This window comes from Streptacidiphilus pinicola (assembly GCF_003258295.1).
Lineage (GTDB): Bacteria > Actinomycetota > Actinomycetes > Streptomycetales > Streptomycetaceae > Streptacidiphilus > Streptacidiphilus pinicola.
Genome location: NZ_QKYN01000091.1, coordinates 416 through 48,086, shown reverse-complemented (window position 1 = coordinate 48,086; position 47,671 = coordinate 416). Strand labels below are relative to the sequence as shown.

Sequence of the window (47,671 nt, the reverse complement as noted above, 5' to 3'; positions counted from 1 at the left end):
CCCCCAGACCCTCCCCTCACCGGAACCGCCAGAAAGCAGGCAGCCAGCGTGACCACCGAAGCATTCGTCTACGACGCGATCCGCACCCCGCGCGGCCGGGGCAAGGCCACCGGCTCGCTGCACGGGACCAAGCCCATCGACCTGGTCGTCGGCCTGATCCACGAGATGCGCCGCCGCTTCCCCGACCTCGACCCGGCGGCGATCGACGACATCGTGCTGGGGGTCGTGAGCCCGATCGGGGACCAGGGCTCGGACATCGCCAAGGTCGCCGCGATCGCGGCGGGGCTGCCGGACACGGTGGCCGGCGTCCAGGAGAACCGGTTCTGCGCCTCCGGCCTGGAGGCGGTCAACCTGGCCGCGGCCAAGGTCCGCTCGGGTTGGGAGGACCTGATCCTCGCGGGCGGCGTGGAGTCGATGTCGCGGGTGAAGATGGGCAGCGACGGCGGCGCCTGGGCGATGGACCCGATGACCAGCTACGAGACCGGCTTCGTGCCCCAGGGCATCGGCGCCGACCTGATCGCGACGGTCGAGGGACTCTCCCGCACGGACGTGGACGCGTTCGCGGCGGAGTCGCAGGCGCGCGCGGCCGAGGCGCTCAAGGAGGGGCGCTTCGAGCGCTCGGTCGTGCCGGTGCGCGACCGCAACGGGCTGGTCGTCCTCGACCAGGACGAGTTCGTCCGTCCGGGGACGACGGTGGAGTCGCTGGCCGGCCTGAAGCCGTCGTTCGCGACGATCGGCGAGCTGGGCGGCTTCGACGCGGTGGCGCTGCAGAAGTACCACTGGGTCGAGAAGATCGACCACGTGCACCACGCCGGCAACTCCTCCGGCATCGTGGACGGCGCCTCGCTCGTCGCGATCGGCTCGAAGGAGGTGGGCGAGCGGTACGGGATGACGCCGCGGGCGCGGATCGTCTCGGCGGCCGTCTCCGGCTCGGACCCGACGATCATGCTGACCGGCCCGGCACCGGCCACCCGCAAGGCGCTGGCCAAGGCGGGGCTGACGGCGGCCGACATCGACCTGGTCGAGATCAACGAGGCCTTCGCGGCGGTCGCGCTGCGCTTCATCCGGGAGCTGGGCTTCGACCACGCGCAGGTGAACGTCAACGGCGGCGCGATCGCGCTCGGCCACCCGCTGGGCGCGACCGGCGCGATGCTGCTGGGCACGGTCCTGGACGAGCTGGAGCGTCGCGACCTGCGCCGCGGCCTGATCACGCTGTGCGTGGGCGGCGGTATGGGCATCGCCACGATCATCGAGCGGCTGTGACCAGCCACCCCCTCCCCGACCACGACCGCACGCCCGCTGGAGAAGCAGAGATGACGACCGCTCAGAACGCAGCAGCCCAGACCGCAGCAGCGCAGACCGCAGCAGCCGAGACCACCACCATCCGCTGGGAGCAGGACGGCGAGGGCGTCGTCACGCTCGTGCTGGACGACCCGACGCAGTCCGTCAACACCATGACCGAGGCGTTCCGTGCCGACCTGGCCGCGACCGTGACGCGCCTGAAGGCGCTGCGGGAGGCGGGCGAGCTGCGCGGCGTGATCGTCGCATCGGCCAAGAAGACCTTCTTCGCGGGCGGCGACCTGCGCCTGCTGAGCCAGGTGCGGCCGGAGAACGCGCAGGAGTTCTTCGAGGGCTCGATGGCGCTCAAGCGCGACCTGCGGGCGCTGGAGACCCTCGGGGTCCCCGTCGTCGCGGCGATCAACGGGGCGGCGCTGGGCGGCGGGCTGGAGATCGCACTGGCCTGCCACCACCGTGTGGTGCTGAACGACTCCTCCGTCAAGATCGGGCTGCCGGAGGTCACGCTGGGTCTGCTGCCGGGCGGCGGCGGGGTGGTGCGCACGGTGCGGCTGCTGGGCATCACCGACGCGCTGCTGAAGGTGCTGCTGCAGGGCACCCAGCACCGTCCGGCGCAGGCGCTGGAGGCCGGGCTGGTGCACGAGCTGGCGGCGGACCGGGAGGAGCTGCTCGCCAAGGCGCGGGCGTTCATCGACGCGAACGAGACGGCGCAGCAGCCGTGGGACGTCAAGGGCTACAAGATCCCCGGCGGCACCCCGAGCCACCCGGCCTTCGCCGCGAACCTGCCCGCCTTCCCGGCGAACCTGAGCAAGCAGCTGAACGGCGCGCCCTACCCGGCGCCGCGCAACATCCTGGCGACGGCCGTCGAGTCGGCGCAGGTGGACATCGACACCGCGTTCGCGATCGAGGGGCGCTACTTCACCGAGCTGGCGACGGGTCAGACCGCGAAGAACATGATCCAGGCGTTCTTCTTCGACCTGCAGGCCGTCAACTCCGGCGCCAACCGCCCCTCCGACGTGCCCGCCCACAAGGTGACCAAGGTGGCCGTGCTGGGCGCGGGCATGATGGGCGCGGGCATCGCGTACTCGTGCGCGAAGGCCGGCATCCAGGTGCTGCTGAAGGACGTCACCGTGGAGGCGGCCGAGCGGGGCAAGGCGTACTCGGTCGGCCTGCTGGACAAGGCGCTGGCGCGCGGCCGCACGACCGAGGCCAAGCGGGAGGCGCTGCTCTCGCTCATCACCCCGACCGCGGACGTGACGGACCTGGCGGGCTGCGGCGCCGTCATCGAGGCGGTCTTCGAGAACACCGAGCTGAAGCACAAGGTCTTCGCGGAGATCCAGGACGTCGTGGCGCCGGACGCGCTGCTCTGCTCGAACACCTCCACGCTCCCGATCACGGAGCTCGCCGAGGGCGTGAAGCGGCAGGAGGACTTCATCGGGCTGCACTTCTTCTCGCCCGTGGACAAGATGCCGCTGGTCGAGATCATCAAGGGCGCGCGGACCGGGGACGAGGCGCTGGCGCGCGCGTTCGACCTGGTGCGGCAGATCAACAAGACGCCGATCGTGGTCAACGACTCGCGTGGGTTCTTCACCTCCCGGGTCATCGGACAGTTCATCAACGAGGGCGTGGCGATGGTCGGCGAGGGCGTCGACCCGGCGTCGGTCGAGCAGGCCGCCGCGCAGGCGGGGTACCCGGCCAAGGTGCTGTCGCTGATGGACGAGCTGACGCTGACGCTGCCGCGCAAGATCCGCAACGAGGCCCGCAAGGCGGTCGAGGCCGCGGGCGGCACCTGGGCGCCGCACCCGGCGGACGTGGTGCTGGACCGGATGCTCGACGAGTTCGACCGCCCGGGGCGCAGCGGCGGCGCGGGCTTCTACGAGTACGTGGACGGCAAGCGGGCCGGGTTGTGGCCGGGGCTGCGGGAGCACTTCGGCAGTGAGCACAGCGCCGAGCTCTCCGGCCGGAAGATCCCGTTCGAGGACATGCAGGAGCGGATGCTCTTCGCGGAGGCCGTGGACACCGTGCGCTGCCTGGAGGAGGGCGTGCTGACCTCCGTGGCCGACGCCAACATCGGCTCGATCCTCGGGATCGGCTTCCCCGGGTGGACCGGTGGCGTGCTGCAGTACGTCAACGGCTACGAGGGCGGCCTGCCGGGCTTCGTGGCCCGCGCCCGTGAGCTGGCCGCCGCCTACGGCCCGCGCTTCGAGCCGCCGGCGCTGCTGGTGGAGAAGGCCGAGCGCGGCGAGGTCTTCGCGGACTGACGCCGTGGCTTCCGTGGCGGCGCGTCAGGAGGGCGCGCCGCCGTGGAAGGTGAGGGCGACGCCGTAGCAGGCGGACGCGATCGCGCCGGCCGTCAGCAGCCACCGCGCGAACACCGGCCGGTCAGCCAGCCACTGGGCGGCCGGGTAGAGGAGCGTGAAGGCCGGCAGCAGGAAGCGGGCGATCGGCGGCTCCGGCGAGGAGTTGACGAAGTCGACGAGGAACAGCGCGAGCCCGAAGACGAGCAGCGGGACGGGCTGACGGCGCGTTCCGCGCTGCCGGAAGGTCGCGACGAGCAGGCCGAGGTAGGCGAGGCCGGTCAGCGCCATCGGGATGCGGCCGACCGCGTGGCGCTGTGAGGGGTGGCCGAAGGCGAAGAGCCGGGTGGCCTCGTCCGCGTACCAGCGCAACGTGGTCCAGCCGAAGTCGATGCCGGTGTCCCAGGCGGCCTGGATGTGGAAGTAGGCGGTCGGCGAGCCCACCGCCCAGGCGGTGTAGGCGAGGTAGCCGAGCCAGCCCAGCGGCGCCAGCAGCGCGGCGGCCACCGGGCGCCAGTCGGACAACAACGCCCGCCGGCGCCACAGCTCCACGGCGGCGGTCACGACGACGGCGGCGATCAGCGCGGTGGCGGACGGCCGGGTGAGGCCGGCGGCCACGCAGAACAGACCCGCCGTCAGCCACCAGCGGCGCAGCAGGGCGTAGAGGCTCCACGCGGACAGGGCGGTGAACAGCGTCTCGGAGTAGCCGTAGCTCTCGACGGCGGCGAGCGGCAGCACGCCCCACAGCACGACGGCGTAGACGCCCACCCTCCCCCGGCCTCCGGCCGGGGGTACCCCCAGACCCCAGAGTCGGTCGGCGATGGCGAAGATGCCCCAGGCGGCGAGCAGCGCGGAGGCCCAGGAGACGACGACCAGTCCGCCGGCGGTGCGGAGGCCGGTCAGTTCCGAGGTGAGGTGTCCGAGCCAGGGGTAGAGCGGGAAGAAGGCGCGGGGCGAGTAGGGGATGCCGTGGGCGCCGATCAGGCCGTTCGTGCGGGAGTAGCCGTGGTCGGCGATGCGGGCGTACCAGCCGGAGTCCCACAGCGTGCCGAGGCGGGTGATCGGCGCGATGTGGTGGGCGCGCCCCCAGGCGACGACGAGGAGCACGCCGAGGGCGCGCACGCCCGCGTAGGCGGCGAGCGCGGGCGCGGCCCGGCGCAGCCCGCGTCGCAGCGGGCCGAGCCGCGATCCGAGCCGGGAGAGGTCTGCGGTCACGACCGAACCGGAGGAGGCGGGCGCGACGGGGACCGTGTCGCGCTCGCGCGCGAACCGCTCCGCGGCCGGGTGGTCCCCCCGCATCGTCCGCCCGCCCCTTCCCGTGCCTGTTCCCGACGGATCGCCGTGCACCGTGCGCCGTGCGCCGTGATCAACAAGCAGCGCGGATCGATCCTACGGGCAGCCGCCAGGCGGGACGGGGGGACGCGGGGGGACGCGCCGCCGAGGTAGGTAAGAAAACCCGGAGGCCCGCCACGGCGCTGCCCCGAGTGAGTGCGGCCGCGGCGAGCCTCCCCCGGCGACGCCGCCGGCTATGTCAGTCGTGCGGGACACATGAGGGAGAAAACCGAACAATCCCGACGGCGACACGCGGGGAAAGTCACATCACGTTGCGCATATGCCGGATGTCGTGTGCGCCACATGAAGGCCTTCCGACCGGGATCTCACCTCGATTTTCCGAGCCGTACACATAATCCGTACATAGTGGAGTGCCACACTGTCCTCTCCACCTGCGGACGGTCGCAGCCGAGCACCACGCGGCAGCCCGCCGCTCCACCGCGTCTTCGTTCCACCGAATCTCCGAGGAAACCGTGACCGCTCCGACCAGCGCGCCCGTGCACGAGGAACCCCCAGGGGACGATCCCGAGCCGAAGGCGCCGGTCCGCCGAATACTTCCGGCTCGCCTGTTGTCACCCGCGCGACAAGACGTCCTGTTCGGAGCCTGGCGTGCCGCCGAGCCGGCGCTGCTGCTCTTCCTGGTGGTGCGTGCCGCCGGGATGTCGATCATCATGCTGCTCAGCCCGGGCACCCCGGGCTACGCGCTGCACCGACTGGCGGTCCACTGGGACGCGGCGTGGTACCTGGACGTGGCCATGCACGGCTACGACCACGCGATCCGGCCGTGGCTGCCGGGCGTGCCGCTGCAGAGCACCAACCTGGCCTTCTTCCCGATCTTCCCGTGGATGATCCGGACGGTGCACACGCTGCTGCCGTTCGTCCCGTGGGGCGGGGCCAGCATGCTGACGGCCTGTCTGTGCGCGGTCGGCGCGGCCTGGGGCATCTTCGCCGCGGTCAACGCGCGCTACGGCGACAAGGTCGCCACGGCGGCTGTCGTGCTCTGGGGCATCGCCCCGGTCGCCGCGGTGGAGACGGCCGGCTACAGCGAGTCCGCGTTCACGATGATGGCCGCCTGGACCCTGTACGCGGTGGTCTCCCGGCGCTGGCTGCTGGCCGGTGTGATGTCGGTCCTCGCGGGCCTGACCCGGCCGACGGGCGTGGCGGTGGCGGCCGCGGTGATGCTGACGGGCGCCATGGAGCTGTGGGTCCGGCTGCGGGAGCGCGGCGTGCGGTGGACGCTGCCGAACCGCCTCGGCTTCCTGGACCGGCTGCCCTGGTTCGACGGCGCGGACGTGCGCGAGGTGACGCCGGCGCGGGAGCCGGACCTGTGGCGCGTGGTGGTCGCCATCGTCGTGGCGCCGCTCGGCTGGTTCGGCTTCGTGGCCTGGACCGGCGTGCGGCTGCACACCTGGGACGCGTACTTCAAGATCCAGAAGCTGTGGCACTCGGAGTTCGACTTCGGCAAGTCCACGGCGCACGACTTCAAGCACCTGTTCACCACGGCGAACCCGGTCGGCCTGTACTACCCGGTGGTGGCGGGCATCCTGATCGCCGCGGCGGTGCTCTTCTTCACGACGATCGCGCAGCGGCAGCCGCTGCCGTTCGTGGTCTTCACCTTCGTGATCATGGTGATCTCGTTCGGCGACACCGCGTACTTCGGCTCGCGGGCCCGCTTCCTGCTCCCCGCCTTCCCGCTGCTGATCCCCATCGCGGCCGGACTGGTGCGGGTGCGCACCCGGGCGACGCTGATCGCGGCCCTGATCGCGGGAACGCTCTGCTCGGGCCTGTACGGCGCGTACATGCTGCTGTACTCCCCCACCGCGCCCTGACGACCGCACCCTGACGACCGCACCCTGACCCGCCTCACTCCGAGGGATTTGCGACCGGCCTCTTGTCGACGAAGCTACTGTCGGGTAATTCTTACTGACGCCAGGTCTAGTAAGACGTGCCAGAGCCGGTCGCGCCCAGGGAGTGCCGTATGCCCGCCGATGTCTCGTACCAGCACGACACCCCGCAGGGTCCGCGCACCGTCACCGTGCGGTACGAGCGGCGCGGCAGCGGCACGCCGCTGCTGCTCCTGCACGGGATCGGCCACCACTGGCAGGCCTGGGGGCCGGTGCTCGACGCGCTCGCCGAGGAGCACGACGTCGTCGCCGTCGACCTGCCCGGCTTCGGCGCCTCCGCGCCGCTGCCGCCCGGCTCGGCCTACGACCTCGACTCGGTCGTACCCGGCCTCGGCGGGCTCTGCACCGCGCTGGGCATCGAGCGCCCGCACGTCGCGGGCAACTCGCTGGGCGGTCTGCTGGCGCTGGAGATGGGCCGCCGCGGGCTAGCCCGCTCGGTGACGGCGCTCTCCCCGGCCGGCTTCTGGAACCGGCCCGAGCAGGCCTACGCCTTCAGCCTGCTGCTCTACATGCGCCTCGGCGCCAAGACCCTGCCCGCGCCCGCGGTGCGTCGCCTGGCCCAGCGGCCGGCCACCCGGGGCGTGCTGGTCGGCAGCATCTACGCCCGCCCCGCCCTGCGCGGACCGGCGGAGGCCGTCGCCGAGACGGAGGCGCTGCGGGACGCCAAGGGCTTCGCGCAGACGCTGCGCGCGGGCCTGAACGTGAACGTCACCGAGGACGTCACCGACGTGCCGGTCACCATCGGCTGGGGCACCAAGGACCGGCTGCTGCTGCCGCGTCAGGCCGACCGTGCCCGGCTGCGGATGCCCAAGGCGCGCGTCGTCCCGCTGCCGGGGTGCGGGCACGTGCCGATGAACGACGATCCGGAGCTGGTGGCGCGGACCGTCCTCGACGGCAGCAAGGACCTCTAACCCAACCTCTGACCTCGGGTTTCTCCGAGTCGGGCGGCCTGTCACGCCGCCACCCTCACCCGATCGTGTACTCCCCCGTTCGGGTGAGGGAGCAGGCCGACGGACCTGACAGCGTGTCACCATGCGGGCGTGCCACCTGTGATGTCACGCGACCCCGCCGCCCCCGAAGACGACGAGCCCGACGACAGCCCGGCACCCCTGGGGGTGAGACCGCCCGGCGCCCACGCGCGCCGTGCGGTCCACTGGCTGTTGTCCGGCCACAGCGCCCCCGAGCTGCTGCGGCTGCCGCCCGCCCAGGTCAACCGGATACTGACCGTGCTGGCCTGCGCCTCGATGCTGATCGGGGCGCGGGACATCTGGAACCGCACCATCGTCAACCAGCAGGTCCACGCGTTCGCGGTGATCCTCTACTTCGGCGCGATCCTGGTGATCGGGGTGCTGGCGCTGAGCGTGCGCACCCGGCGGGCCATGACGCTGGTGGACCTGTCCATGCTGGCGGTCGCGGCGCTGCAGTGCCTGAACCGCTTCTACGTGGTCACCGCCGCCAAGCCGCCGGTCAGCGGGGTGCCGTCCAGCCACGTCTACTACGGCACGGACGAGGGCTCGCTGATCCACATGGCGGCGCGGACGCTGCTGCACGGCGGGCACATCTACGGCACCCAGTGGCCGCAGATCTTCACCCTGTTCCACGTCGGCACCACGCCGCTGATGAACGGCGGCGCGGCCACGGGGCTGGACTACCCGCCGCTCGGGCCGGTGTTCACGGCGGTCCCGATGGGCCTGCACCTGAGCCACCCGCCGGCCGGACTGGCCGCCACGGCCATGCTGCTGCTGGCCTCGGTGGTGATGTTCCTGCTGCTGCCGGTCGCCTGGCGGCCGGTCGCGGTGATCGTCTGCTTCGGCTTCGGTTGGCTGCCCAACTACGCGCAGATGGGCTACCCGGGCTGCATGGAGCTGCCGTTCCTGCTGGTGACGGTCGCCTACTGGCACCGGACCGGGCGCGGCGGGCGGCTCGGCTGGGTGGGCGTGACGCAGGCGGTCTGCCTCGGCCTCGCCTGCTGCCTGCACCAACTGTCGTGGTTCCTCGCGCCGTTCCTGCTGATCGGGATGTTCATGATCCGGCGCGGGGAGCTGTCGGCGCGCGACGCCGCCGCCGTGGTGCTGCGCTACGCGGCGATCAGCGCGGGCGTTTTCCTGGTGATCAACCTGCCGTTCGTGCTGCAGGGTCCGCACGCCTGGCTGGAGGGTGTGCTGACGCCGCTGACCCAGCAGGCGATCCCGGCCGGCCAAGGGCTGGTCGGGATCTCCTCGTTCTTCACCTCGGGCTCCGGCAACCTGCACCTGTACAGCGTTGCGGGGCAGCTGCTGGGCCTGGCGATGATGGTGCTGCTGGTGCTCTTCCCGCGCCGGCTGGGCCCGGCCGTCACGGTCATGCCGTGGCTGGTCTTCTACCTCTCGACACGGTCCCAGCAGGACTACTTCGACCTGACCGTGCCGCTGTGGGTGATGGCCGCGGCCACCGTCTCGGCGGCCGACTTCGACCGCGCCTGGCACCCGCGGGTCGGCCCGCTGGCCCGGCGCAGCGTGCGCACCGCGCTGGTGCCGCTGCTGCTGACGCCGACGGTGCTGGTCATCACGGCCGCGATGCTGACGCCGCCGCCGCTGAAGATGAACGTCACCGCCATGAACGGCACCGCGGGCTCTGGACGGTTGGCGCTGGTGGACCTGCTGACACGGGTGCGGGTGACCGTGAGCAACACCAGCGACGCGGCCGTCAGCCCACACTTCGCCACCAGCACCGGGGCGACCATCTCGGACTACTGGAAGGTGCTGTCCGGCCCGGCGACGCTGGCCCCGCACAGCACCGCCGTCTACGTGCTGAAGGCGCCGTGGGGCGGGGTGGACACCCCGGGGGTCAAGGGCAGGATCCTGTTGCGGGCCGTCAGTTCGCAGCCGATGACGCTCTCCTCGCAGCTGATCGGCGTCGGGCCGGACCCGTCGACGCTGCCGGCGTCGATCCGGAAGATCCTCGACTCGGGCCGCGGTTTCCCGCGCGGCCCCGGCGAAGGGCCGGTGGGGAGTTACGGGCGGTAGGGCAGCGCCGGGACCTGGAAGCAGTTGGCGTTCATGTCGGGCACCTGGGTGACCCAGCCGCCCTTGCCGCCCTGGGCGGAGTCCTGCCAGCGGGCCACGTTCAGGCAGGCGTGCTGCGGGCCGGTGGGCGGGTTCGCCATCGGGACGAAGGAGGACGGCTCGATCAGGTCGTGGGCGGTGTAGGGCTGCTGGCGCTGCATGAACGTGTCGACGCAGGAGCGGGTCACGTCGCCGCCGCAGGAGGACGCGGCGTCGGTGAACCACTGCGCACCGGCCCAGCCGAGCAGCTCCCACTCGGAGAGCTGCGCCTGCCGGTCCGGGAAGTACTTCTGCATCCCCGCACGGAACGCGGCCACGGCCGGGTACTGGGTGTCCTCGTAGTTGCGGGCGTCCGAGGTGACCCACAGGGCGTTGCGGCACCCGGGTGTCTGCGCGTAGTCGGTGCGGGCCTGCTCGGACCAGTTCTGCTCGTTGGTGACCTTGGCGGTGACGGTGACCCCGGCGGAGGCCATCGCCTGGCACAGGCCGCTGTTGCCGCGGGTGTCCATGGCGTCGAGCAGCAGCTGGGCGTGGTCGGCCTTCATCCCGGCGGCGACAGAGCCGAAGTTGGGCAGCGCGAAGTCGACGGTCTCGCTCAGCACGTCGTAGCCCTCGGCCTGGAGGCCCTGGGCCAGTTGGGCGGCGTAGCGGGCCGAGTCCGCCTGGTTGTAGGCGACCACGACAGCTCGGGTCAGGCCCAGCTTGGCCTTGAAGTACCGGTAGACCTCCGTGGTCTGGTACAGCTCGCCGTTCCAGCCGACGGACTTGCCGTCGCGCGGTTCGTCGCTGCCGTAGATCTGGTAGAGGTGCGGGTACTGGTCGTACTGGGTGCCGATGGTGATGCCGCCGATGTCGGGCACGCCCTGGGAGCTGACGTAGGGCGCGCCCGCGTAGTCGAGGACGCTGCCCGCGACGAGCGCGACCACGTGGTCGGAGTCGATCAGCTGGTGCACGCAGGACTGGTTGCCGATGCCCGCTCCGCTGTCGTCGCAGGTGAAGACCTGCACCTGGCGGCCGTTGATCCCGCCGCTCGCGTTCAGCGCCTTGAAGAACGCCTGGGCGCCGTAGAGCGGGCCGGTGAAGGTGTCCCCGCCGATCGGACTGGAGACGGAGGTGACGATGCCGACCGGGATCGGCGGCCGGGCGGCGGCGGGGGCTCCGGAGGGGGCGTTCTCGAAGTCCTTCAGCGGCAGCCGGCTGCCGCAGCCGGCCGTGAGCGCGAGCAGGCTCGCGCAGCTCAGCAGCGCGAGGACGGACCGAGCCGTCCTCGTGCGCTTGTCGCGGTGCGGCAGGCGGCGCCTCACCTCTCCATCCTGTCACCAACCGGTCAGGAGCAGCCGGGGATCGGGGAGCTGCCGGCCTGGAGTTGCAGCAGGCCGCACAGGGTGGTGTCGCCGACCTTCCAGACGCCGCCCTCGAGGACCGACTTGCCCTTGCTGGCCTTGAGCGCGACGGCGCCGGAGAGGCAGACGTTGTAGGTGGTGTCGGCGGTGGTGGCGCTGGTGAAGTTCACGCCGGTGACGGCCACGGTGGTCTGCGCCGCCTGGGGGTCGCCGGCGAACTGCTGCATGGCCGGGGCGAGCTTCTGGGCGTTCTGCAGCAGGCCCATCTTGGCGCTGATCGGGGTCGACGGGTCGAAGAACTGCGCGTAGTCCGTGGCGATCTTGCCCGCGGCGCCGGTGGTGTCGGCGGGGCCGCTGCCGCCGACCGTGGGCGCCACGGCGTTCCCGCAGGCGGCCGCGGCGGCGGACGCCGGGGGGCTGCTCGCCGCGGCGGGGGTCGTCGGGGCCGCCGCGGAGCTCGACCCGGCGTCGCTGCTCGGACCACCGGAGTTGCCGGAGCTGCCGCAGGCTGCGGCGAGCAGCAGCACGGCTGAGCCGACCGCGGCCCGCAGGACCAGGGATGCGCGTTGCATGTTCGGTCACCGCCCTCTGTCTGTCATGTCTCTGCCCGGAAATCTGACTTACCATCAGCTCTGGCTCACCAAGCTAACGCCGAGGGGATCGTCAGGAACCCTCCCGGGCGGGTATTGATGAGGGAACGTGACCATTCACCCGCCGACACCGTGACCGGGAGAGGACGCCATGAAGCTGCCGCCGTTCGGGGGACGGGGCCTGCGCGGCCGGTTCGGGCTGGCCGCCGGGGCGGCCGGGGCGCTGCTCTGCGTGCTCGGCTGGTACGGCGTCTCCGGCGAGCGGTACGCCGAACGGCAGCTGCCGTACCTGGCCTCGGCGACCATCCCGGGCGCGGCGCTGATCGTGGCCGGGGCGGTGCTGCTGGCCCGCCCGGACGACGAGGAGGAGGGGCGCGAGCGCGCGGCCGGGGACGAGGAGACCCGGCGGCAGCTGCGGCTGCTCTACGAGCTGCTGGTGGAGGAGGCGGGCCGGACCGGCGCGGGCGGCACCCAGGCGGGCGGCGACGCCGGGGAGCAGAGCTCCGCCCCGGGCCGGCTGGTCCACCTGCCGAACGGGCGTACCTACCACCGGACCGGGTGCCTGCTGGTCGAGGGACGCGGAGACGCGCTGCCGATCACCCCGGCCGGGGCGCAGGAGCGCGGGCTGCGGCCCTGCCCGCTCTGCATGACGGCGGAGCCGGGAGCCACCGAACGACCCGCCCCGGGGGTCTGAATGTCCTCGCTGCCGCTCGATCTGGCACAGGCCGGGCTGACCGTCGGAGCCGCGGCGGCGCTGTCGGGGATCGGGCTGGTGGTCTGCTACCGGGCCACCGGCGTGCTGAACCTCGCCCAGGGCGCGATCGCGATGGTCACCGCCTACGCGGTACGGCAGACGATCGTGGTGTGGCACTGGCCGCGCGCGCTCGCTGTCCCGGTCTGCCTGCTGGTCTTCGCGCCGGCCATCGGCTGGGCACTGGACGCCGTGGTGTTCCGGCGGCTGCAGCGGCGCGGCGCGGGACCGGTGGAGAGCCTGGTCGCCTGTCTGGGCGTGTTCGTGCTGCTGGTGGGTGCGGCGTTCCTGCTGTGGGGGCCGACGCCGCTGGCTGACGCGCCGAGCCTGCTGCCGTCCTCCCCATGGGCGGTGCTGGCGGTCGTGGCGGTGCTCGGCGCGGCCGTCGCCGCGGTGGGCCGTTGGACGGCGTTCGGCACGCAGGTGCGGGCGGTGGTCGACAACCGGCGGCTGGCTGAGCTGTCGGGCGTGGACGCGGACCGGGTGTCCTCCGTCGGCTGGGCGTTCGGCGCGTTCACGGCGGGGCTGACCGGCGCGGTGCTGGCGCCCGGGCTGCGGCTGGACCCGTACGGGCTGCCGCTGCTGGTGATGGAGACGATGGCGGTCGCGGTGATCGCCGGCCTGCGCAGCGTCGGCGTCGCGGTCGCGTCGGCGCTGGCGCTGGGAGTGCTGCAGAGCGAGCTGACGCAGTTCCATCCGGGCGGGTGGGCGCAGTCGCTGCTGCAGGCCGTCGGGGCGAACCTGTTCGCGCTGGCGCTGCTGGCGGCGGTGCTGTTGTTGCGGCTGCGGTTCCCCGGCTCCGAACGGCGGGCCTACCAGGCGGTGCTGACCGGTCCCCCGATCATGGCGAGGACCGAGGCCTCGCCGCGGGCCTTTGCCACGCGGATCGGCTGCGCGGCGCTGCTGCTCCTGCCGTTCGCCTTCCGGCCGGACGATCTGCGCGCGGCGCTGCAGGTGCCGGCGCTGGCGCTGGTGCTGCTCTCGATCGTGGTGGTGACCGGCTACGGCGGCCAGGTCTCCCTCGGGCAGGCCGGTTACGCAGGGCTCGGGGCGCTGTTCACGGGGCTGCTGGCGGGCGGGGGGCGGGTGCTCGGGCTGCCCGCGTTCCCGGCGCCGGTCGCGTTGCTGGTCGCGGTCGTGCTGGCGGCGCCGCTGGGGCTGCTGGTCGGCTGGCCCGCGATCCGACGGCGCGGCCTGGTCCTGGCGCTGACGACCTTCGCGGTCGGGACCGCCATCAGCCGCCTGGTCTTCCAGCAGCCCGCGGCGACGACCGGCGTGGTGCTGGACCGCACCGGGCTGCTCGGCCACGACCGGTTCTTCTACGGCCTGGAGCTGGCCCTGCTGGCGGCGGCGCTGCTGCTGGTCCGGGCGCTGCGGCGGGGCCGGATCGGGCGCGCGCTGGGCGCGATGCGCGACCACGAGGCGGGCGCGGCAGCGGCCGGGGTGGACGTGCCGCGGCTGAAGCTGCTGGCGTTCGTGGTCGGCGCGGCGCTGGCCGCGCTCGGCGGCGGCCTGCTCGGCCTCGGCGGCCAGGCCTTCGACCCGAACGCCTTCGACCCGGTCATCGGGCTGATCTGGTTCGCGGCGGTGGTCGTCTTCGGCGCGGACAGCGCGGTGGGCGCGGTGCTCGCGGCGGCGCTGCTGGTCGGCCTGGACACCGGCACGGTCGCGGGCGTCTCCACGGCGGTGGTCGGGGCGCTGGCCCTGCTGCTCGGACGGCTGCCGCCGGGCGGCCTCGCGGGCTTGGCCCGCCGCCCGGCGCGGTGGACGGGCACGGCGTCGACGCCTGCGCCGGGGTCGCTGCCGGTGCCCGGGCTGGGCGAGCTGCGCCTGACGCCGTTGGGGCGGCGGCTGGCGGCGCGACTGCCCGTGCCCGCACCGTCGGCGGCGCCGGCGGGCGAGGCACCGTCCGGGCTGCCTCCGCTGGCCGGGGAACGGCTCACGGCCAGGAACGTCACCCGGCGGTTCGCGGGTGTGACGGCCGTGGACGGGGTGACGCTGGCCGTGCCGCCGGGCCGGATCACCGCGCTGACCGGGCCGAACGGCGCCGGCAAGTCCACGCTGTTCGACTGCCTGAGCGGTGCGGGTCGCCCCGACGCGGGCCAGGTGCTGCTGGGCGGCCGGGACATCACCGGGCTCCCGGACCACGCCCGCGCCCGGCTCGGGCTGGCCCGCACCTTCCAGCAGCTCGCGGTCTTCCCGGGGCTGACCGTCGCGGACAACATCCTCGTCGGTGCGGAGCAGGCCGCGGGCGGTCGGCGCACGTCGAGCGCGGTCGAGGAGACCCAGGCGGTGCTGCGGCTGCTGGGCCTGACCGCGCTGCGCGACCACGCCGCGGCGGGCCTGCCGACCGGCACGCTGCGCCTCGTCGAACTGGGCCGCGCGCTGGCCATGGCGCCGACGGCGCTGCTGCTGGACGAGCCGGCGGCGGGCCTGGACCGGCGGGAGACGGCGCTGCTGGTGGAGCTGCTGCACCGGCTCGCCGACGGCGGACTGGCCCTGCTGCTGGTCGAGCACGACCGCGAGCTGGTGGACGAGCTGGCCGGCGGCGTGCACGTGATGCGGGCCGGACGGACACAGTTCCACGGCGGCCGGGTGGGGGTGACGCGTGACGCTTGAGATCGAGCTGCGCGGCGCCCGGGTCCGCTACGGGCCGCTGGAGGCCCTGCACGGCGTGGATCTGCCGGTCCCGGCGGGGGCGATGACGGTCCTGGTCGGCCGGAACGGGAGCGGGCGCAGCACCGCGCTGCACGCGCTGGCGGGTGTGGTGCCGCTGACGGCGGGGCGGGTGCTCTGGCACGGCGGAGCGGTGACCGCTCGGGAGATCACCGCTCTCGACACGTATCGGCGCTCGCGTCTCGGAATGGCGCTCCTGCCCGCCGAGCAGGCCGTCTTCCCCTCGCTGACCGTCGCCGAGAACCTCGTCGTCGCCGGCCCGCTCGGCGGCGGCGTCGACGCGGGGGTCGAGCTCTTCCCCGAGCTCGGCCGACTGTTGCCGCGCACGGCCGGCACGCTCTCCGGCGGCGAGCAGCGCATGGTCGCGCTGTCCCGCGTGCTCACCTCCCCCGCCCGGCTGCTGCTCCTGGACGAGTTCGGCCTCGGCCTCGCCGAGGAGGTCGTCGCCCGTGTCCACGCGGCGCTCACCGCGCTCGTCGCCTCCGGCCGCACGGTCCTCCTCGCCGAGCAGGCCCTGCCGGACGAGGTGGCCTGGGACTACGCCTACGAGCTGCGGCGCGGCGCCATCGTCGCCGCGCGCGAACGCGAGGCACCGCCGGTCACCTGAGCTTCAGCACCATGCCGGCCACGAGGTTGTCGGGATTCGGCCCGATCAGCGCCCGGTTGCGCGCGTACAGGGCCGGCCACCCGCCGGGCAGCCGGAACCGGTGCGCGATCGACGCGAGCTGGTCCCCGGGCCGGACCACGTACGTCGCCGGGACGGCGCCGGTGACAGGTGGAGCCGGCGTGGGGGTGGGGGTGGGGGTCGGCCGAGGCGTGGGCTTCGGCGTCGGCGTCGGGCGCGGCGTCGGCGTCGGGCGCGGAGTCGGGCGCGGAGTCGGGCGCGGAGTCGGGCGCGGAGTCGACTCGGGGCTCGGCGACGTGCTCGGCGACGGACTGTGCGTCGGCCGAGGCGTGGGCTTGGGGCTCGGCGTCGGGCTGTGCGTCGGGCTGTGCGTCGGGCTGTGCGTCGGCTTCGGGGTCGGGCGGCCGGTGAGGCCGAGGTCGCGGGAGCAGCCGGGCCAGGCGCCCCAGCCCTGCCAGGCGAGGATGACCTCGGCGACGGCGATCTGCTCGGCCTTGCTCGCCCGGTCGGGGCGGGAGGCGTAGCGGCCGCCACCGGCCTCGCGCCAGGTCTCCAAGGAGATCTGCAGGCCGCCGTAGAAGCCGTTGCCGGTGGCGATGTGCCAGCGGCCGCTGCTTTCGCACATCGCGAGGTGGTCCCAGACGGAGGCCGGGACCTGAGCGGAAGCCGTGTCAGAGACCATCGGCAGCACGCACAGCAGCGCGGCCGTGCCGACCGCCCCGCCGACGAGGAGCCTTCGTCGCGCTATGCCCATGGAAGCTGACGCTATGTCGACTTCCGCCATTCTCCGATTGTCATATCAATCGCCACGCCGTGGCCTCACCCACCCGGCGCAGCACGCACGGCTGCGCGGCCCACCGCCGTAGTGGTGGACCGCGCTGCCGCTGTCACTCGGCCGAGGGAAGCCCTCAGCCGAGGTTCAGCACCTGGCCCGGGAGGATCAGGTTCGGGTTGCCACCGATGGTGGTCTTGTTGGCGGCGTACAGGGAGTGCCAGTTGGTGCCGTGCGCGGCGGCGATGGCGCTCAGCGTGTCACCGGACTTGACGGTGTAGCTGCCCTTGGCGGAGGAGCCGGTGCTCTGGGCCGGGGCCGGGGCCGGGGTGCTCTTCTGCACGGGGGCCTGGGCCGGAGCAGGCGTGCTGCTCTGCGGGCCGGCGGCGCTGTTGTCAGAGGAGGAGCCGGCCGAGGAGTTGGAGCTGCCCGCGGAGGTGTCGACCGAGGCCGGGGCGCCACCGGCGGTCAGACCGGCCTGCGGGCCGCAGACGGGCCAGGCGCCCGGGCCCTGGGAGGCCAGGACCTTCTCGGCGACGGCTATCTGCTGCCCCTCGGTGGCCTGGTTGGCCTGCGCGGCGTACTGGGTGCCGCCGTAGGCCGCCCAGGTGCTCGGGGTGAACTGCAGACCGCCGTAGAAACCGTTGCCGGTGTTGATCGACCAGTCGCCGCCCGACTCGCACTGCGCGACCGCGTCCCAGGTGGAGGTCGACGCGGCGGAGGCGCTGCCCGCGGTGAGCAGACCGGCGACCGGAGCGGCGACCAGGGTGGCGGCGACGGCAGCGGTACGAACGCGGAACTTCATGAAAAGCCTTTCCACAGTCCCGGGTGGGCTGCTTTCGCGCCTCGCGCGTCCGCGCCCTCCGCTCCGTCACTCGCGGACAACCTGTCCTGTGACCGCGGGCACTGCCTCGGTGCTGCGCGACGATGCGCCGCAGGGCTGTGCGTTGACGGGCGAACCCGGGTGGTGCTCGTTGCACCGACGCCAACGACCGTAGGAAAGCCCGAGGTCGGTACTCAAACCCCCGGACGAAGTCGCAGCTCACCCGAGGGTTACCGGAGGTAAAAATCTTGGAATTCGACACGGGATGTCCGAATTAGGACTTTTGTCGAAGCGTCACCCGGCCGGATTCGTGAGCTGGGTCACAGAAAACGGCCTCTGAGTACGCGTGAGGTGCCCCACACGGTAGACAGAGGGTCACCACGCGATGCTCTCGTGTGACCGGATCGCACCTCTTTCCCGTGCTCGGAGCGCCCGAACCGTGACCCCGACCACATCCGTGCGTTTGTCATCACGGCCGGGCAGTCGCGCTCCGGCCCCCGCGATTCGAGGAGTCATTCGTGCAGCGCATGATCGACGTCAGCGACGAGGTCCGTGCCGAGATCGGTGACGACGAGGCCGATCGCCTGCTGGTCGGCGGCACCGCCCCAGACCGCTACGACTGCACCTCCTGCCGCGCGCCAGGCGACGTGACGCAGGAGCCGACGGCGACGGTCCTGTTCGTGGGCGAGGAGACGGCGGTGCTGGCCTTCGCCCACGCCCGGTGCATTCCCTCGCAGGTGGTCGAGGTCTCCGAGGAGCAGTTGCAGGGCGCGGTGCGGAACATCAGCGCGTCGACGGCCCCCGGCTCCGAGCAGGGCGTCGCTCCCGCACCGCAGTTGCACGTGCCGGAGTCGGTGCCGAGCCCCGCCGGCGGCCAGGTCGCCCCCGCGGTCCTCGGCGTCACCTGCGGTCTCGTCCTGTCCCAGGGCACGCCGCGCGCGGCGCTGGTCGTCGAGCCGACCGGCCCCGTCGGCCGCCCCGGCACGTCCGTGGGCGAGGACGCCTTCGTGGAACTGCTGATGGAGCACGGCTTCCAGCCGGTGTCCGAGGTCGACCAGCCGCCCGCGCAACTGCGCGGCTGGTCCGTGCTGATGGCGATGGGCCAACTCCACGCCGTCCTCCAGCCGGCGCCCGGCGGCGGCACGAACGCCTGGTGGCAGGCGCATGCACCGTTGCAGGTGACGGAGGCCTGGCGCAGCGCTGCTTCGCAGCAGGCGGAGGTCGTCATGTACGCCGCGCCGCACGGCACGATCGGCCGCCAGCCCCGCGAGGACCTCCTCCGCCAGGCCCTCGACAACGGCGCCCGCAAGGGCCTGCTGCTCGGCGCGACGCTGCCTTTGGCGGGCACCTGACGTTCCGTCGCACTCACCTTCAGGGGCGCGGGGAACTGCGCGACAATCCCCCAGCCTTCGGCCGGGGGGACCCCATGGGTGGTTTCTCGCGCCCACGCGGCGGAGCCGCAGATTGGCAGAGCCCCGCGCCCCTGGATAGTGCAACAACCTCCAGGACCCGCATCCTCGGGGGGTCCGTCTCGTTGGCCATGGCGTGCAAGCCTTCGAGACCTACCCCACGACCCCGCGGCTCGGTTGGCCGGCGAGCTCCGCGATTCCCGCCATGCGGCCCGCGTTCGAGCGCAGCGCCGAGCGGGACACGCCCATCTACGACGCGCTGTACGCCGAATTCCGGCGGCTCTTCCGGTCGTTGCCCGGGGACCGCACCGGCGAGGAGCACTTCAAGCTGCCGTACTTCGCCGACTTCGCCCCGCCGCAGGCCGCGCCCCAGACGCCCGGGCGGCACCGCAGCCGACTCTCGCTGCCGCCCGGTTCCATGTGAGCCGTCGGGCCCGTAGGGCTACTTCTTCTTCGCGCCGCGCTTCTCGCGGACCCGGACCGAGATGGAGATCGGGGTGCCGACGAAGCCGAACTCCTCGCGCAGGCGGCGCTCGATGAAGCGGCGGTAGCCGGCCTCGATGAAGCCGGAGGCGAACAGCACGAAGCGCGGGGGCTTCGTGCCGGCCTGGGTGCCGAACAGGATGCGGGGCTGCTTGCCGCCGCGCACGGGGTGCGGGTGGGCGGCGACCAGCTCGCCGAGGAAGGCGTTGAGGCGGGCGGTGGGGACGCGGGTCTCCCAGCCCTCCAGCGCGGCCTCGATCGCCGGGACCAGCTTCTCCATGTGGCGGCCGGTGCGGGCGGAGACGTTGACCCGGGGGGCCCACTGGACCTGGACCAGGTCCTGCTCGATCTCGCGCTCGAGGTAGTACCGGCGCTCGTCCTCCATCTTGTCCCACTTGTTGTAGGCGATGACGACGGCTCGGCCGGCCTCGACGGCCATGGAGATGATGCGGGTGTCCTGCTCGGCGAGGGTCTCGCTGGCGTCCACGAGGACGACCGCGACCTCCGCCTTCTCCAGGGCCGCGGCCGTGCGCAGCGAGGCGTAGAAGTCCGCTCCGGCGGTCTGGTGCACGCGGCGGCGGATGCCGGCGGTGTCGATGAACTTCCAGGTCTTGCCGCCGAGGGTGATCATCTCGTCGACCGGGTCGCGGGTGGTGCCGGCCAGCTCGTTGACGACCACCCGGTCCTCACCGGCGACCTTGTTGAGCAGGCTGGACTTGCCGACGTTCGGGCGGCCGATCAGGGCGACGCGGCGCGGACCGCCGACGGTCAGGGTGCCGAACTGCTGCTCGGGGGCCTCGGGCAGCGCCTCCAGGACGGCGTCGAGCATGTCGCCGGAGCCGCGGCCGTGGAGGGCCGAGACGGGGTAGGGCTCGCCGAGGCCGAGGTTCCACAGGGCGGCCGCGTCGGCCTCCGCTGAGGGGCCGTCGACCTTGTTGGCGCAGAGCACCACGGGCTTGCCGGAGCGGCGGATCAGCTTGACCAGCGCGTCGTCGGTGTCGGTCGCGCCGACCACGGCGTCGACGACGAAGAGGACGGCGTCGGCGGCCTCGATGCCCTGCTCGGCCTGCTGGGCGACCAGGCCGTCCAGGCCCAGCGCGTCGATCTCCCAGCCGCCGGTGTCGACGACCTTGAACCTGCGGCCGTTCCAGGTGGCGTCGTAGCTGACCCGGTCGCGGGTGACGCCGGGGCGGTCCTCGACGACCGCCTCGCGGCGGCCGATGATGCGGTTGACCAGGGTGGACTTGCCGACGTTGGGGCGGCCGACGACGGCGAGCACGGGCATCGGCACGTGGTCCTCGTCGAGGCTGCCGACCTCGTCGAGGTCGAAGCCCTCCTCCTCGGCGAGCTGCATGAACTCGGCGTACTCGGCGTCGCCCAGCTCGCCGTGCCCGGCCACGTGCCCGGCGTTCTCGTTACTCATGTGCGCGGTGCCAACTCTCGTGTTCGGCTGTGTGGTGGCGGGTGGGGGCTGCGCGGTCGCCGCGAGGCTCAGCCCAGGCGGGCGGCGGCGCGGTCGCGCACCAGCCCGATGATGTGCGTGATGACCTGCTCGGGGCTCATCTCGCTGGTGTCGACCTCGACGGCGTCGTCGGCCTTGCGCAGCGGCGCGGTGGCGCGACCGGAGTCGGCGGCGTCGCGGCGGTTGATGTCGGCCAGGATGGCGGCTATCGCGTGCGGGTCGGAGACGCCCTGCTGTGCGGCCCGGCGGGCGGCGCGGGTCTCGGCGGAGGCGGTGAGGAAGACCTTCAGATCGGCCTCGGGGAAGACGACGGTGCCCATGTCGCGGCCCTCGGCGACCATGCCGCGCTTCGCGGCGACCGCGGAGGCGCGCTGCAGCTCGACCATGCGGGTGCGCACCTCGGGCACGGCGCTGACGGCGCTGACGGCGGCGGTGACGGCCTGCTCCCGGATCGGCCCGGAGACGTCGACGCCGTCGACGGTGATGGTGGGCCCGTCGGCGTCGGTGCCGGAGACGACGTGCGGCTTGTCGGCGGCGAGCGCGACCGCGTAAGGGTCGTCGACATCGACCTCGTTGGTCAGCATCCAGAAGGTGACGGCCCGGTACATCGCGCCCGTGTCCAGGAAGCTCAGGCCCAGACGGGCGGCGATCTCCCGCGAGACGGTCGACTTTCCGGTGCCGGCGGGGCCGTCGAGCACGACGACGACCGGGGCAGAGGAGTGGTCCACGGGGCGGCTTCCTTCGGAACGCGGGGCAGGGGTCCACGTCAAGGTTACCGTCCGCGACCACCCGTCCGGCCGCGGAAGGAGCAGCGGGGGGCGGAAGGGGCAGCGGGGGTTTGCAGACCGGCCCTAGCGCAGCTGCCAGCCGTGCTCGCGCAGGGCGGCGGCGAGCGTGGGTATGGCGGCGGGGGCGACGCTGAGCTTGACCAGGCCGGCCTGCTGGCCGGTGGAGTGCTCGATGGCGACGTCCTCGATGTTGACCCCGGCGCGACCCGCGTCGGCGAAGAGACGGGCGAGCTCGCCGGGCTGGTCGCCGATGAGGACGACGACCTCCTCGTAGCGGGTGGGCGGCGCGCCGTGCTTGCCGGGGATCCGGGCGCGGCCGGCGTTGCCGCGGCGCAGCACGTCCTCGACGGCGACGGCGCCCTCGCCGCGCTTCTCCTCGTCGGCGGCCTGCAGGGCGCGCAGCCCGGCGACGGCGCCGGTGAGGTCGGCGGCGAACTCCTCCAGGGTGTCCGCGACGGCGCCCGCGTTGGCGCTGAGGATCTCCACCCACATCGCCGGGTTCGAGCCCGCGATCCGGGTGGTGTCGCGGATACCGGGCCCGGCCAGGCGCACGGCGTTCTCGCCGGCGTGCTCCAGCCGGGCGGCGACCAGGGAGGCCACGACCTGCGGGGTGTGGGAGACCAGTGCGACGGCGCGGTCGTGCGCGGCGGCGTCCATCAGGACGGGGACGGCGCCGCACAGCGCGACGAGTTCCAGCGCGGCGTTGAGGGTGTCGGTGGAGGTGTCCGGCATCGGCGTGAGCACCCAGGTGCGGCCGTCGAAGAGGTCGGCGCGCGCGGCGAGCGGCCCGGTGCGTTCGGCGCCGGCCATCGGGTGGCTGCCGACGTAGGTGGTGGTGTCGCAGCCGAGCGCGAGCACGTCCTGGCGCGGGCCGTCCTTGACGCTGGCCACGTCGGTGTAGGCGCGGGCGAGGCCCTCGCGCTGCGCGTCGGCGAGGACGCGGCCGACGAGCGCGGGCGGCACGGCGATGACTGCGAGGTCGACCTGGCCGGTCGGCGGTTCGGTGGTACCCGCGCCCAGCGACGCGGCGGTACGGGCCGCGTCGGGGTCGGCGTCGCGCAGGTGGACCGTCATGCCGCGGGCGCTCAGCGCGAGGGCGGCGGAGGTGCCGATCAGTCCGGTGCCGATCACGACGGCGGTGCGCATGCGGGTTCGTCCTCGGGGGTCGCAGAACAGGGGGCTCAGAGCGGAAGTCGTCAGAGCGGGGGTCTCAGGCTGCCATCATCCCCGAAAGATCGCGGGGGCGTCGCGGCGGCCGATCGGATCGGGGCGCAGTCCGATCCGATCCGGCGGCCGTCCGCGCTTACCGTAACCGGACGGACACGGGACGGAAACCGCTGTCCGGTGGGCAAGATGGCTACCCCGCGAGGATCCGGAGCTCCCGGCTCGTCAGGTTCAGCCGCTCGCCGCCCTCCGCCGTGCAGACGGCGATGTCCTCGATGCGGGCGCCGAACTCGCCGGGCAGGTAGATGCCGGGCTCGATCGAGAAGGCCATGCCCGGCTCCAGCGGCAGCGTGGAGCCGGAGACGATGTAGGGCTCCTCGTGGGTCTCCAGGCCGATGCCGTGGCCGGTGCGGTGGATGAAGAACTCGCCGTAGCCGGCCTTGGCGATCAGGTCGCGGCCGACCGCGTCCAGCTGTTCGGCGGTGACGCCTGGCGCCACCGCGTCGCACTGCTCCTTCTGGGCGTGGAGCAGGACGTCGTACAGCTCCTCGTAGCGCGCGGACGGGCGGCCGACGCAGTAGTTGCGGGTGGAGTCGGAGCAGTAGCCCGACGGCATCGTGCCGCCGATGTCGACCACGACCGGATCGCCGGGCGCGATGACCCGGTCGGAGACCTCGGCGTGCGGGGAGGCGCCGTTGGGGCCGGAGGCGACGATGACGAAGTCGACGCGGGCGTGGCCGGCGGCGAGGATCGCGTCGGCGACGTCGCGGCCGACTTCGGCCTCGGTGCGGCCGGGGCGCAGCCACTCCTCCATCGCGGAGTGGACCTTGTCGATGGCCTCGGCGGCCTCCAGCAGCGCGGCGATCTCGGCGGCGCTCTTTCGCATCCGCAGCTCGCCAAGGACGCCGCCGGCCAGGGCCTGTTCGGCGCCGGGCAGGGCGCTGCGGAAGGCGAGGACCTTCTCGGCGAACATGTGGTTGTCCACGCCGACGCGGCCGATGCGCCGCGGGAGACGGGAGACGGTGAGGGCGTAGGGGTCCTCGGTCTCGGTCCAGGCGACGATCTCCAGGTCGAGCGCGCCGACCGGCGAGGACTCCGCGGCGGGCTTCTCCAGCAGCGGGACAACCAGGAAGGGCTCGCCCTCGGCGGGGACGGCGAGGCAGGTCAGGCGCTCCAGCGGGAGCGCCTCGTAGCCGGTGAGGTAGCGCAGGTCCGGCCCGGGGGTGATGAGCAGGGCGTCGAGGCCGGCGTCGCGCGCGGCGGTCTGCGCGCGGGTGATCCGGTCGGCCGGACTCGTGTCTCTGAAACCGTGATCTCCATCGTGTGCCATGGCACCAAGTCCATCACGTGGACCCCGTCCGCGCGCACTACTCGACCGGGCCCGACTGGGGTACAAACAGGACATGCTCTTCCACCTGACGCCGCTCGACGCGTGGCTGGAACACCCGGACCGCCCGTACAGCACGCCCTCGCTGGCGCTGGAGGGCTTCATCCACTGCTCCGCCGACGAGGAGCAGGCGCTGGTGGCGGCCAACGCCCGGTTCCGCAGCACGCGGGTGCCGCTGATGGTGCTGCTGATCGACGAGGCCGTGCTGGACGCGCCGGTGCGCTGGGAGGAGGCCAAGGACGGCGGCACGTATCCGCACGTCTACGGGCCGGTCAACCGGGCGGCTGTGGTCGGGATGCTGGAGGCGCGGCGCGACACGGAGGGCCGCTGGGCCTCGCTCGCCGTCTGGAGCTGAACCAGCCGGTCCGGTCTCCGACCCCGTTCCCGGCCGCGTTTCCGGTCCCGGGGTGATTCTCCGTCAATTCACGCGCAGGACACATGTCGTACCTGTGCGCCCTCTTTCGCGTCGGCGGCTCGCGTGCCACTGTGTTCCGTCACGTTCTACGCGCGTCATGGACACAGGACCACTACGAGGGAGCAGGATGCGCAGGAGCAAGGTCGCGGCCCTGGCGGTTGCCGCCGGGCTGGCCATCGGGGGCGCCGCGGCGATCCCCGCGACGGCCGCCACCCAGCCGTCGCCACAGAACCACGCGTCGGGCTGTCGGCTGGACACCGACAACCCCGGCCTCAAGCACGTGATCTATCTGCAGTTCGACAACGTGCACTTCACCCGGGACAACCCCAACGTCCCGTCCGACCTGGAGCAGATGCCGCATCTGCTGAACTTCCTGAAGTCGAACGGGGTGGTGGACACCAACCACCACACGCCGCTGATCGCGCACACCGGCAACGACATCCTCACGTCGCTGACCGGCCTGTACGGCGACCGGCACGGCCAGTCGGTGGCCAACTCCTACCGGTACTTCAACCCGGACGGCACCTCCAACAGCGCGGCGAGCTTCGCCTACTGGACCGACGGCGTGGCAGACACCTCGGTGCCGACCCCGAGCGACTCCAGCTACACGATGGTGACGCCGCAGGGCAAGAACACCCCGGCACCGTGGGTCTCCTACACCCGGGCCGGCTGCGACTACGGCGCGGTCTCGGTGGCGAACACCGTGCTGGAGAACACCACCGTCGACATCAACAAGGTCTTCGGGGCCAACTCGCCCCAGGCGGCCGAGGCCAAGGCCGACCCGAACAAGGCGACGACCGACTTCGACGGCATCGGCATCCACTGCGCCAAGGGCTCCAAGCTGTGCGCGGGCGCGGGCGCGGGCGCGAACGCGGACCTGCTGCCGGACGAGCCGGGCGGCTACCACGGCTACCAGGCGCTGTTCGGCGCCAAGTCGGTGGACCCGGCCATCTCGAAGTCCGGTGTGGTCAAGTCGACCGACGGCACGCCGATCACCGACGCCAAGGGCAACCCGGGCTTCCCGGGCTTCGACGGCATGAGCGCGGCCAACTCGCTCGGCTACGTGGCGCAGATGCAGGAGTCCGGCGTGCCGGTCACCTTCGCCTACATCTCCGACGCCCACGACCGGCACGCCGCGCCGTGGGGCGCGATGGGTCCGGGCGAGGCCGGCTACGTGGCGCAGCTGAAGAGCTACGACGCCGCCTTCGCGACCTTCTTCGGGCGCCTGGCCAAGGACGGCATCACCACGAAGAACACCGACTTCGTGGTGACCTCCGACGAGAACGACCACTTCGTCGGCGGCAAGCCGAGCCCGGCCAACTGTGACGGCGTCACGATCCCGTGCACGTACGCGCAGTTGGGCGAGATCAACGCGAACGCCAACGGCCTGCTGGCCACCCAGACCGGGGTGACCACGCCGTTCAAGCTGCACGCGGACTCGGCGCCGAACTTCTACGTCACCGGCAACCCGGCCCAGGACGACCCGAAGACCCGCTCGCTGGAGCAGGCCTGGTCCAAGGTCACGGCGGTCAACCCGATCACGGGCAAGACGGACGTGGTCAACAAGTACCTGGCGGACCAGACGGAGATGAAGCTGCTCCACATGGTCACCGGCGACGCGGCCCGCACGCCGACGTTCACCTCGTTCGCCGACCCGAACTACTACGTCTACGGCGGCGCGGCGAACTGCAACTCGACCTGTGTGGCGCTCGGCCCCGCCTACGCCTGGAACCACGGCGACTTCTCGTCCGACATCAACACCACCTGGCTCGGCCTGGCCGGTCCGGGCGTGAAGCACCTCGGCGTCACGCACGCCGTCTGGTCCGACCACACCGACATCCGGGCGACGCTGCTGGCCCTGAGCGGCCTGCGCAGCGACTACCGCGGTGACGGCGTGGTGCTGACCCCGTTCCTGACCGCCCAGGCCCTGCACGGGACGCTGCGCGCCAGCGACAGGCAGTACACGCAGCTGGCCGCCGCCTACAAGCAGCTGGACGCGGGGGTGGGCGCCTTCGCCGCCGCGACGCTGAAGCTGTCGAACCAGGGCGTCTCCTCCGCCTCGGCGGGTGACGCGACCTACCGGGCCGACGAGGCGACGCTCAGCACGCTCGGCCGCGAGCGCGACGCGCTGGCCGGCCAGATCGCCGCGGCCCTGGACGGCGCGGCCACCGGCCACCACCGGATCACGGACGGCACGGCGGACCGCCTGGTCAAGGCGGCCCGCCTGCTGATCCAGCAGGCGGAGGAGGCGGCCGCCTGACCCAGGCGACCGCCCCACCGGAACGACGCGCCCGTCCCGCCCACATGAAGCACCGTCACATGTGGACGGCGACGGGCGCGTTCGCGTCCTGCTGCACGCGGCCTCGACGGTAGAGGACGAAGGAGAGCACCAGACCCGCGGCGAAGAAGCCGGCCGACCACCAGTAGGCGGTGGCGTAGCTGTGCAGCTGCGCGTCGGCCAGGTTCACCGGGGTGGGCATCCGGCCCGTCATGTAGTGCGCGCCGGCGCTGGTGGCGAGGGTGTTGAGCAGGGCGGTGCCGATGGAACCGCCGATCTGCTGCGTGGTGTTGACCGCGGCGGAGGCGACGCCCGCGTCGTGCTCGGCGATCCGGTCGGTGGCCAGGCTCATCGCGACCGGCATGATCAGGCCCAGAGCAAAGCCCATGACCAGCAGCGGCGGCAGGACGGCGGAGCTGTAGGAGCTGTGCAGGCCCAGGTTGGTGAACCAGACCATGGCGATCGCGGCGAGCGCCATGCCGAACGGGACGAGCGGCTTGGGGCCGATGCGCGGCAGCAGCACGAGCGTGGCGAGCTGCGCGGAGACCATCAGCGCGCCGATCATCGGCAGGAAGCCGAGGCCGGTCTGCACCGGGCTGTAGTGCAGCGTCTCCTGCAGGTAGTAGGTCAGGAAGAGGAAGACGCCGAACATGCCCGCGCTGGTGATGCCCGAGGCGAGGAAGGACGCGCCGCGGTTGCGGTCCAGCAGCACGCGCAGCGGCAGCAGCGGGTGCTCGGCGCGGGTCTGCCACCAGGTGAAGACGGCGAGCAGCAGGCCGCCGGCCGCCAGGAAGCCCCAGGTCTGCGGCGAGCCCCAGCTGTGCGACTCGGCGTTGGACAGACCGTAGACCAGGCCGAAGAGGCCGCCGGAGACCAGCAGGGTGCCGGGCAGGTCGAGCTTGGGTCGCTTGGCCGGGGCGCCGTTGCGCAGGAAGGCGAAACCGCCGGCGAGCGCGAGGGCCGCGAAGAAGAGGTTGACGAAGAGCGTCCAGCGCCAGTTCAGATGCTCCGTCAGCAGACCGCCGAGCAGCAGGCCGATGCCGCCGCCCGCGCCGGCGATGGCGCCGTAGATGCCGAAGGCCTTGGCGCGCTCCTTGGCGTCGGTGAAGGTGGTGTTGAGGATCGACAGCGCGGCGGGCGCGAGCAGCGCGCCGAACAGGCCCTGCAGCGCGCGGCCGGTCACCAGCACGGAGAAGTCGCCCGCGGCCCCGGCGAGCGCGGAGGCGGCCGCGAAGCCGCCGACGCCGACCAGGAAGACGATCTTGCGGCCGAACAGGTCGGCGAGGCGTCCGCCGAGCAGCAGCAGCGAGCCGAAGGCCAGCGCGTAGGCGGTGACCACCCACTGCCGGTCGGCGTTGGAGAAGCCCAGCGCCTGCTGGGCCGAGGGCAGGGCGATGTTCACGATGGTGCCGTCCAGCACCACCATCAGCTGGGCGAGACCGATGACGGCCAGCGCCCACCAGCGGCGGCTGCCGTGCGCGGCGGCGGCACCCTCCCCCACCCGCTCGACCGCGGTGGGTGTCTGCGTCTGCGACATAGCGACTCCGAACGAAACGGTTTCGTACTCTTCCTCGACAACAATACGCCCATCGAAACGAAACCGTTTCGATGGGCGTCTGTGACGACCGTCTCAGCTGTTCAGCAGCGCCGGAAGGACCACCGCGTCGACGTAGCGCTTCATGTAGGCCGGATCGGCGAAGGCGTCGTCGAGGATCTTGCGGGCGGGCAGCGCGCCGAACAGCGCGTGGGCGAGGAACTCCCCCGCCGCCGCGCCCGCGCGTACCTCGCCCCGGTCCACCGCCCGGTCCAGCACCTGCTGCAGCACCCGGCGCATCGGGGAGATCATCATCTCCCGCAGCGCCTCGCCCAGGTCCGGGTTGGTCTGGACGGCGTGGGCGACCGCGGTCATGAAGACCGTGTCCTCCTCCAGCCGGGTCCCCACGTCGGCAAGCGCGTACAGGTCACCGCGCAGGCTGCCGGTGTCGATGCCGTCGTAGGGCAGCGGCTTGGTGTGCCGCATCGCCGAGGCGACCAGTTGCGGCTTGCCCTGCCACTGCCGGTACAGCGTCGCCTTGCTGACGTGGGCTCGGCCCGCGACCGCGTCCATGGTCAGCGAGTCGTAGCCGTGCTCCCGCACCAGCGCGATGACGTGCTCGTAGAGCTCCGCCTCCCGCTCGGGCGTGAGCCGACCGCGTCCCGACACCACCTGGGTCATCCGATCAGAGCCCCACGGACTTCATCAGCTGCCCGACCTCCGGGTTGGTCAGACGGCGCAGCCAGCCGGACTTCTGGTCGCCCAGCGCGATCGGGCCGAACTGGGTGCGCACCAGCTTCTCCACCGGGAAGCCGGCCTCGGCCAGCATGCGGCGCACGATGTGCTTGCGGCCCTCGTGCAGGGTCACCTCGACCAGGTAGTTCTTGCCGACGTTCTGGATGACCTTGAAGTCGTCCGCGCGCGCCCAGCCGTCCTCCAGCTCGATGCCGTTCTTCAGCTGCCGGCCGAGGTCACGCGGGATCGGGCCCTGGATGGCGGCGAGGTAGGTCTTCTGCACGCCGTACTTGGGGTGGGTGAGCCGGTGGGCCAGCTCGCCGTGGTTGGTGAGCAGGATGATGCCCTCGGTCTCAGTGTCCAGCCGGCCCACGTGGAACAGCCGCGTCTCGCGGTTGTTCACGTAGTCGCCCAGGCACTGGCGGCCGTCCGGGTCCTCCATGGTCGCGACCACACCGGCGGGCTTGTTCAGCGCGAAGAACAGGTAGGACTGGGTGGCGACGGTCAGGCCGTCGACCTCGATCTTGTCGTGGTTGGGGTCCACGCGCTTGCCCTGCTCGCGCACGACCTCGCCGTTGACCATGACGCGGCCCTGCTCGATCAGCTCCTCGCAGGCACGGCGGCTGCCCATGCCCGCGCGGGCCAGCACCTTCTGCAGGCGCTCGCCCTCGAGCTCGCTCTTCGCGGACGGCTTGGACGGCCGGTCGTGCCGGGCCCGGACGGCGTCCTCGACCCGGGCCTGCAGCTCGCGCGGACGCGAGGGCACGGACTTGCGCGGGCCGGAGCCCGTGCCGGAGCCGCGCTTCCAAGGCTGCGGCTGCGCGTCCGGGCCGCCGCCGAACTCCGGGCGGTCGTACCGACGCTGCTCCGGGCGCGGCGTGCCCTTCCCGCTGCCGCGGCCGCCACCCTGGGCGCCGCGGCGCGCGCCGCCGCCCTGGCCCTGGCCCTGGCCGCCCTTGCGGGCGCCGCCGCCGCTGCTGTTCCTGCTGTTACCGCTACGCATCAAAAACCCGCTGCCCGGTGTGTTCGTCGTCCGTCGTCTGTCACGTCTGTCGCGCTGCTGCCTGTCACTCCGCCGCCGCGACCGCCTCGGCAATCGCCGCGGTGATCACTGAGCCCTCCTGCGAGTCCGCCTCCACGTCGTCGGCCTCGGGGAGGAACGGGGCCAGCTCCGGCAGCTCGTCCAGGCCGCGCAGCCCCATCCGTTCCAGGAAGTACTGAGTGGTCCGGTACAGGTAAGCCCCCGTCTCCGGCTCGGTGCCGGACTCCGCGACCAGACCTCTCTGTACCAGGGTACGCATCACGCCGTCACAGTTCACACCACGCACGGCGGAGACCCGTGACCGCGAGACCGGCTGCCGGTAGGCGATGACGGCCAGCGTCTCCAGCGCGGCCTGCGTCAACCGCGCCTGCTGACCGTCCAGCACGAACCGGTCCACGACTGGCGCGCAGACGGCGCGCGTGTAGAAACGCCACCCCCCGGCGACGAACCGCAGCTCGAACCCGCGCTCCTGGGCGTCGTACTCCTCGGCCAACCCGGCGAGCGCGGCCTCGACCACCTTCCTGGGCCGCGCCAGCACGTCCGCCAGCCGCGCGGCGGTGATCGGCTCGTCCACCACCATCAGCACGGCCTCCAGCGCGGCCCGCAGCGGGGCGCGCGGGCGCGGGCAGCTCGACGCGCACCGGCGCGCGGGCAGGCAGCTCCTCGGCCACCGGCTCCGCCGGGGCCGCCAGGCCCTCGGCAGGCAGCGGCTCTCGGGCCGGCGTCTCCACCCACTCGTCCCGCGTCACCGGGGCCGCCAGGCCCTCGGTGGGCAGCAGTTCGGGGGCCGGCGGCTCGACCCACTCGTCCACGCCCGCAGGGGCGAGCCACTCCCCGGCTGCGGCGGCCTGGTCCCGGGACAAGGGGTAGCCGGGGAGCGAGGTGTCCTCCTCCGGCGGGGGCTCGTCTCGGAAGACCGTTTCGAGGTGCTCGCCGGGGCGGGCCTGGCCCGGGAGGCCGAGGCGGCGGCGGGGGGTGGGGTCGTCCGTCACGGCCGGCGCTCCTTGTCCTTGGTGTCCTTGCGCTGCGTGTCGTCCTCCGGCGGCGCCGGGGGCGCGTCGAACTCGTCGCCGAGGTCCGCCGCGACCTCGACCGTGCCGTCGGCGACCCAGCGGACCAGCAGGTCGCCGAGCGCCTCCGGCTGGTCGAAGGCGAGCAGCTTCTCCCGGTAGAGCTCCAGCAGCGCGAGGAAGCGCGCCACCACCGTCAGCACGTCCGGCGCGTCCGCCGCCAGCTCCGCGAACCGCGCCTCGCCGCGTTCCCGGAGCAGGGCCATGACCAGCTCCGCCTGCTCGCGGACGGAGACCTTCGGGGTGTGGATGTGGTCCACGTAGACGACCGGCTTCGGCTTGGGCTCCATCGCGCGGGCGGCCATCATCGCGAAGGCCTCCAGGCCCATCGAGATGACGACCTCCGGCAGCAGCTCCGCGTGGTGCGGTTCGAGGCCGACGGTGCGCGGGCGGCGCAGCTGCTCGGACTCCCAGCGGGCGCCGAAGATCTCCGCGACGCGCTTGTAGGCGCGGTACTGCAGCAGGCGGGCGAAGAGCAGGTCGCGCGCCTCCAGCAGGGCCAGGTCCTCCTCGTCCTCGATCTCGGCGGCGGGCAGCAGCCGGGCCGCCTTCAGGTCGAGCAGGGTCGCCGCGACGACGAGGAACTCGCTGGCCTGGTCGAGGTCCCAGTCCGGGCCCATGGCCCGGATGTGGGCGATGAACTCGTCCGTCACCTTCGACAGGGAGACCTCGGTGACGTCCAGCTTGTGCTTGGCGATGAGGCTCAGCAGCAGGTCGAACGGACCCTCGAAGTTGTCCAGGCGCACCAGGAAGCCGCCGGAGGGCTCCTCCTCGGGGGAGGTCTGCTCAGGCGCGGGCGCGGGCGCGGACGAGGGGTCGGGCAGGGTGGTCATCGGGCCCTATGGTGCCCTGTCCCCCGCCCGACGGGCGAGCGCCGCGCCTGGCGGGCGACCGTCAGCGGCCGCGCAACCGCCGGACCAGGATGCTGGCCTCGCCGCGCTGCTCCAGGTCGGCCAGGACCACGGCCACGGCCTCGCGCACGATCCGGCCGCGGTCGACGGCCAGGCCGTACTCGCCGCGCAGCACCAGCCGGGCGTGCTCCAGCTCGAACAGCTCCTCGGCGGAGACGTAGACGGTGATCTTCTCCTCGTGCCGCTCACGGCCCGTGGGGCGGGAGCGCGGGGTGCGCGGCTTGCGGCGGGCCGCGGCCGGCTGGGAGACGGCGTCGGAGGCCGCCTGGGCCGCCCTGGTCGCGGCGGAGACGGGTCGGGCGGCTTCGTCGCCCCGCGACGGGCCGCCGGCCGCACCGCGGGACGTCTCCCCGCGCTGCGCGTCGCCGCGTCCGGTCTCGCCCCGCACGGCATCACCGCGGGACGCCTCGCCGCGGGCCGGGGGCACCTGCGCGGCGTTGCTCGGCGCGGGGGCCGCGCCGTGCTCGCCGGCCGGGTCGGCCGGGCGGCCCTGCTCGGCGCCGGGAACGGCCGGCACGGCGGTCGCCGCCGAGGCCGACGCCGGGTCGTCCGCGCTGTCGGGCGCGCGCGGCACGGGCGTGAGTGTGGTCCCCCCGGTGGTCCGGAACAGTTCGTCCGCCCCCGGGAGACTCACTCGACGTGGCACCGGGCGAGCACCTCCCTGGCGAGCTGGCGGTAGGCGGCGGCGCCGACCGAGTTGGACGCGTAGGTGGTGATCGGCTCACCGGCGACCGTGGTCTCCGGGAAGCGCACCGTACGGCCGATGACGGTGTGGAAGACGTGCTCGCCGAACGCCTCGACGACGCGGGCCAGCACCTCGCGGCTGTGGACCGTGCGCGAGTCGTACATGGTGGCGAGGATGCCGTCCAGGCGCAGGTCGGGGTTGAGCCGCTCGCAGACCTTCTCGATGGTCTCCGTCAGCAGCGCGACGCCGCGCAACGCGAAGAACTCGCATTCCAGCGGCACGATGACGCTGTGAGCGGCCGTCAGCGCGTTGACAGTGAGCAGGCCGAGGGACGGCTGGCAGTCGATGATGACGTAGTCGTAGTCGTTCATCAGCGGCTTGAGCGCGCGGGCGAGCGCCGACTCCCGGGCCACCTCGCTGACCAGCTGCACCTCGGCGGCCGACAGGTCGATGTTGCTGGGGAGCAGGTCCATGCCGGGCACGGCCGTCTTGAGCAGTACCTCGTCGGCCGTCAGGCCCCGCTCCATGAGCAGGTTGTAGACGGTGAGGTCCAGCTCCATCGGGTTGACGCCGAGGCCGACCGAGAGGGCGCCCTGCGGGTCGAAGTCGACCAGCAGCACCCGGCGTCCGTACTCCGCGAGCGCGGCGCCCAGGTTGATGGTCGAGGTGGTCTTGCCGACCCCGCCCTTCTGGTTGCACATCGCGATGATGCGCGCCGGCCCGTGGTCGCCGAGCGGCGAGGGGATCGGGAAGTACGGCAGCGGCCGGCCCGTGGGTCCGACCCGCTCGCGGCGCTGGCGGGCAGCGTCCGGAGCAAGCGTGGCGGCGTACTCCGGGTCCGGCTCGTATTCGGCATCGGGGTCGTAGAACTGACCGTCCGCCATCTCGCTCTGGACCAGGCCAGGCTCGACGGGGGCGTCCACCGCGCTCGCGTAGCGCAGCGCCTCGTGATCGGAAATCGGGTACTCCAGGCTCGGGTAGCCGGGCAGCTGCTGACGTGCGTCAAAAGTGCGCGGGCCGCCACTCCCGGGAGCAATTGTCGACTCATTCACAAGTCGTCTTACCTCCTTGGCGACCGCCGTCGTGACCGGGCTTCGGGGCTCTGCCCCCTCCACTGGGCGGCATTCACCGCACCGCAGCCTAGCAACGACACAGTAGCGTCAACCAGCACACCAGTGATGCACTAACCAACATGTCGATATGACAATTGCCGACCGCGGGTCGTGGGCACTGTACGAAACCGCCGTTCGGCCTGCAGGGACACCGTCCGCCACCCCCGTTCACTCCTCTGCCGAGGGTGAATCGGACAGGTGCCGTGTTGACATGCGGCCAGGGCGTTCTGACGGAACGCCAGGAGGGCGCCGCACGGGGTGTGCGGCGCCCTCCTGGGCGGGTTCGAGCGGGGTTCGTCGCTCAGGCGAGGACGTCGGCCAGCTCGACGTGCGGCAGGCCGAAGGCGTCGGCGACCGCGGCGTAGGTGATCTGACCCTCGTGCACGTTCAGACCCTTGGCCAGCGCGGCGTCGCGGCGGCAGGCCTCCTGCCAGCCGCGGTTGGCCAGCTCGAGGATGTAGGGCAGGGTCGCGTTGGTCAGCGCGTAGGTGGAGGTGTTCGGCACCGCACCCGGCATGTTGGCCACGCAGTAGAAGACCGAGTTGTGGACCTTGAAGGTCGGCTCGGCGTGGGTGGTCGGGTGCGAGTCCTCGAAGCAGCCGCCCTGGTCGATGGCGATGTCGACGAGCACGGAGCCCGGCTTCATGCGGGAGACCAGCTCGTTGGTGACCAGCTTCGGGGCCTTGGCGCCCGGGATCAGGACGGCGCCGATGACCAGGTCGGCCTCCAGGACGGCCTTCTCCAGCTCGAAGGAGTTGGAGGCGATGGCCTTGATCTTGGTGCCGAAGATCTTGTCGGCCTCGCGCAGCTTGTTGATGTCGCGGTCGAGCAGGGTCACGTCGTAGCCCATGCCGATGGCGATGGTGGCCGCGTGCCAGCCGGAGACGCCACCGCCGATGACGACGGCCTTGGCCGGGTGGGTGCCGGGAACGCCGCCGGGGAGGACGCCACGGCCGCCGGTCGGACGCATCAGGTGGTAGGAGCCGACCTGCGGGGCCAGACGACCGGCCACCTCGGACATCGGGGCGAGCAGCGGCAGCGCGCCGTTGCCGAGCTGGACCGTCTCGTACGCGATCGCGGTGGTGCCGGAGGCCAGCAGCGCGTCGGTGCCGGCGCGGTCGGCGGCGAGGTGGAGGTAGGTGAAGAGCAGCTGGCCCTTGCGGAGGCGGTGGTACTCCTCGGCGATGGGCTCCTTGACCTTCAGCAGGAGGTCGGCCGTGGCCCAGACCTCGTCAGCGGTCTCGAGGATGGTCGCGCCGGCGGCGACGTACTCCTCGTTCGGGATCGAGGAGCCGAGACCGGCGTTGTTCTCGATGAACACCTCGTGCCCGTTACGGACCAGCTCATGCACGCCAGAAGGCGTGATGGCCACGCGGTACTCGTGGTTCTTGACCTCGCGGGGGATGCCGACCTTCACGACGAACACGTCCCTTGCACATGGGGATTTCCTCCCGGCCCTGCGGGGGCGCAGGCGGGAGCCACGCGCAGCGACACTGCTAAGCGCGGCATCTACGAGTGTAATGAAGCCCAGACGATGCGGAAGCCTTCCAAAGTGTTCAAATCTTCGAGCTCTGTTGGCTGATTCGTAGGCTTGCGCCTGCTACAAGCCTCCAGATCGCTTGAAAACTCACAAATCCGACATTCAATCGAAACCGGGACGTTACCCTACGTCCAGCGCCGCGGCCTGCTCCCGCTGGACCCGGGCTCCGGCCTGGTCACCGGCCCTCTCCAGGGTGTCCGCCAGCCTCAGCAGCACCAGGGCTTCCAACCGCGGACCGAGCCGGCGCGCCGCCTCCAGCGCCTCGCGCTGCGTGCGCAACGCCGCCTCGGCGTTGCCCCCGAGCTCCTGCACCCGGGCCGCGCCCAGGATCGCGCCGATCGCCCCCGACTCGTCGCCGAGCTTGCGGTGCAGCGCCACGGCCGCCCGGTACTCGCGCAGCGCGTCGGCGTGTCGCCCCTGCGCACTGTGCACGGCGGCCAGCCGGGCCAGCAGCCGCGCCTCGTCGGCGCGCTCCTTGCGGTTGCGGCGCAGGGTGAGCGCCCGGCCGTAGAAGTCGACGGCCCGCACCAGATCCCCGGACGCGCGGTAGGCGCCGGCGGTCGCCTCCAGGATCCGCCCGACGGCCACGTGGTCCTCGGCGGCACGGGCGGGTGCGAGGGCGCCTCGGTAGCGCTCCATGGCGCGCGCGTGCTCCCCCGCCGACGCGTGCAGGTCGCCCAGGTTCACCAGCGCCGCCGCCTCCCGGCGCGGCTGACCGGAACGCCGGGCCAGGCGCTGCACGGTGCTGTGCAGCGTGTACAGCTCGACCGTGACCGGACGGCCCACCGCCTCGCCCCACACCGGCAGCACCCGCACCAGCGCGGTCGCGAGCCGGGTGACCAGCCCGTCCAGCCCGCCGGCCTGCTCGGCGTCGGCCACGGCGAGCAGCAGCTCCGGCAGCGCGGTGTCCAGCCAGGCGAAGGCCTCGGCGGCGGAGCGGAAACGCAGCGCGGCGGGCGGCACCTCCGGATCCGGGGGCGCCTGCTCCGGCGCCAGCCTGACCAGGCAGGAGGTGAGCAACCTCACCTGGCGCTCCAGCCAGCGGGCGCGGGCCAGCTCCACCGCGGCGGGCTTGTCGGTGTCCTCGCGCAGCGCGACCAGCAGCGGGGTGAGGCTGCGCGGCAGCCGGTACCGTCCGCCGGTCTCCTCCTGCAGCAGCTGCTGGCCGGCGAGCGAGGCGAGCAGCGATCCCGCCGCGGCGGTCGGACAGCCGACGAGCGCGGCGGCCCCCCTCTCGTCCAGCACCGCGCCGGGCACCAGCGTCGCGAGCCGCAGCAGCTGGCGCGCGTTCGCGCCGAGCTCGGAGTGCACCAGGTCGAAGGCCCGCCGCAGCGGGTCGTCGGTGCGCTGGGCGCCGCGCGGCGGCGCGGGGGGTGCAGCAGGCGCGGGGGGTGAAGCAGGCGGGTAGGCGGGCATCGGGGGCACGGTCCCGCCCTCCACCGACTGCCCCACGAGGTTCTGGGCCGCCTCGGGCTGTGCTGCCTCGGACCGTGCTGCCTCGGACGGGGGCGGCGCGGCCGGGCGCGGCACGGCCGGCACCGCGCGCAGCGCCTGCAGCGCGTCACTGACCGACGCCCGCGGCCGCGCCGCCAGCCACCCGCCGAGCAGCCGCAGCGCGCCCACGTGACAGGCCACCGTCTCGGCCAGCCCCTGCGCCGCGACGGGGTCCACGACCACCCGGGTGTCCCCCGCGAGCCAGGCCAGCAGTTCCCGCGCGGCGGTGTAGTCCAGGCCGCCCAGCACGCACGGCCGCACGTCCGGGATCCCGGTCAGCGGCCCCTGCGTGACGGCGACGGTCAGCGCGTCCGGGTGCGTCGGCAGCAGCGCCTCGACGGTGGCGGCCGCGTCCTCGGCGGGGACGTCGTCGAGCACCAGCACGACGGGTGACTCGGCGAGGTGCGTCCGCAGCGCCTCCCGGGCCGCCTGCTCGGCGCCCTCCGCGCCGAGCAGGCCGCTCGGACGCGGCAGCCCCAGCTGGTCGGCGAGACGCCGCGCCGGGTCGGGCGCGGCGAGGGAGAGGTGGTGCACCGGCCGCTCGGCGGCGACGTCGGGCTCCTCCACCAGCCGCCGGGCGAGCGCGGTACGCCCGGAGCCGGGTCGGCCCGCGACAGCCAGCACACGCGTCCGGCCCGCCTCCTCGCGCAACTGCGCGAGCTCGTTCCGCCGCCCCACGAACGCGACGACCGACGCCGCCGACTCCGCCTGTGCCGATGCCACGAACGCCGCTCCCGTCGAAAGGACCGATCTTCTGACGCAGCGTAATCCAATCGGCACGCGGGAACCTTGAGGGCGCGAGGAAGTTGCACTATCCAGGGGCGCGAGGAACTGCGCGACAAGCCACTGATGGCAGGTGGTCCTCATGGAACAGGGCCATCCGCACAGGGTGGTTGCTCGCGCAGTTCCCCGCGCCCCTGGGCTGTGCAGCTATCTGCGGGAGCGGATCTAAAAGGGTCGTGCGGGCCAGGGCGCGTCCGCAGGACGCAGGGTGTCCAGCGCGCCGTCGGCCAGCGCGGCCTTGAGCGCCATCGCGCCTGCGACCAGCGCGCCGTTGTGGAGGTCGCCGGCCAGCGCCGCGCGGACGACGTCGTCCAGCGGGAAGCGCCGCACCTCCATGTCCAGCTCCTCGCCCTCCGCGGCGAACTTCTCGCCGTCCGCCTCGGCGAGGTCCCGCGCCAGGAAGACGCGGATGGCCTCGTCGGAGCCGCCGGAGGTCGGGTAGACGTCGATCAGGACCCGCCAGTCGCCCGCCTTGTGGTGGGCCTCCTCCCACAGTTCGCGCTGCGCGGCGTGGAGCGGGTTCTCACCGGGGACGTCCAGCAGGCCCGCCGGCATCTCCCAGAGGCGGTGCCGGACCGGGTGGCGGTACTGCCGGACGAGCAGGACCCGGCCCTGCTCGTCCAGGGCGAGCACACCGACGGCGCCGGTGTGCTTCATGTAGTCGCGCGTGGACGCGCGACCGTCCGGCATGACGACGTCGTCGGAGACGATGTCCCAGACCTTGCCCTCGAAGGAGGTGCGCTCGGCGACGACCTCCCACGAGTCCGGCGTGTCCCGCAGTTCCCCCTGCACCGTGGGCTCGCTCACGCGTCCGCGCCGTCCTGGACCTTGATCGCCGCGGCGACCAGGCCCGCGAAGAGCGGGTGCGGGCGGGTCGGACGGGACTTCAGCTCCGGGTGGGCCTGGGTGGCCACCAGGTAGGGGTGGGTGTCGCGCGGGTACTCGACGTACTCGACGAGGTCGCCCTTCGGGGAGAGGCCGGAGAACTGCAGGCCGGTCTTCTCCAGCTCCGCGCGGTAGGAGTTGTTGACCTCGTAGCGGTGACGGTGGCGCTCCTCGACGTACTGCTCGCCGCCGTAGACCTCGCGGACGATGGAGCCCTCGGCGAGCTTGGCCGGGTAGAGGCCCAGGCGCATGGTGCCGCCCAGGTCGCCCTTGCCGTCGACGATCTCCAGCTGCTCGGCCATGGTCGAGATGACCGGGTGTTTGGCGGCCGACTCGAACTCGGTGGAGTTGGCGTCGGCCAGGCCCGCCAGGTTGCGCGCGGCCTCGATGACGACGCACTGCAGGCCCAGGCACAGGCCCAGCAGCGGCACGCCGTTCTCGCGGGCGTAGGTGATCGCGCCGACCTTGCCGTCCACGCCGCGCTCGCCGAAGCCGCCGGGGATGCAGATCGCGTCGCAGTCGGCCAGCTGGGCGCGGGCGCCCTCGGGGGTCTCGCAGTCGACCGAGGTGACCCACTTGATCTCGACCTTGGCGTGGTTGGCGAAACCGCCGTGACGCAGCGCCTCGGTGACGGACAGGTAGGCGTCCGGCAGGTCGATGTACTTGCCGACCAGCGCGATCTTCACGGTGCGCTTGGGCTCGTGGACGCGGCGCAGCAGGTCGTCCCACTGGGTCCAGTCCACGTCGCGCCACGGCAGGTTCAGGCGGCGCACCACGTAGGCGTCCAGGCCCTCGGTGTGCAGCACCTTCGGGATGTCGTAGATGGAGGGGGCGTCGATCGCGGCGACCACGGCCTCCTCGTCGACGTCGCACATCAGCGAGATCTTGCGCTTGATCGCGGCCGGGACCTCGCGGTCGGCGCGCAGCACGATCGCGTCGGGCTGGATGCCGATGTTGCGCAGCGCGGCGACGGAGTGCTGGGTCGGCTTGGTCTTCAGCTCGCCCGAGGGGCCGATGTAGGGCAGCAGCGAGACGTGGACGAAGAAGACGTTGTCGCGGCCGACCTCGTGGCGGACCTGGCGGACGGACTCCAGGAACGGCAGCGACTCGATGTCGCCGACGGTGCCGCCGACCTCGGTGATCACCACGTCGACGTCCTCGCTCGCCATGCGGCGGATCCGGGACTTGATCTCGTTGGTGATGTGCGGGATGACCTGGACGGTGTCGCCCAGGTACTCGCCGCGCCGCTCCTTGGCGATGACGGTCGAGTAGATCTGGCCGGTGGTGACGTTCGCGCTGCCGTGCAGGTTCGTGTCGAGGAAGCGCTCGTAGTGGCCGATGTCGAGGTCCGTCTCGGCGCCGTCGTCGGTGACGAAGACCTCGCCGTGCTGGAACGGGTTCATCGTGCCGGGGTCGACGTTCAGGTACGGGTCGAGCTTCTGCATGGTGACCCGCAGACCGCGCGCCTTGAGCAGGGCCCCCAGGCTGGAGGCGGTCAGCCCCTTGCCGAGCGAGGAGGCGACGCCTCCCGTGACGAAGATGTGCTTGGTCGTCGTGCCGGCCTTACCGGAATGGGGCTGTGCCAAGAGGGGGCTCCCGTGGTCGCGTCAACAACACCGGCACCGACCGTCGAGCCTTTCGAAACTCGCTGGGGTGCTCAGGTGGTGGATCGAAGGGGTCAGTGAGCCGAGCCCTCGCGGGCGGACTCAGTACCAATCCACGGAGTACCAGGGTATCAGTGCCCTCGACCAGCCGCGCTCAGACCGCCCTCAAGGCGCGCCGTGCACTGTGACTCGGATGAGACGTAGCAGGAACCAATCGGCACGCCGCATTCCGGAACCTGTTCCCGGCAGACCCATGATCCGAAGTATTCTGCACGGACACCGTCTGCTTCGGGAGCCCCGGCGGTCACAGGGGCCGTTCACGGTCCCCACCGCCACCGCAGTCCTTCACCGCGAACTGGAGAACCACGTGGCCGCCCGCATCGAGGACTACGCGCTCGTCGGCGACATGCAGACCGCCGCCCTGGTCAGCAGGGACGGCGCCGTCGACTGGCTCTGCCTGCCCCGCTTCGACTCCCCCGCCGTGTTCGCGGGCCTGCTCGGCACGGACGAGCACGGCTTCTGGCGGATCGGCCCGGCCGAGCCGATGCCGGCGGCCGAGGAGGGCGCCGGAGCACCGCACGAGTCGATGTTCGACCCGATGTCGAACGACCCCGCCTCGCTGGACGGGGGGTCCTTCGACGCGTCGACGTTCCAGGCCGTCTCCTTCGACGACACAGGTTCCTTCAAGGTGCTGCCGCCGACCGCCGGCGCGCCCGCACCGCCGTCGGCGAGACGCCGCTACCGGGGCGACTCGCTGATCCTGGAGCAGGAGTGGGACACCTCCGGTGGCACCGTCCGGGTGATCGACTTCATGCCGCCACGCGGTCTGCCCGAACGCGGCGCGGTGCCGCAGATGATCCGCATCGTCGAGGGCGTCAGCGGCGCCGTGCGGATGCGCTCCGCGCTGCGCATGCGCTTCTCGTACGGGCGCGTGGTGCCGTGGGTGCACCGCGTCGAGGACGGCGGGCAGAGCCGGACGGTCGCCGTGGCCGGGCCGGACTCGGTCTGGCTGGACGGCGAGGCCGAGACCTACGGCCGCAACCTCACCACCTACGCGGACTTCACCGTCGCCGAGGGCGAGCGGATCGCCTTCGCGCTGACCTGGCAGCCCTCGCACCTGGGCGCGCCGGACCAGCCGGACCCGGAGGAGGCGCTGGCCTTCACCGAGGAGTTCTGGCGGGACTGGGTGGCCCAGTGCACCTACCAGGGCCCCTACCGCGAGGCCGTGGTCCGCTCGCTGATCACCCTCAAGGCGCTGACCTACGCGCCGACCGGCGGCATCGTCGCCGCGCCGACGACCTCGCTGCCCGAGGACATCGGCGGGGTGCGCAACTGGGACTACCGCTTCACCTGGCTGCGCGACGCCACCATCACGCTGTCCTCGCTGCTGCGCACCGGCTACCGCGACGAGGCCCGCGCCTGGCGCGAGTGGCTGCTCAGGGCGGTCGCCGGCGACCCGGAGAACCTGCAGATCATGTACGGGATCGCGGGCGAGCGGGAGCTGTCGGAGACCACGCTCGACTGGCTGCCCGGCTACGAGAACTCCGCGCCCGTCCGGATCGGCAACGGCGCCGCCGACCAGCTGCAGCTGGACGTCTACGGCGAGGTCGTCGAGGCGCTGCACCTCGCCCACATGACCGGCCTGGCCCGCAACGACCACGCCCACATGCTGCAGCTGCGGCTGATCTCCTGGCTGGAGCAGCACTGGAACAAGCCGGACGAGGGCATCTGGGAGGTGCGCGGCCCGCGCCGCCACTTCGTGCACTCCAAGGTGATGGCCTGGGTCGCCGTCGACCGCACCATCCGGATGATCGAGCAGACCCCGCACGAGGGCCCGCTGGAGCGCTGGCGCGAGCTGCGCGACACCATCCACGCGGACGTGTGCGAGTTCGGCTACGACGAGCAGCGGAACACCTTCACCCAGTCCTACGGCTCGCAGGAGCTGGACGCCTCACTGCTGCTGATCCCGCAGGTGGGCTTCCTGCCGCCGGACGACAAGCGGGTCATCGGCACGATCGAGGCGGTCCAGCGCGAGCTGCTCACCCCCGACGGCTTCGTGCTGCGCTACCGCACCAACGGCGAGGACGAGGGCGGCGACGGCCTTCCCGGCGACGAGGGCGCGTTCCTGGCCTGCTCGTTCTGGCTGGCGGACGACCTGGCCATGATCGGCCGGGTCGGCGAGGCACGGGAGCTGTTCGACCGGCTGCTGGCGATCCGCAACGACATCGGTCTGCTGGCGGAGGAGTGGGACCCGCGGCTGCAGCGGCAGGTGGGCAACTTCCCACAGGCCTTCAGCCACGTCCCGCTGATCGACACCGCGCTGCGGCTGACCGCGGTGGGAGGGCTGCCGGGCGTCGGGATGTAGCCGGACGGGAGCGGGCGCCGGGCGGTTTTGTAGACTGGCGGGACATAATCGTTCCCCTTCTCGCCGTCGCCGGCGCCGATCCCCGGGAGACACCGTGCCCCAGCCCATCGTGTCCCACCCCACCGCGTCCCAGCCCACCGTGCTCGAGGCCCGCGCGCTGCTGCTCGACATGGACGGCACGCTGGTCGACTCCGGCGCGGTGGTCCTGCGCGTCTGGGGCCGCTGGGCCGCGCGGCACGGCATACCGATGCAGCGGGTCGAGGAGGTCGTGCACGGCCGCCAGGGCCACGAGAGCATGGCCCTCCTGCTGCCGGACCGCCCGATGGCGGACAACCACGCCGACAACGCGCGGATGCTGGCCGAGGAGACGGCCGACCTGGACGGCGTCGTGCCGATCCCCGGCGCGCCGGCCTTCCTCGCCGCGATCGCCGCGCTGCCGCACGCCCTGGTCACCTCCGCCGACGTGGCGCTGGCGACGGCCCGCATGGGCGCGGCCGGACTGCGCATGCCCGAGGTGCGGGTGACCGCCGAGGACGTGAGCGCGAGCAAGCCCGACCCGGAGGGCTTCCTCAAGGGCGCGGCGGAGCTCGGCTTCGCCCCCGCGGACTGCGTGGTCCTCGAGGACTCCCCCGCCGGCGTCGCGGCGGGCCTCGCCGCCGGCATGTGCGTCCTCGGCATCGGCGCCGCCACGGCCGGCTACGGCGCGACGGTGACCGTCGACGACCTGGAGCAGGTCACGGTGGAGCGCGGCGCCGACGGCTCGATCAGGCTGCTGATCACGCGCGGGTGATCAGGCTGCGGTGATCACGCTCGGGCGCCTCAGCGCCCCGACAGCAGCTCGTCGTAGACGCTGAGGACCTGGGCGACGGTGTCGGCCTCGGTGGGCCAGGTCTCCGCCTGGAGCGGCCCGGCGGCCGACAGCTCGGCGTGGCGGGCCGGGTCGGCCAGCAGCGAGGAGACGGCGGCGGCCAGGGCCGTCGCGTCGCCCGGGGGGACCAGCACGGCGGCGTCGCCGACCAGCTCGGGCAGGCCGCCGACGGAGGTGGCGACCACGGGGACGCCGGCCCGCAGCGCCTCCTGGGCGACCAGCGGGCGCGCCTCCCAGCGTGAGGAGATCACCACCACGTCGGCGGCGGCCAGGAGTTCGGCGACGTCCTCGCGGTAGCCGAGCAGCCGGGCGGGCAGCCGCTCCGCCTTGATCCTGGCCTTGAGCGCCGCCTCCTCCGCGCCGACGCCCGCGATCACCAGCAGCGGGTGGTCCTCGCCGGCCCGCCAGCCGGAGGCGGCGTCGAGCAGCAACTGGAAGTTCTTCTGCGGCGTCAGCCGGCCGATGGCCAGCACGATCGGGCGGTCCGTCACCTCCTTGGCCGCCGCGCCGCGGCGGCCCTTCTCCGTCAGCAGCCGACGCCGCGTCTGCTCCCGGTCGGCGAGCGCCGGCGGCAGCGGCGGGGCGACGACCGGGCCCAGCCGCGCGTCCGTGGCGCCCAGGTCGCGGGCCCGGGTGACCAGGTCCGAGGAGGCGCCCAGCACCAGGTCGGCGCCGCGGGCGACCCGGCGCTCCATCATCCGCAGCAGCCGCCGCTCCATGCCCGTGGCCAGGTTGGCCGCGTGCGAGGTGACCACCAGCGGCGTCTCCTGCGCGCGGGCGGTGCGCAGCGCCAGATCCGACAGCAGCGCGGCCCGCAGTCCGTGGGCGTGCACGAGGGAGGCCCGCGCGAAGGCGCGGCGCAGCTCGCCGACGGCGGCCGCGTCGGTGCGCGGGCCCGGCGTCGGGGTGATCTCCACGGCGTGGAAGCGCGCCCCCGCCCCCGAGAAGCCGAAGAGCTTGTCGGTCTCGGCCGGCCCGCACACGGTGACGTCGACCCCGTGCGCGCTCAGTCCCTCCGCGAGCGAGCGCACGTGCGCCCCGATGCCGCCGGTGGTGCCGGCCAGCACGAGCACGGCGCGGAGCTCGTCGGTCGACCCGGCGGGGGTGGTCTGCGCTGCGTTGGGCGTCACTGTCGGCGTCGCCTTCTCTCGGTCGTCACAGCCATCGGTCCTCGGGAGGGGTCAGCGGGGCGCGGCGCCCTGGCGGGCGGCCGCCAGCAGCTCCTCGGCGTGAGCGCGGCCCAGCTCGGAGTCCTCCAACCCGGCCAGCATCCGGGACAGCTCGCGCACCCGCTCCTCGTCCGTCAGCGTCTTGACGCCCGAGCGGGTGACGGTGCCGTCGACGGTCTTCTCGACCACCAGGTGCCGGTCGGCGAACGCGGCCACCTGCGGCAGGTGGGTGACGACGACCACCTGGGCGCTGCGGGCGAGCCGGGCCAGACGCCGGCCGATCTCGACGGCGGCCTTGCCGCCGACACCGGCGTCGACCTCGTCGAAGAGATAGGTCGGGACCGGGTCGGCGCCGGCGAAGACGACCTCGACGGCGAGCATCACGCGGGAGAGCTCACCGCCGGAGGCGCCCTTGGCGATCGGGCGCGGCGGCGCGCCCGGGTGCGGGGCGAGCAGCACCTCGACGTCGTCGACGCCGTAGGGGCCGAAATCCGCCGATCGGGTGATTCCGAAGCTCACCCGTGCGTGGGGCATGGCCAGTTCGGTGAGCTCGCGGGTGACGGCCTCGGCGAAGGTCTCGGCGGCGGTGTGCCGGGCGTCGCTCAGCTCCTCGGCGAGCGCGGACACCGTTTCCGTTAGCGAACGCTGCTCTTCTTCGAGAGCACCGATCCGGTCGTCGTCGCCGTCCAGCTCGGCCAGCCGGCGACCCGCGTCCTCGTTCCAGGCGAGCACCGCCGCCAGACCCTCCAGGCCCTCGGTGGGTGCTCCGTACTTGCGCACCAGGTGGGCCAGGACCGCGCGGCGCTCCTCGACCGCGGCGAGCCGCACCGGGTCCGCGTCCAGGTCCTCGGCGTAGCCGGCCAGCTCCTGCGCGATGTCGGCCAGCAGGTAGGACACCTCGCCCACGCGGTCCGCCAGCGCGCCGAGCCGCTCGTCGTGCGAGCGCACCGCGTCCAGGGCCCGCTTGGCCTGCGCGACCAGCAGGCCCGCGTCGACCACGTCCGGGTCGGTCGGGTCGCCCGCGAGCGCCCCGTGGGCCAGCGTCGCGGCCGAGGAGAGCGCGTCGGCGTGGCCGAGCCGCTCCGACTCGGCGGCCAGCTCCTCGCCCTCGCCGGCCAACGGCTCGGCGGCGGCGACCTCGTCCAGGCCGAAGCGGAGCAGGTCCGCCTCCTGCGCGCGCTCGCGCGCCCGGGTGGTCAGCTCCTCCAGCGTCGCCGAGACCTCGCGCAGCCGCCGGTAGGCGGTCTGGTAGGCCGTCAGCGGTTCGGAGACCGTGTCGCCCGCGTAACGGTCCAGCGCGCCGCGCTGCCGCGCCGGCTGCAGCAGCCGCTGCTGGTCGCTCTGCCCGTGCACGGCGATCAGGTCCTCGCCGAGCGTCTGCAGCAGGCTCACCGGCACCGAGCGCCCGCCCACGTGGGCGCGCGAGCGCCCCTCGGCCGACACGGTGCGGCTCAGCAGCAGGGCGCCCTCGTCGAGCTCGGCCCCCGCCTCCTGCGCCCGCTCCGCGGCCGGCGAGCCGTCGGGCAGCTCGACCCGCCCCTCGACCACCGCCCGCTCGGCGCCGTTGCGCACCAGAGCCGCGTCCGCCCGCCCGCCGAGCAGCAGGCCGAGACTGGTCACCACCATGGTCTTGCCCGCCCCGGTCTCACCGGTGACGACGTTGAACCCCGGCGCGAGTTCGACGACGGCGTCGTCGATCACGCCCAGGGCTCGTATCCGCATCTCCTCCAGCACGCACCTGACGATACGAGGTCGAGGGCCCTTCCCGCGACGAGCCACCCGCACGCGCGTGGATCGAGCGTCAGTACGAACACGGATCGACCCGGTGCCGTTCACCCCGCGTTCCCCTGCTGGGGGCGGGTGCCGGCCGCGCTACTCGGCGTTGCCGCGCCAGCCCGTGACCGGCAGCTGGAACTTGGTCACCAGGCGCTTGGAGAACGGCGCCCGGTGCAACCGGGCCAGCAGGACCGGGTTGTGGCCGCGGCGCACCTCGATCCGGGCCCCCGGCGGCAGCTCGTACGTCCGGCGCCCGTCGCACCACAGCACCCCGTGCGAGGTCCCCCGCTGCACCTGCACCTCCAGGACGGAGTCCGGCGAGGTCACCAGCGGCCGCGCGAACAGCGCATGCGCGGAGATCGGCACCAGCAGCAGCGCCTCCACCTCCGGCCACACCACCGGCCCGCCCGCGGAGAAGGCGTACGCCGTCGAACCCGTCGGCGTCGCGCAGACCACGCCGTCACAGCCGAAGGAGGAGACCGGACGCCCGTCCACGCCCATGATCAGCTCCAGCATCCGCTCCCGGGCCGCCTTCTCCACGCTGGCCTCGTTGAGCGCCCAGTCCGTGTGCACGACCTGGCCGTCCTCGCGGACCACGACGTCGATCGTCATCCGCTGCTCGACCTCGTAGTCCCGGGCCACCACCCGGTCCACGACCTTCTGAAGGTCGTCCCGCTCCGCCTCGGCCAGGAAGCCGACCCGGCCCAGGTTCACCCCGAGCATCGGCACCCCGAACTCGCGCGCCAGCTCCGCGCCGCGCAGCAGCGTCCCGTCGCCGCCCAGCACCAGGATCAGCTCGCAGCCCTCGCCGGCCGCCGGCCCCGGCTGGACCACGTCGACGCCCTCGGGGAACCCCATGTCCGGCGCCTCGGTCGCGAGCACCCGGATCCGGATCGAGGCCTTGAGCAGGCCCTCGACGAGGCACTCGACGCTCTTCAGCGCGGCCTCGCGCCCGGTGTGGGCGAGCAGGAAGACGGTGCGGCCGAACTGGTCGAGTGGCCGGTCGACCGGCCGGTCGATCAGCCGCTCGATCGGTTCGACGGAGCCGGTGACGGGCTGGTCGGGCATGGGCCTCCTTCGGCGCCCGCCCGGACGACCTCGCCCGGGCCGCGCGCCTCCCCCTGGTGCGCTGATATGACGGCTGGTGGGTGCTGGTGCTGTGCCTTCGACCCTACCCGCTGGAACGGGCCCTGCCCTGGTCTTCTTTCGGCCTGCTTCGGACCCGCCCTACTTCGGCCCCTCGGCCACGGCGCGCGCCG

The 47,671-nt window shown here is 72.9% G+C and carries 36 protein-coding genes and 2 pseudogenes; 15 read left to right on the top strand and 23 right to left on the bottom strand.

Translation table 11 applies throughout. From position 1 onward, the window contains the following. Positions 1 to 48: 48 nt before the first annotated feature. A complete protein-coding gene (locus DN069_RS23450; RefSeq protein WP_111503920.1) occupies positions 49 to 1,263 on the top strand; it encodes an acetyl-CoA C-acetyltransferase in 1,215 nt (404 codons plus the stop codon). Positions 1,264 to 1,313: 50 nt separating this feature from the next. Beyond that, positions 1,314 to 3,557 carry a 3-hydroxyacyl-CoA dehydrogenase NAD-binding domain-containing protein gene (locus tag DN069_RS23445; RefSeq protein ID WP_111503918.1) on the top strand — a complete coding sequence of 748 codons (2,244 nt, stop codon included), beginning with the start codon at positions 1,314 to 1,316 and terminating at the stop codon, positions 3,555 to 3,557. 24 nt (positions 3,558 to 3,581) lie between these two features. Here DN069_RS23445 and DN069_RS23440 read toward each other — a convergent pair whose 3' ends face one another. After that, on the bottom strand, positions 3,582 to 4,892 hold the full coding sequence (locus DN069_RS23440; protein WP_111503916.1) for a hypothetical protein: 1,311 nt from the start codon (positions 4,890 to 4,892) through the stop codon (positions 3,582 to 3,584). A gap of 506 nt (positions 4,893 to 5,398) precedes the next feature. On the opposite strand from DN069_RS23440, the gene DN069_RS23435 reads away from it, so the two are divergent. The 3 genes from DN069_RS23435 to DN069_RS23425 all read left to right on the top strand — a co-directional run bounded on the left by DN069_RS23435 (position 5,399) and on the right by DN069_RS23425 (position 9,834). After that, on the top strand, positions 5,399 to 6,754 hold the full coding sequence (locus DN069_RS23435) for a hypothetical protein (protein ID WP_133260023.1): 1,356 nt from the start codon (positions 5,399 to 5,401) through the stop codon (positions 6,752 to 6,754). Positions 6,755 to 6,903: 149 nt separating this feature from the next. After that, positions 6,904 to 7,740, top strand: a complete 837-nt coding sequence (locus DN069_RS23430) for an alpha/beta fold hydrolase (RefSeq protein ID WP_111503912.1) — start codon at positions 6,904 to 6,906, stop codon at positions 7,738 to 7,740. A 129-nt stretch (positions 7,741 to 7,869) separates the two neighbouring features. Continuing rightward, positions 7,870 to 9,834 (top strand): hypothetical protein, encoded by a 1,965-nt coding sequence (locus tag DN069_RS23425; protein WP_133260022.1) that lies wholly within the window; start codon positions 7,870 to 7,872, stop codon positions 9,832 to 9,834. Here DN069_RS23425 and DN069_RS23420 read toward each other — a convergent pair. Together DN069_RS23420 and DN069_RS23415 are read right to left on the bottom strand one after the other, a co-directional pair. Further along, complete coding sequence (locus DN069_RS23420) at positions 9,822 to 11,177, bottom strand: ABC transporter substrate-binding protein (protein WP_243639630.1); 1,356 nt, start codon at positions 11,175 to 11,177, stop codon at positions 9,822 to 9,824. The genes DN069_RS23425 and DN069_RS23420 overlap by 13 nt on opposite strands. A 23-nt stretch (positions 11,178 to 11,200) precedes the next feature. Then, positions 11,201 to 11,788: an MTB12 C-terminal domain-containing protein gene (locus DN069_RS23415; RefSeq protein WP_111503908.1), complete on the bottom strand. Its 588-nt coding sequence runs from the start codon at positions 11,786 to 11,788 to the stop codon at positions 11,201 to 11,203. 169 nt (positions 11,789 to 11,957) lie between these two features. Here DN069_RS23415 and DN069_RS23410 point away from each other — a divergent pair, with 169 nt between their 5' ends. The 3 genes from DN069_RS23410 to DN069_RS23400 are packed head-to-tail and all read left to right on the top strand — an operon-like array spanning position 11,958 to position 15,840. Continuing rightward, positions 11,958 to 12,500 carry a hypothetical protein gene (locus DN069_RS23410; RefSeq protein WP_243639627.1) on the top strand — a complete coding sequence of 181 codons (543 nt, stop codon included), beginning with the start codon at positions 11,958 to 11,960 and terminating at the stop codon, positions 12,498 to 12,500. Then, on the top strand, positions 12,501 to 15,176 hold the full coding sequence (locus tag DN069_RS23405; RefSeq protein ID WP_111503906.1) for an ABC transporter permease subunit: 2,676 nt from the start codon (positions 12,501 to 12,503) through the stop codon (positions 15,174 to 15,176). Continuing rightward, positions 15,166 to 15,840 carry an ATP-binding cassette domain-containing protein gene (locus tag DN069_RS23400; RefSeq protein ID WP_111503904.1) on the top strand — a complete coding sequence of 225 codons (675 nt, stop codon included), beginning with the start codon at positions 15,166 to 15,168 and terminating at the stop codon, positions 15,838 to 15,840. Before DN069_RS23405 ends, DN069_RS23400 begins: the two co-directional genes overlap by 11 nt. Here the strand turns inward: DN069_RS23400 and DN069_RS23395 are convergent. Both DN069_RS23395 and DN069_RS42455 read right to left on the bottom strand, forming a co-directional pair. Then, on the bottom strand, positions 15,833 to 16,612 hold the full coding sequence (locus tag DN069_RS23395; RefSeq protein WP_165845610.1) for a LysM peptidoglycan-binding domain-containing protein: 780 nt from the start codon (positions 16,610 to 16,612) through the stop codon (positions 15,833 to 15,835). The genes DN069_RS23400 and DN069_RS23395 overlap by 8 nt on opposite strands. A 154-nt stretch (positions 16,613 to 16,766) precedes the next feature. Further along, entirely contained in the window at positions 16,767 to 17,435 is a 669-nt protein-coding gene (locus DN069_RS42455; RefSeq protein WP_111503900.1) for a LysM peptidoglycan-binding domain-containing protein, read from the bottom strand. A gap of 536 nt (positions 17,436 to 17,971) precedes the next feature. Between DN069_RS42455 and DN069_RS23385 the strand changes: the two genes are divergently transcribed. Further along, complete coding sequence (locus DN069_RS23385) at positions 17,972 to 18,805, top strand: hypothetical protein (protein ID WP_111503898.1); 834 nt, start codon at positions 17,972 to 17,974, stop codon at positions 18,803 to 18,805. Positions 18,806 to 19,067: 262 nt separating this feature from the next. Then, positions 19,068 to 19,286, top strand: coding sequence for a hypothetical protein (locus DN069_RS23380; protein WP_133260021.1), 219 nt, complete (start codon positions 19,068 to 19,070; stop codon positions 19,284 to 19,286). A gap of 18 nt (positions 19,287 to 19,304) precedes the next feature. Here DN069_RS23380 and der read toward each other — a convergent pair whose 3' ends face one another. From der to DN069_RS23360, 4 genes are all read right to left on the bottom strand, one after another. Further along, on the bottom strand, positions 19,305 to 20,768 hold the full coding sequence (gene der, locus DN069_RS23375) for a ribosome biogenesis GTPase Der (protein WP_111503894.1): 1,464 nt from the start codon (positions 20,766 to 20,768) through the stop codon (positions 19,305 to 19,307). A gap of 68 nt (positions 20,769 to 20,836) precedes the next feature. Continuing rightward, positions 20,837 to 21,535, bottom strand: coding sequence for a (d)CMP kinase (gene cmk / locus DN069_RS23370; RefSeq protein WP_111503892.1), 699 nt, complete (start codon positions 21,533 to 21,535; stop codon positions 20,837 to 20,839). Positions 21,536 to 21,658: 123 nt separating this feature from the next. Beyond that, positions 21,659 to 22,741 carry a prephenate dehydrogenase gene (locus tag DN069_RS23365; RefSeq protein ID WP_111503890.1) on the bottom strand — a complete coding sequence of 361 codons (1,083 nt, stop codon included), beginning with the start codon at positions 22,739 to 22,741 and terminating at the stop codon, positions 21,659 to 21,661. 211 nt (positions 22,742 to 22,952) lie between these two features. Beyond that, positions 22,953 to 24,089, bottom strand: a complete 1,137-nt coding sequence (locus DN069_RS23360) for a M24 family metallopeptidase (protein WP_111503888.1) — start codon at positions 24,087 to 24,089, stop codon at positions 22,953 to 22,955. Positions 24,090 to 24,162: 73 nt separating this feature from the next. On the opposite strand from DN069_RS23360, the gene DN069_RS23355 reads away from it, so the two are divergent. After that, complete coding sequence (locus tag DN069_RS23355; RefSeq protein ID WP_111503886.1) at positions 24,163 to 24,501, top strand: DUF952 domain-containing protein; 339 nt, start codon at positions 24,163 to 24,165, stop codon at positions 24,499 to 24,501. Between the two features lie 187 nt (positions 24,502 to 24,688). Then, complete coding sequence (locus tag DN069_RS23350) at positions 24,689 to 26,821, top strand: hypothetical protein (protein WP_111503884.1); 2,133 nt, start codon at positions 24,689 to 24,691, stop codon at positions 26,819 to 26,821. A 55-nt stretch (positions 26,822 to 26,876) separates the two neighbouring features. Here DN069_RS23350 and DN069_RS23345 read toward each other — a convergent pair whose 3' ends face one another. From DN069_RS23345 to DN069_RS23295, 11 genes are all read right to left on the bottom strand, one after another. After that, positions 26,877 to 28,376, bottom strand: coding sequence for a DHA2 family efflux MFS transporter permease subunit (locus DN069_RS23345; RefSeq protein ID WP_111503882.1), 1,500 nt, complete (start codon positions 28,374 to 28,376; stop codon positions 26,877 to 26,879). A 93-nt stretch (positions 28,377 to 28,469) separates the two neighbouring features. Further along, positions 28,470 to 29,054, bottom strand: coding sequence for a TetR/AcrR family transcriptional regulator (locus tag DN069_RS23340; RefSeq protein ID WP_111503880.1), 585 nt, complete (start codon positions 29,052 to 29,054; stop codon positions 28,470 to 28,472). Between the two features lie 4 nt (positions 29,055 to 29,058). Continuing rightward, a complete protein-coding gene (locus DN069_RS23335) occupies positions 29,059 to 30,111 on the bottom strand; it encodes a pseudouridine synthase (RefSeq protein WP_111503878.1) in 1,053 nt (350 codons plus the stop codon). A 64-nt stretch (positions 30,112 to 30,175) separates the two neighbouring features. Next, positions 30,176 to 30,730 carry an SMC-Scp complex subunit ScpB gene (gene scpB, locus DN069_RS23330; protein ID WP_111503935.1) on the bottom strand — a complete coding sequence of 185 codons (555 nt, stop codon included), beginning with the start codon at positions 30,728 to 30,730 and terminating at the stop codon, positions 30,176 to 30,178. Positions 30,731 to 31,138: 408 nt separating this feature from the next. Then, complete coding sequence (locus DN069_RS23325; protein ID WP_111503876.1) at positions 31,139 to 32,053, bottom strand: segregation and condensation protein A; 915 nt, start codon at positions 32,051 to 32,053, stop codon at positions 31,139 to 31,141. Positions 32,054 to 32,114: 61 nt separating this feature from the next. Beyond that, on the bottom strand, positions 32,115 to 32,765 hold the full coding sequence (locus tag DN069_RS23320) for a hypothetical protein (RefSeq protein ID WP_111503874.1): 651 nt from the start codon (positions 32,763 to 32,765) through the stop codon (positions 32,115 to 32,117). Continuing rightward, positions 32,762 to 33,700 carry a ParA family protein gene (locus tag DN069_RS23315; RefSeq protein WP_111503933.1) on the bottom strand — a complete coding sequence of 313 codons (939 nt, stop codon included), beginning with the start codon at positions 33,698 to 33,700 and terminating at the stop codon, positions 32,762 to 32,764. The genes DN069_RS23320 and DN069_RS23315 overlap by 4 nt, the downstream gene beginning before the upstream one ends. Positions 33,701 to 34,229: 529 nt before the next feature. Further along, positions 34,230 to 35,345 (bottom strand): alanine dehydrogenase, encoded by a 1,116-nt coding sequence (gene ald / locus DN069_RS23310; protein ID WP_111503930.1) that lies wholly within the window; start codon positions 35,343 to 35,345, stop codon positions 34,230 to 34,232. Between the two features lie 243 nt (positions 35,346 to 35,588). Continuing rightward, a complete protein-coding gene (locus tag DN069_RS23305; RefSeq protein WP_111503872.1) occupies positions 35,589 to 37,685 on the bottom strand; it encodes a tetratricopeptide repeat protein in 2,097 nt (698 codons plus the stop codon). Positions 37,686 to 37,910: 225 nt separating this feature from the next. Then, complete coding sequence (locus DN069_RS23300) at positions 37,911 to 38,552, bottom strand: NUDIX domain-containing protein (RefSeq protein ID WP_243639625.1); 642 nt, start codon at positions 38,550 to 38,552, stop codon at positions 37,911 to 37,913. Beyond that, on the bottom strand, positions 38,549 to 40,216 hold the full coding sequence (locus tag DN069_RS23295) for a CTP synthase (protein WP_111503870.1): 1,668 nt from the start codon (positions 40,214 to 40,216) through the stop codon (positions 38,549 to 38,551). Before DN069_RS23295 ends, DN069_RS23300 begins: the two co-directional genes overlap by 4 nt. 385 nt (positions 40,217 to 40,601) lie before the next feature. Between DN069_RS23295 and DN069_RS42645 the strand changes: the two are divergent. The 3 genes and pseudogenes from DN069_RS42645 to DN069_RS23280 all read left to right on the top strand — a co-directional run. Continuing rightward, positions 40,602 to 40,775, top strand: a pseudogene (locus tag DN069_RS42645) (trehalase-like domain-containing protein); the annotation flags it as partial. A gap of 183 nt (positions 40,776 to 40,958) precedes the next feature. After that, positions 40,959 to 42,599: pseudogene (locus DN069_RS23285) on the top strand (glycoside hydrolase family 15 protein); the annotation flags it as partial. Between the two features lie 94 nt (positions 42,600 to 42,693). Further along, positions 42,694 to 43,389, top strand: coding sequence for an HAD-IA family hydrolase (locus tag DN069_RS23280; protein WP_279387925.1), 696 nt, complete (start codon positions 42,694 to 42,696; stop codon positions 43,387 to 43,389). Between the two features lie 29 nt (positions 43,390 to 43,418). Here the strand turns inward: DN069_RS23280 and DN069_RS23275 are convergent, their stop codons facing one another. The 3 genes from DN069_RS23275 to DN069_RS23265 form a co-directional block, all read right to left on the bottom strand. After that, a complete protein-coding gene (locus DN069_RS23275) occupies positions 43,419 to 44,597 on the bottom strand; it encodes a glycosyltransferase family 4 protein (protein WP_111503868.1) in 1,179 nt (392 codons plus the stop codon). A 51-nt stretch (positions 44,598 to 44,648) separates the two neighbouring features. Further along, on the bottom strand, positions 44,649 to 46,382 hold the full coding sequence (gene recN, locus DN069_RS23270; protein ID WP_111503922.1) for a DNA repair protein RecN: 1,734 nt from the start codon (positions 46,380 to 46,382) through the stop codon (positions 44,649 to 44,651). A 126-nt stretch (positions 46,383 to 46,508) separates the two neighbouring features. Beyond that, on the bottom strand, positions 46,509 to 47,480 hold the full coding sequence (locus DN069_RS23265) for an NAD kinase (RefSeq protein ID WP_111503866.1): 972 nt from the start codon (positions 47,478 to 47,480) through the stop codon (positions 46,509 to 46,511). Positions 47,481 to 47,671: the final 191 nt, after the last annotated feature.

What these genes read in the sequence shown, in the direction of transcription:
- DN069_RS23355 (WP_111503886.1), top strand. Translation starts at nt 24,163, where the DNA reads ATGCTCTTCCACCTGACGCCGCTCGACGCGTGGCTGGAACACCCGGAC.
- DN069_RS23415 (WP_111503908.1), bottom strand. Translation starts at nt 11,788, where the DNA reads ATGCAACGCGCATCCCTGGTCCTGCGGGCCGCGGTCGGCTCAGCCGTG.
- der (WP_111503894.1), bottom strand. Translation starts at nt 20,768, where the DNA reads ATGAGTAACGAGAACGCCGGGCACGTGGCCGGGCACGGCGAGCTGGGC.
- DN069_RS23440 (WP_111503916.1), bottom strand. Translation starts at nt 4,892, where the DNA reads ATGCGGGGGGACCACCCGGCCGCGGAGCGGTTCGCGCGCGAGCGCGAC.
- DN069_RS23335 (WP_111503878.1), bottom strand. Translation starts at nt 30,111, where the DNA reads ATGCGTAGCGGTAACAGCAGGAACAGCAGCGGCGGCGGCGCCCGCAAG.
- DN069_RS23315 (WP_111503933.1), bottom strand. Translation starts at nt 33,700, where the DNA reads ATGGCGGACGGTCAGTTCTACGACCCCGATGCCGAATACGAGCCGGAC.
- DN069_RS42455 (WP_111503900.1), bottom strand. Translation starts at nt 17,435, where the DNA reads ATGAAGTTCCGCGTTCGTACCGCTGCCGTCGCCGCCACCCTGGTCGCC.
- DN069_RS23430 (WP_111503912.1), top strand. Translation starts at nt 6,904, where the DNA reads ATGCCCGCCGATGTCTCGTACCAGCACGACACCCCGCAGGGTCCGCGC.
- DN069_RS23380 (WP_133260021.1), top strand. Translation starts at nt 19,068, where the DNA reads ATGCGGCCCGCGTTCGAGCGCAGCGCCGAGCGGGACACGCCCATCTAC.
- DN069_RS23350 (WP_111503884.1), top strand. Translation starts at nt 24,689, where the DNA reads ATGCGCAGGAGCAAGGTCGCGGCCCTGGCGGTTGCCGCCGGGCTGGCC.
- DN069_RS23325 (WP_111503876.1), bottom strand. Translation starts at nt 32,053, where the DNA reads ATGACCACCCTGCCCGACCCCTCGTCCGCGCCCGCGCCCGCGCCTGAG.
- DN069_RS23265 (WP_111503866.1), bottom strand. Translation starts at nt 47,480, where the DNA reads ATGCCCGACCAGCCCGTCACCGGCTCCGTCGAACCGATCGAGCGGCTG.
- DN069_RS23410 (WP_243639627.1), top strand. Translation starts at nt 11,958, where the DNA reads ATGAAGCTGCCGCCGTTCGGGGGACGGGGCCTGCGCGGCCGGTTCGGG.
- DN069_RS23405 (WP_111503906.1), top strand. Translation starts at nt 12,501, where the DNA reads ATGTCCTCGCTGCCGCTCGATCTGGCACAGGCCGGGCTGACCGTCGGA.
- DN069_RS23340 (WP_111503880.1), bottom strand. Translation starts at nt 29,054, where the DNA reads ATGACCCAGGTGGTGTCGGGACGCGGTCGGCTCACGCCCGAGCGGGAG.
- scpB (WP_111503935.1), bottom strand. Translation starts at nt 30,730, where the DNA reads ATGGTGGTGGACGAGCCGATCACCGCCGCGCGGCTGGCGGACGTGCTG.
- DN069_RS23345 (WP_111503882.1), bottom strand. Translation starts at nt 28,376, where the DNA reads ATGTCGCAGACGCAGACACCCACCGCGGTCGAGCGGGTGGGGGAGGGT.
- DN069_RS23360 (WP_111503888.1), bottom strand. Translation starts at nt 24,089, where the DNA reads ATGGCACACGATGGAGATCACGGTTTCAGAGACACGAGTCCGGCCGAC.
- DN069_RS23395 (WP_165845610.1), bottom strand. Translation starts at nt 16,612, where the DNA reads ATGGGCATAGCGCGACGAAGGCTCCTCGTCGGCGGGGCGGTCGGCACG.
- DN069_RS23365 (WP_111503890.1), bottom strand. Translation starts at nt 22,741, where the DNA reads ATGCGCACCGCCGTCGTGATCGGCACCGGACTGATCGGCACCTCCGCC.
- DN069_RS23445 (WP_111503918.1), top strand. Translation starts at nt 1,314, where the DNA reads ATGACGACCGCTCAGAACGCAGCAGCCCAGACCGCAGCAGCGCAGACC.